This is a genomic window from Streptomyces sp. NPDC107765, from assembly GCF_055657085.1.
In genome coordinates, this window is the sequence record NZ_JBVKBL010000004.1 from 1 (window position 1) to 55540 (window position 55540).

Here is a 55540-nt window from a genome sequence, read left to right on the forward strand (position 1 = left end):
GACCACGACTCGATCTGCTCAACCGTCAGCGACTTCTCACACAGTCACACCAACGAGCCCCGGCCCACACGGTTACACCACATGCGGTTGCAGTACTAGGGGCCAGCAGCCCCCCGGTGAACAGCACGCTGCCGCCCACCGGCACCGGACCCGGCCGGCCGCCGCCGCCACGACCAGGCTGACGCACAGGCACATCGCGACGGTCAGCGCCCCGCGCCGCCCCGGCGCGGCCGCCACCCGCTCACTCCACAACGGAGTCGGCGTCCCGCGCCCGGTCCAGCGTGGCCTGCAGCGTCAGCCGGTCCCCCCGCAGATGGATGAACTCCAGGTCCGCCGGCCGCCCGTCGGCCAGCCGGGTCAGCCGCTCCACCGCGAGCACCGCCCCGCCCTCCGGCATCGCCAGCACCTCGCACGTCGCCGGATCCGCGACCACCGCCCGCACCGACACCTCCGCCCGGCCCAGCGGCGTCCCCGCCACCCGCTCGATCAGATCGAAGACGTCATGCCGCTCCAGCGTCGCCCGCCCCCGCGCCAGCAGCGGCTCCCCGACCTCCGGAATAAGATACGTGCAGTCCAGCGACAACGGCGCCCCGTCCACCCGCCGCAGCCGCTCCAGATAGACCGCCGCCGCCCCCTCCGCCAGCCCCAGCCGCCGGGCCACCGCCAACGGCGGCCGCACGCTGCGCGCCTCCCGCACCTCGTTGACGACCACGCCGTGCCGCTGCAGCACCTCCGCCAGCCCGGACAGCTCCCCCAGAGGATGCTGGTACGTCCGCCCGGCCACCACGGTGCCGACCCCCCGGCGCCGCTCCACCAGCCCCTCGTCCCGCAGCAGCCCCAACGCCTCCCGCACGGTGTTCCGCGACGTACCGAACTCGGCCACCAGCGCCCGCTCGTCCGGCAGCACCCCGCCCGGGAACGCCCCGCGCAGCACCTGGCCCCGCAGCACATGCGCCACCCGGCGCGCCTGATCCGCCCGCCGGCCCTGTTCCGCCGCCATCCGCAGCCCTCCTCCCGCCGCCCGCGACGCTAGGCGAACGGCGTTGCCGCGAGGTTACGCCACCCCACCTGACCTGCACAGATTCCTGAACTGCCGGTTTGCGGGCCCGGCCCGGGGCTGCGCCACCGCCCGCCGCCCGCGGACCGCTACCGTGAGGCGATCACGCATACCGTGCGCACTGCCCGGCGGCCACCCGCGCACGCCATGGGGCACGCACCCGCGCACGGCGTCCGGCGATCACCCGCTCACCCAGTACCCGGACGGACAGGGAGGTCCCGCAGTGACCCACAAGGCCGTGCCCTTCGACGACCTCGACCGGAAGATCATCGCGGCGCTGATCGACAACGGCCGGGCGAGCTTCGCGGAGATCGGGACGGCCATCGGGCTGTCCTCCACCGCGGTCAAACGCCGGGTGGACCGGCTGCGCGAACACAACGTGATCACCGGCTTCTCCGCCACCGTCCGCCCCGCCGCCCTGGGCTGGCTGACCGAGGCCTACGTCGAGGTGTACTGCGACAGCGCGGCACCGCCCCGCCGGCTGGCCGAGGTCGTCCGCAACCACCCGGAGATCGCCGCGGCCATGACCGTCACCGGCGGCGCCGACGCCCTGCTGCACGTGCGGGCGACCGACGTCGAGCACTTCGAGGAGGTCCTGGAGCGCATCCGCACCGAACCGTTCATCCGGAAGACGATCAGCTACATGGTCCTCTCCCACCTCCTCCCGGACGCCCCGGAGGCCGGTGCCCAAGCAGCGAACGAGCGCGCCTGAGCAGAACGACGCAGGATTCCTGCTCGCACACGCAGCATTTGTTGCTTGTGGCCGGAATCCACCCTTCCTTACCGTGGTATTCCCCCGGGTGGGCGATCGGTGACCCTCTGTCACACCTCACCGCTCGCGCCCACCCACCTGCCTCACCGGAGAGGAAGGGATACTTCTGTGCCGACCAGTACTGCCACCAGCAGCGCGAGCACCCCGATCCCGCCGGCAGCGGCCCGCACGGCGCGCCCCCGCCGGTACCTGATGTGCGAGCCCCGCCACTTCGACGTGCGCTACGCCATCAACCCCTGGATGCACGAGGGCGCGCAGGTCGACACCGCCCTCGCCGCCCGCCAGTGGGCGGCGCTGGTCGACGCCTATCGCGCGCACGGCCACACCGTCGAGACCGTGCCGCCGGTGCCCGGCCTGCCCGACATGGTCTTCGCCGCGAACTCCGCGCTCGTCGTGAACGGCCGGGTCTTCGGCTCGCAGTTCCACGCCCCGCAGCGCCGCCCGGAGGCCACCGAGTACGAGACCTGGTTCAAGGCCGCCGGCTACGACGTGTACCGGCCCGTGGCCCTCTGCGAGGGCGAGGGCGACCTCGTCCCGGCCGGCCGCTACGTCCTCGCCGGCACCGGCTTCCGCACCGCCCGCGCGGCCCACGACGAGGTCCAGGAGTTCTTCGGCGTCCCGACCATCGGCCTGCAGCTGGTCGACCCGTACTTCTACCACCTCGACACCGCGCTCTTCGTCCTGTCCGAGGACCCCGCCACGGGCGACGCGGAGATCGCCTACTACCCCGGCGCCTTCTCCTCCGGCAGCCGCGAGGTACTGCGCCGACTGTTCCCCGGCGCCGTGCTCGCCACCCGGGACGACGCCATGACGTTCGGCCTCAACTCCGTCTCCGACGGCCGGCACGTCTTCGTCGCACCACCGGCCACCGCCCTGATCGACCAGCTCGCCGCCCGCGGCTACGTCCCCGTCCCCGTCGACCTCTCGGAGTTCCACAAGGCCGGCGGCGGCATCAAGTGCTGCACCCAGGAGATCCGCTCATGACCGCACCCGTCCGCACCGTCCCGACCCCCACGGCCCCGGCCCGTGCGCCCCGTTCGTCGGCCGAGCTGATCCGCGCCGAGGGCCCGGTCCTGGCCCACAACTACCACCCGCTGCCCGTAGTGGTCTCCCGCGCCGAGGGCGTGTGGGTCGAGGACGTCGAGGGCCGCCGCTACCTCGACATGCTCGCCGGCTACTCCGCCCTCAACTTCGGCCACCGCCACCCGGCCCTCATCGAAGCCGCACACCGCCAGCTCGACCAGCTCACCCTCACCTCCCGTGCCTTCCACAACGACCAGCTCGCCGGCTTCGCCGAGGCCCTCGCCGAACTGACCGGCCTGGACATGGTCCTGCCGATGAACACCGGCGCCGAGGCGGTCGAGAGCGGCATCAAGGTCGCCCGCAAATGGGCCTACGACGTCAAGGGCGTCCCGGCCGACCGCGCGACCATCGTCGTGGCCCACGGCAACTTCCACGGCCGGACCACCACCATCGTCGGCTTCTCCGACGACGCCACCGCCCGCACCGGCTTCGGCCCCTACGCCCCGGGCTTCCGCGCCGTCCCCTACAACGACCTCGCCGCCCTCGAAGCCGCCGTCGACGACACCACGGCCGCCGTCCTCATCGAGCCCATCCAGGGCGAGGCCGGCGTCATCATCCCCGACGAGGGCTATCTGACCGGCGTCCGCGAACTGACCCGGCGGACCGGCTGCCTCTTCATCGCCGACGAGATCCAGTCCGGCCTCGGCCGCACCGGCACCACCCTCGCCGTCGAGAACGAATCCGTCGTCCCCGACGTCCTCCTGCTCGGCAAGGCACTCGGCGGCGGCATCGTCCCGGTCTCCGCCGTCGTCGCCCGCCGCGAGGTCCTCGGTGTCCTCGGCCCCGGCCAGCACGGCTCCACCTTCGGCGGCAACCCGCTCGCGGCCGCGGTCGGCTCGGCCGTCGTCGAACTGCTCGCCACCGGCGAGTTCCAGCGCCGTGCCGCCGACCTCGGCGCCCAGCTGCGCACCGGCCTGGCCGCCCTCACCGGCAAGGGCGTCACCGGTTTCCGCGCCCGCGGCCTGTGGGCCGGCGTCGACATCGACCCGGCCCTCGGCACCGGCCGCGAGATCAGCGAACGCCTCCTGGCCGAAGGCATCCTGGTCAAGGACACCCACGGCTCCACCATCCGCCTCGCCCCGCCCCTGACCATCACCGAGGAGGAACTGTCCTCGGCCCTGGCGGGGCTGGAACGGGCGTTGGGATAGGGGCCGGGCACCAGGGAGTGGGGTGGGCACTACGGAGCCGGCGTTACGGGGTCGCCGCTACGGAGCCGGCGTTATGGGGTCGCCGCTACGGGGCCGCCGCCTCCGCGCTGTCCGAACGGGCCGCCGCCAGCAGGATTTCGGCGGCGGCCCGCGCCTGTCGTGCCGCCCCCGCCTCCCCCGCGACGGCGGCCGCACTGATCGCCCCGTCAACGAGCAGCGCCAACTGGCCGGCGAGCAGAGAGCGTTGCGGGCCCGAAGGCCCACTCGGCACGCCACTCGGCAGATCACTTGGCAGGTCACTCACAAGCCCGCCCAGGTAGCTCACCAGCGCCCGCTTGTGCTCCCGCGCGGCCCGCGCGACCTCCTCCGACGTGGCCCCCAACTCCCCGAACGAGTTGAGGAAGGCACACCCCCGGAAGCCCGGCTCCGCGAACCACTCCGCCAGCCAGTCGAAGACCGCCAGCACCCGCTCCGCCGGCCCCTCACCGTGCGCGTCCACGTACTCCGCGAGCGCCGCCCGCCACCGCGCATCCCGCCGCCGCAGATACGCCTCGACGAGATCCTGCTTGGCCGGAAAGCACTGGTAGAGCCGCTTGAGCGAAACCCCCGCGGCGGCCCGCAGCTCGTCCATCCCGACAGCCTGGACACCGCGCCCGTAGAAAAGCTCCTCCGCGGCATCGAGTATCCGCGCCCGAGCGTCGTCCTGAGCCGTACGGACACCGTCGCCAGCCGCCCGGGCTCCGCCGTGAGCCGTACAGGCCTCGCCGTGAGTCGTACGGGCTTCCTTCTGCTGCATGGGCACGTCCAGGCGGTTCGTCGCGACTAGGGCCGATCGAGAAATCCTGTAGCGGAGAGTCCCGTAGCGGAGAGTCCGGTAGCGAGGAGAACGATCGTTCTCTAGACTAACCGACACCCATCCAGAGAACGCCCGTTCTCCCCCTCGCCCTGAGAGGAGTGCGCCATGACATCACCCCGCCCACCCTTCCCCCCGTTCGACGAGCAGAGCGCCCTACAGAAGGTCCAGGCCGCCGAGGACGCCTGGAACACCCGCGACCCTGAGCGGGTGGCCCTCGCCTACACCGAGGACTCGATCTGGCGGAACCGTGACACCTTCCTCCAGGGCCGCGACGAGATCATCGCCTTCCTCCGCCAGAAGTGGGCCCGCGAGCTGGACTACTCACTGCGCAAAGAACTCTGGTCGTTCCACGACAACCGCATCGCGGTCCGCTTCCAGTACGAGAGCCATGACACCGACGGCCAGTGGTGGCGCAGCTACGGCAACGAACTGTGGGAGTTCGACGAGCACGGCCTGATGCGCCGCCGCGAGGCCGGCATCCACGACGTCCCCATCCAGCAATCCGCCCGCCGCATCTTCGGCCCCCGCCCACCCCACGAAAAGGGCACCCTCCTCCCCTTCGCCTGACCCACTCCCCTGCAACTTTCCCGCGGCTTCCCTGCGACTTCCCTGGTGAGCTTCACGCCCCACTCCGCCCCACTCCACCTCTCCCAACTCCACCCCCCGCCGCCATAACTTTCTGCTACTCTCAGGGTGGAACTAATCACACTCCGTAATCGTTGCCGGATAAGAGGAGGCAGGGAGGCAGGCCAGGCGCAGCAAGTCACGGCGCGGTGCGGCGCGGCACGGCGGGTGCGGCACGGTGCGGTGCGGTGCGCCGCGGTGTTTATGGTGTCCGCCCGCGGCGTGAGCCACCCGCGACGTGGGCCACCACCTCCCCCAGCGCAGCCACCCCCTCCGTGATCTCCCTCGCCGTACGCGCCGCATAGCCGAGCACCAGCCCCGGCGCACCCGCCCGCTGCCGATGCCAGGCCAACGGCTGCACCTTGACGCCCCGTTCAAGCGCAGCCGCCGCCCACTCCCCGTCAGCTACCCCAGCCACGTCGGCCGCAGCGGCCGCAGCGGCCATGTCGGCCGCAGCGGCCGCGTCCCCGAACGTGAGCGTCAGGTGGAGTCCCGCTGCCGCGCCGCGCACGGTCGCGCCGGGCAGGTGGCGTCGGACCGCGGTGATCATGGCGTCCCGGCGCTGACGGTGGCGCCGCCGCACCCACCGCAGCCGACGCTCCAGCTCACCCGTTTCCATCAGCCGCGCCAGCACCAACTGCGGCAGCACGGCGTTGCCGAGGTCCGCGAACCGCCGGGCGTCGACCAGTGCCTCCCGGTACGCCGGCGGCGCCAGCAGCCAGCCCACCCGCAGCGCGGGCGCGAGCAGCTTGGAAACGCTGCCCGCGTAACAGACCTGCTCGGGAAGGAGTGAGCGCAACGCGGCCACCGGCGGGCGGTCGTAGCGGTGCTCGGCGTCGTAGTCGTCCTCGATGATCAGCCCGCCGTCCTCCGCCGCCCAGCGCATCAGCTCCCGCCGCCGCGCGCCGCCCAGCACCACGCCGGTGGGGAACTGGTGCGCCGGCGTGAGCAACACCGCCCGCGCCCCGCTCGCCCGCAGTTCCTCCACCCGCACCCCCTCCTCGTCCACTCCCACCGGCGGCGTCGCCACACCCCAGTACCGCAGATGCTGCCGCGCCCCCAGCGACCCCGGATCCTCCACCGCGATCTCCCGGACGCCCGCGCCCCGCAGCACCTGCGCGACCAGCCCGAGCGCCTGCGCCGTACCGGCGGTGATGATCACCTCCTCCGGATCCACCGCGATCCCCCGATAGCGCGCCAGCCAGGCGGCGACCGCCCGCCGCAGCGCGGGCGCACCCCGCGGATCCCCGTAACCGAACCCGGCGGCCGGCAACCCGGCGAGCACCTCCCGCTCGGCCCTCAGCCAGGCCGTCCGCGGAAACGCGGCAAGATCCGGTACGCCCGGCGACAGATCGATCCGCGCAGGCGCCGCCCGCAGCACATCGAAAACGTTGGGCCCGATATCCGCTCCGACGCCCAGCCCCGCCACACCAGGCCCCACGCCCAACGACCCGCCGCCCAGCCCGATGCCTACCCCGATACCCGCCCCGGCCCAGGACGCGAACGGCTCCGGCGGCCCCACCTCGCCCGCCACCTCACCCACCAGACCGGCCACTGGGCGGGCCACGGCGTCGCCCATTGCGTCGCCCCTTGGGTCGGCCCCTGGGACAGCCAACGGGTCGGCCGAAGAGGTGGCCGCCGGACTGGCCGAAGGACCACCCCCAGGCGCCATCACCGGCGCCGCCACGACCACCGTCCCGCCCCTCCCCCGCCCCGCCAGCTGCCCGTCCTCCCCCAGCCGCCGGTACGCCTCGGTCACCACACCCCGCGAAACCCCCAGGTCAGCGGCGAGCAGCCGGGTCGCCGGCAACCTGCTCCCGACCGGCAGCCGCCCGTCCGCGATCGCCTCCCGCAGCCGCCGCGCCAGCCAGTCGGCCCGGCCCCCGACCGGCGCCTCCCCGATGTCCATCTGAAGAAAATCAGAGGTCCCCGCCGCCTTTATGGACCCCTCAGCCGCCCCGCCTTTGGACCTGTTCACCGATCCATTGTCCGCGCCACGCTGTCCCCATGCCCACCAAGAACCACGCCCGCTCCGCCAACTCCCCCTACGTACACGGCTATTCGCCCCGGGAGGCCCGGCGCCTCGGTGACCAGGCCGAAACCCTGGCTGCACTGCTGCACGCCGGTACGGCCTACGAACCCGGCAGCCGCGTACTGGAGGCCGGCTGCGGGGTGGGCGCGCAGACCGTACACCTCGTACGCAGCAGCCCCGGCGCGCAGATCGTCGCCGTCGACCGCTCAAAGGAGTCACTCGCCCAGGCCCGCGCCCACATGACGGCCCAGGCCCCCACCGCCCTCGCCACCTGGCACCACGCCGACCTGCGCCAACTCCCCTACTCCGACGCCTCCTTCGACCACGCCTTCGCCTGCTTCGTCCTGGAACACCTCCGGGACCCGGCACAAGCGCTGGCCGAACTACGCCGCGTCCTACGGCCCGGCGGCACCCTCACCGTCATCGAGGGCGACCACGGCTCGGCGCTCTTCCACCCGGCCAGTCGCCACGCACAGGCGGTGATCGACCTGCAAGTACGCCTCCAGTCCGCGGCCGGCGGCAACGCCCTCATCGGCCGCGCACTACACCCCCTGCTCACAGAAGCGGAGTTCGCCGCGATCACCGTGCGCCCCCGCACGGTCTACGCCGACGCCAGCCGCCCAGCCCTGGTGGACGGCTTCACCCGCAAGACCTTCATCGCCATGATCGAATCCGTACGCGACGAGGCGCTGTCGGCCGGGCTCACCACCACGGCCGCCTGGAACCGCGGAATCACCGACCTCCACCGCACCACCGGCCCCGACGGCACCTTCCACTACACCTTCTTCAAGGCAACGGCCCTCAAGCCCCAGCCTTGACCGCCGCCACGGACTGCACCGGAAGGTGGTGGACACCCGGTGACCCACGCCCGGATAGGCCCCAACCACCAAGGTCATCCCCGAAGCGGGATCGGACGATCCCGCCGCAGGAACACCCACCCTCCGCGTGATGCCCAAGCGGGCCACGCTCGCGCTCGACAACGCCCTACACATCGCGGACAGCCACGGCGGCCGCCCCGCCCGGACGACGACGAGACGACCACCAACTAACCCCTCCCCCTCCCCCCTCTCCCCTCTCCCCTCCCCGTTGCCGAATCGCCCCTCTCCCTCGCTCCTCCCAAGCCCCACCCGCACACTCACACCACCCCAACCCCAGCCGCACGGAGTTATCCACAGGATTCCCAACTCCCTTGCCAACCATGGTCCGTTCACATATCTTGGAATAACCGTTCCAAGATACGACGACAGGCCCCGCCATGCCCGACCACAAGCACTTCAACCCCGACGTCGTGCTCGACGACGCCCTCCAGATCTTCTGGCGCCAGGGCCTGCCGACCACCGGCATACAGGCCCTGGTGACCGCGACCGGCGTGAGCCGGTCCAGTCTCTACGCGACGTTCGGCAACAAGGACGGGCTCTACACGGCGGCCCTCGCCCGCTACATAGACCGGCACTCAACCCCGGCCTTCGCCCACCTCGCCTCCACCTCCTCCGGGCTGACCGCGATCGAGGAGTTCTTCTCCTCCCTGATCGAGATCCGTTGCTCGGGAGCGGTCGCCGGATGGGGCTGCATGGTCACCAACGCCTACGCCGGGCCCGAATGCGCCGACCCGGGCGTCCGCACCCTGCTCGAAGACCACCACACCGCACTCCGGTCGGCCCTACGCGCGGCCCTGACCACCGCCGCCGACCTGGGACAACTCACACCGTCCGCCGACCTCGACGCGGCCGCATCCGTCCTGGCGACGCTGGCCTACGGCGTCAACCTGCGCTCCCGCGCCGGCGCCGACGCCCGCTCCCTGACCGACACCGTCACCGCCGCCCTCGCGCCCCTCCGCGCGCCCATCACCCACCAGGAGCCCACCCCATGACCCCCTCCCCCTCGCCTTCCCCCTCGTCCTCCGCCTCCCGCACTCCCCTCCAGGACGAACTCACCGCGTTCCTCCGCGCCCGCTACCCGGAGCTCCCGGCCGCCGCCCGGGAGGTGATGGAACGGGCCGGACGCGAACTGGCCGCCTCGGGACAGGCCGCTCGGGCCCTCCAGGCCGGGGATGCGGCACCCCTCTTCACCCTCCCCACCGCAACCGGCGAAACCCGCTCCCTCGACACCCTGCTCTCCGCCGGCCCTGTCGTGCTCACCTTCTACCGCGGCGCCTGGTGCCCGTACTGCAACATCGCCCTGCGCGCCCTCCAGCAGCAGCTCCCCGAGATCACCGCCCGCGGCGCCCGACTCGTTGCGGTCTCGCCCCAGGTCCCCGACGAATCCCTCAGCCTCACCGAGAAGCACGCCCTCACCTTCGACGTCCTCAGCGACATAGGCTCCGACACCGCCAAGCAGTACGGCCTCGCCTTCGACCTGCCCGACGACCTGGCGGCCGTCTACGACTCCCTCGGCTTCGACCTGCAGCGCGTCAACGGCGGCCATTCCCGCACGCTCCCGCTGCCCGCCACCTACGTCATCGACCGCGACGCCACCATCCGCTGGGCCTTCGTCGACACCGACTACACCGCCCGTGCCGAGCCGTCCGACATCCTCACCGCCCTCGACCACCTGCACTGAGCACCACCAGCTGAACGCCCCCAGCGCCCTTTCCACGACACCAGTCCCCTCCACCCCCTCCGGCCACTCCCCGCCCCCCTGCCGACGGAAGGGAAGATCCGAAAGGCCCTGGGAGCCGACGTTCCAACTCACCGACATCCCCCCATAGGCCCCCGCGTTCGAGGGCGCTAATGTCGAATTTCCAGGAACGTAACGGGGGAGGGCAGCCGCCTATGGTGCAGGACGACGCGGTGATCGGCTGCACGGGAGTGCTCCTGATCGGCACTCGTGGGGCTGCCGGTCCCGGTGAGGTTCTGGTGCGGGTCAGGGGTGGCTCCGAGGCCTTTCTCGCCTGGTCCGCCGAGCCCCTTCCAGTAGGGGCAACCGTGCTCGTGATCGAGTCCCGTGGCAATCGCCAGGTCGACGTCATGGAGTGGACCGATCCGTTGGACGCGTTGCCCGGCGACGCCGGCAACGCCGGCTGAGGAGACGAAATGTTCGGTTACCGCGTTCCCGCCCCAGATCAAGCCATGCTGATCTCGGGCGGCAGGCGTGGACAGGGCGGCGCGCCATTCCGGGTGGTGACCGGTCACGGAAAGTTCGTGCTGCCGGTGTTCCGCAAGGTGCGCTTCCTGACCCTGGCGATGTGCGAGGCAGAGGTCGCCGAGACCTGTGTGACCCGGCAGGGCATCTCGCTCACCGTCCGTGCCGTGATCGCGTTCAAGGTGGGAAACGACACCGAGAGCGTGGTCAACGCCGGCCAGCGGTTCCTGTCCGACCAGGACCAGATGTCGGTCCTGACCGGCCGGATCTTCGCCGGCCACCTGCGCTCCATCATCGGTTCGATGACGGTCGAGGAGATCGTCACCGAACGCCAGAAGCTGGCCACCGAGGTGCTGGAGACGTCCAAGACAGAGATGGCCAAGATCGGCTTGATCGTCGACTCGTTGCAGATCCAGTCGATCGACGACGGCGACACCGGCTACATCGAGGCGATGTCCGCCCCGCACAAGGCCGCCATCCAGCGCCAGGCCCAGATCGCCCAGGCCCAGGCCACCCAGGCTGCGGTCGAGGCGCAGCAGGAGGCCGCCCGTAATCAGGCCGAGTACAACCGGCAGACCGCGGTCGTCCAGGCCGAGTACTCCGCCGAGGTGGACCGCGCCCAGGCCCGTGCCGCCCAGGCCGGCCCGCTTGCCCAGGCCCACGCGCAGCAAGAGGTCCTCGCCGCCCAGACCGAGCTCGCCGAACGCCGCGCCCAGCTGCGCCAGCAGGAACTGGTCGCCGAGGTCGTCAAGCCCGCCGAGGCCGAGGCCGAGCGCATCAAGCTCCTGGCCACGGCCGAGGCCCAGCGCATGAAGATCCAGGCGGAGGCCGCCGCCTCGTACGACCGCGTGGCCCTGGACAGGATGCTCATCGACCAGCTCCCGCAGATCGTCAAGGAAGCCTCCGCGGGCCTGTCCAACGCCAACGTCAACGTCCTCAACGGCACCGACGGCCTCGGCGAAATCGCCGCCGGCCTCGTCGGCCAGGGCCTGACGATCCTCGACTCGGTCCGCCGCAACCTCGGCACCCCCGACAACCAATCCCCCACCAAGTCCTCCTCCACCTCCACCCCCAACTCCCCCTCGAACCCCGCCCCGTCCGGCCGCGTAGAAATCGAATAACCCCCGCCCCGGGCCCGACCCACCTCACCAGGGCCCGGGGCTACACCCCCACGCCGGCCCCACCCACCCAGCCTCAGCCACGGGGCAACAACTACCCTCAACTCCATCACAATCAGTGACCTTCAATCCGGAACTAATAACTCTCCGTAGTCGTTGCCGGAACAAGGAGGCGCACGCAAGGCCAACCCACCCGGGAAAAGGCCCCCGCCAGCCGAGAAAGACGCCGCCACCAGCCCGTCCCACCAGCCCCGACCCGACCCCCCGCGACCCCGAGCCCCCGCCCAGCGTCACCCGCCCCACAAAAGCCTGTCCCGCGGAACGCACCGCCAACGAACCCCGCCCCCGCCCCAGTCCACCCAGCGCTCTCCCACCCAGCCGGGCCACCCCCTGCACCATCCCCTGGCGCCCGCCCCCCACTTCGCCCGCCATCACCCTCAGGGCAGGACCTCGGGGCAGCAACCTCGAGGTAGCACCTCAGGGCGGGACCTCAGGGCAGGTCCTCAAGCTCCCCGGCGCCGCTGGCGTTCCTCCTCAGCGTGCTTGTGCCGGGCGTAACCGACCAGGTGGTTGAGGACGGCGACGGTGGCGGCAATGTCCGCGTCATCGAAGTCAGCAAGAGCATCGCGCAGGCCGGCCTGGCTGGTCTGCTGGAGACGCTGGAGGATGGCCTTGCCGTGCGGAGTGATGGCCACCTTTCGAGCGCGCCGATCCAGCGAGTCCTGGGTACGTTCGACCAGATCCTGCGCCTCCAACTGGCCGATCTGCCGCGTGACATGAGGCGGCTCGACCATCAGCAGTTCGGCGAGATCACCGACCCGGCAGGCACCCCCGCTGTCTTCCAGAGCCATCAACAGCCAGAGATCGGAGCGGGCCGCCGTCACGCCCGCCTGAGTCGCCTGGCGCTCGTGAGCCCGTGAGCGGGTGAGCAGATAGGACAGCGTGGCCAGCACCCTTTGCAGCGCGGCGGTGGGGTCCTGTTGCAGCGCAGCGGTGGGGTCCTGGTCTCTTCCGGGGTCCGGCATGCAGGCACTTTAGCGGCCCTTGGGAATCCCGAACCCCTCACCGCATACCAGGATCAGCGCTGCTCAGTACCTGTTTCCACACGGGTTCCCGTGCCCGCGCCACACCAGTTCCCGTGCCCGCGCCGGACCTGTTCTCGGCCCCTGCGCCGGACCTGTTCTCGTCCCCCAGCCGGACCGGCTCTCGGCCCCGTCCGTACCGGTTCCCGTGCCCCGCCCGAGCCGGTTCCCATCCGGGGCGCACCGGCTCTCGCACCCGTTCCACCCTGGTTCCGTATCGGTCTCGTACCTGATCCGCTACTGGGTTGGCGCCCGCTTCAACTCCTGTGGCCCGAGCGGCGGTTCAGCCCTCCCGAGCGCGCAGGCCGCCCTGGCGCATGTATGGAGGTTCCGCCCTGGCGCACGTGTGGAGGTTCCGCCCTGCCGGATGTGCGGGCTCGGCTGCTGTCACCCATGGCGGGAGGGCCGGTCCGGCGCGGGGGCGCCTGTCGGCCGCAGGAGGGGCGGCCGGGCGCGAGGGGGCGGCCGGGGGCGAGGGGCGGCGGGCGTCATCTGCGGGGAGCGGGCCGGCGTTTCGGGGGTCGAGGTCCGCCCGCGCGGGGGACTGAGGATCGGGTGGGGGTCTCGTTTTTGAGCCAACCTTCGGGAGGCTTGGATCTTTCCTTCCTTCGGTAGTTGGCGCTGAGTTAACGTGTGAACGGTAGTTGCTTAACTTAGGTAAGTAGTTCAGGCGCGCGTTGCCGGATTCGGGAAGTCGTGCCGTGCGCTTGCAACGCCCCGTCGAGGAATGGCGCCACCCCGCACCGTTGGTCACGGCAGTGCCGTGTCCCGATCGTGGAAGGACCAGCCGAATGACGACCGTAGAACCCATCGAGGGGGAGCGCGCCGCCGGGGACGTCGGCACCTCTGGAACCGTGGGAACCACCGGCACTGCCCACAATCAGAGCGCTACTGGCACCGCTGGCATTGGCCACAATCAGAGCGCTACTGACACTGCTGGCACTACTGGCACCACTGGCACTGCTGGCCCCGCTGGCGCCACTCACAGCTCTCGGCCCACTGGCATCACCCACTCCATCAGTGACCCCGGGAGCGCCAACGACTCCAAGGAGAGTGGCGGTGAGAGTGAGCTGGTGGTGCCGGTGGGGCGGGGGAACGGGTGTCCGTTTGATCCGCCGGCGGGGGTGGAGCGGGCGCGGCGGGAGCAGCCGGTGGTGCGGGCGCGGCTATGGGATGGGTCGTCGTGTTGGCTGGTGACGCGGCATCAGGATGTGCGGGCGGTGCTCGGGGACCCGAGGTTCAGTGCGGATGCGACCCGGCCCGGGTTTCCGTTCCTCACGGCCGGGGGGCGGGAAATCGTCACCAAGAATCCCACCTTCATCCGCAAGGACGACCCGGAGCACGCCCGGCTGCGCCGGATGCTCACCGCCGACTTCATGGTCAAGAAGGTGGAGGCGATGCGTCCGGAGGTGCAGCGCATCGCGGACGAGTTGCTCGACCGGATGACCGAGGGGCGGAGTGCGGCGGATCTGGTGGCTGAATTCGCGTTGCCACTGCCGTCGTTGGTGATCTGTCTGCTGCTCGGGGTGCCGTACGAGGACCATGAGTTCTTCCAGCGTCGCAGCGGCATCCTGCTCAGCCTCCGGTCCGAGCCGGAGGACATCCGGACCGCGCAGCAGGAACTGCACGAGTACCTGGTCCGGCTCGCCCGGTCCAAGCGTGAGCGGCCGGACGACGCGATCGTCAGCCGGCTGGTCGCCCGGGGCGAGCTCGATGACGACGAGATCGCCTCGATGGGGCGGTTGTTGCTGGTCGCCGGGCATGAGACGACCGCCAACATGACGGCCCTTTCCACGCTCGCGCTGCTCCGTAATCCCGGCCAAATGACCCGGCTGCGCAACGATCCGTCGCTGATCAAGGGTGCCGTGGAGGAGCTGCTGCGCTATCTGACGATCGTGCACAACGGATTGCCGCGGCTCGCCACCGAGGACGTCACCGTTGGTGGCGTCACCATCCGTGCCGGCGAGGGCGTGCTGTGCACGCTCAACAGCGCCAACCGCGACGACGAGGTCTTTCCCGGCGGCGATGTCCTCGACGTGGGCCGGGACGCACGCCGTCATGTCGCGTTCGGCTTCGGCGTCCACCAGTGCCTGGGGCAGCCGCTGGCCAGGGTGGAGCTGCAGATCGCCCTGGAGACGCTGCTCCGCCGGCTGCCGGACCTGCGGCTCGACGTCCCCTTCGAGGAGATCCGTTTCCGGCATGACATGGGGGTTTACGGGGTGTACGCGCTGCCGGTTGCGTGGTGAGCCGGACCACGGCCCGCCCGGTCGGCTGGCGCGCGTGGAGCCCGTGTGTCGCTCGTTTCGGTCGTGGTTTGGGCCAGCGCTTGGGCTAGCGCTCGGGCTAGCGCTTCGGCCATCACCTCGGCCAGTGCTTCGGCCGGCGATCCGGCTGCCGATCCGTCGGCCGTACCTGCGGCACTGCGGCCTGACGTTTCCGCGTCACTACGTCCTTACGGCGTCCTTACGTTCCTCCATCCTTCCGTCGTTCCGTCGTTCCGTCGTTCCGTCACTCCGTCACTCCGCTGCTCCGTCGTCCCTTCCCTTCGTTCCGTTTGGCCCCGCCGCTGGTGCCGGGGCACCACCGTCTTTGCCGCCACCGAGGAGAGAGTCATGCGCGTCCACATCGACCAGGAGAAGTGCTGTGGGGCCGGGAGCTGTGTGCTGTCCGCGCCCGAGGTGTTCGACCAGCGGGAGGAGGACGGCATCGTCGTCCTGCTCGATGCTGCGCCGCCTGCCGAGCTGCATGACGCGGTGCGGGAGGCCGCGGCGATCTGTCCGGCGGCCGCGATCACCGTGGAGCAGGTCGAGCGAGAGCGGGTGTAGCCGTTGGTGAGGGACCTGTTGGCGATGCCCGTTGGATCGATTCGGCAGTACTCCTTCGGGTGACGGGCACATCGTCGGGCGTGCGCATGGGCAGCTCACATTTCGCGCGGGGTCGCCGAGCCCCCGTGGGAGAACCCTCCTGGGAGAACCCCGTGGGAGAGCCCCATAGGGAACCTCTGCGGGAGAAGAGGGAAGGAAGCTGCCCATGCGTCTACCCATGCGTCTGCCCATGTGTCTGTCCGGGAGCAAGGCCGAGAGTGGGGCAGAGAATCTGTCCGCAAAGAGCGTGTCCGTAGACGTGTGCGTGGGTGGGCCCGTGCGGCTTCGGCGTGCTGTCACCGCGGCCGTCACCGCGCTCGGGGGCCTGGTGCTTGCCGTGGCGTTGCCGGCGTCCTCGGCCGGGGCGGCCACCGGCCCGTTCAGCTACGTCTACAACGACGCGACCGGCGCCCCGCGCGTCGGGCTGCTGGCCGATCCGCCCAGCCGGGAGTGCATCACGCTGCCCGAGGTCGCCGACGAGGTCGTCCCGCCCGCGCACACGCCGAGGAACTACACCGCCTCCACGGCGACGGTCTTCGCCGGCGCCGACTGTACGGGCGACTACTTCAATCTGCGGCCGAACGGCGGTCATGGGTCCGAGGGTCTGAAGGTCCGGTCGGTCGTTTTCTCCTGACGGCCATGCCGATGGCCCTACCGACGACCATACCGACGGCCAAGCCACCACCCTCCCCCACAGTCATGCCCATGGCCATGTCCCTACCCCGCACAGGCCCCATACCCCGCCCAGGCCGTAAAGCCGCAGGCCGTACGCCCGCCCGCCCGAAGGTGGTTCCGCCAGTGCTAGGCCTGCTGTGCATATGTTGAACAGTGCACTGGTTAGGGAAAGCGGAACCACGCATTCTCGGTGGCATGACCCACACCTCTGTCTCTGCGTACGCCGCCCCCGCCCCGAAAGCACCGCTGGAGCGGACCACGATTCCGCGCCGCGAGCTGGGGGCCCACGACATCCTGATCGAGATCAAGTACGCCGGCATCTGCCACTCCGACATCCACACCGTGCGCGCCGAGTGGGGCGACGGCGGGAACTTCCCGATCGTTCCCGGCCATGAGATCGCCGGTGTGGTGGCCGAGGTCGGCGCCGAGGTCACCCGCTACCGGACCGGTGACCGGGTCGGCGTCGGCTGTTTCGTCGATTCCTGCCGCGAGTGCGACAACTGCCGGGCGGGCCTGCAGCAGTACTGCACCGGCGAACTCGGCAACGTCGGCACGTACAACGCGACCGGCCGGGACGGCGGGACCACGTACGGCGGTTACTCGACGCACCTGGTGGTGGACGAGAACTACGCGCTGCGCATCCCCGACTCGCTCCCCCTGGATGCCGCGGCCCCGCTGCTCTGCGCCGGCATCACCCTCTACTCCCCGCTCGCCCACTGGAAGGCCGGTCCCGGCAAGAAGGTGGCCGTGGTCGGTCTGGGCGGCCTCGGGCACATGGGCGTGAAGATCGCGCACGCGATGGGCGCGGAGGTCACCGTGCTGAGCCAGTCGCTGCGCAAGAAGGACGACGGCCTGCGGCTGGGCGCGGACCACTACTACGCGACCTCCGACCCGGCCACGTTCGAGCAGCTCGCGGGCACCTTCGACCTGATCGTCAACACCGTCTCGGCGAACCTGGACCTGAACGCGTACCTCGGGCTGCTGCGCACCGACGGCACGCTGGTGCAGGTCGGTGCCCCGGAGCGCCCGCTGCCGGTCGCGGCGTTCGCGCTGATCCCGGGGCGGAAGTCGCTCGCCGGGTCGATGATCGGCGGCATCCCGGAGACACAGGAGATGCTCGACTTCTGTGGCGAGCACGGGCTGGGCGCGGACATCGAGGTGATCAGCGCGGAGCAGATCAACGAGGCGTACGAGCGGGTGCTGGCGAGCGATGTGCGGTACCGGTTCGTGATCGACGCGTCGACGATCTGAGGCCGGATAGCTGAATGGCTGGATGGCCGGGTGGCCGGCCGGGTCAGCCGGGCCCCTCCCGGCCAGCAGGCCAGCCGGGAGGGGCCCGGGGGGGCGTGAGGCGCTACGGGACTCGGGGCGGAAAGGGGTGCGCGGAAGAAATCCAGGGGCGTGCGGCAACCCCCGGGTCCGCCGGGCGTCGTGAGGGGTGAGGGCGCCAATCGGCGCCGCCCTTCGACGCATGAACGTGGAGCAGCCGACCGTGACTCCGAAGCACAGCCCGTTCCCCACTACGGGACACGCCCCTTCCTCCTCCCCCGCCCACCGGGCCCGGACCCGTGCCGGGTTCGTCGCGGCGCTCGCGCTGGCCGTCGTACCGGTGCTTGCCGTCCCGGTGGTGGCTGCCGGATCGGCGTACGCCGCCGAGCGGTCGCCGGCCGCCGACGCGTCCGCGGTCCCGAGTGCCCGGCCCACCACTCCCGGCCACCACGGAACGGCCGCACCGACCGCACCGCCCACGTCCGCCCGTCCGGAGCCGACCGACCCGCCCTCCTCCTCGCACCCTGAGCCGTCCGCCTCGCCCACCCGGCCGGGGCACCGGCCGCCCACGGCGGCGCCCAGCCCCAGCGTGCCGCCGGGCACGAAGCCGACCGCCGTCCCGTCGGCCGCGCCGGCCGAGGGCGGCAAGCAACTCGCGCGTACCGGTGCCTCTTCGGGGACGACCGCGGCGATCGGCGGTGCCGCGGCCGCGCTGCTGGCCGCGGGCGGCACCACCGTCTACGCGGTCCGCCGCCGGCGCGGCTGAGTCCGTCCGCGCCGCCCGCCCCGGTACGTACGTCCATGGAGTACTCCGCAGCCGTCTGCCCCGCCCCGGTCCGGTTCGCCGTGCCGGGGCGCCGGCATGCCCGGTGGTGGCGGTGGTGGCGGTGGTTGCTGACCGCGCAGTGGCTGTTGCCTGCGCGATGGCTGTCGCCCGTGCGATGGCTGCTGCACACCGCCCGGCCGGCCATCACCCACCACCGCACGCCGCACCACCGCACGCCGCACCACGACGGCTCCCCTCACGGTGAACCCGCCCCCGCACCCATCCCCACCACAGCTCCCCCGCCATCCGGCCCCCCGCCGTCCGACCCCCCGCCCACCATCAGCGAGCTCTACCACGCGCAGCGGCTCGCCATGGTGCGGTTGGCCGTGCTGCTCGTCGACGACCGGGCCACCGCCGAGGACGTCGTTCAGGACGCGTTCACCGCGCTCTACAAGCGGCACGGCGAGCGGCTCACGGACGTTGACAACGCGCTGGCCTATCTGCGTACCGCGGTCGTGAACGCCGCCCGTTCGGTGCTGCGGCGCCGGCGTACCGCACGTGACTACACCCCGCCCCACGAGGCGGACGCGCCGTCCGCCGAGGAGCGGATCGTGCTGGACGAGGAGCACCGGGAGGTGTTCGCCGCGCTGAGCGGGCTGACGGCGCGCCGCCGGGAGGTGCTCGTGCTGCGCTACTGGGGCGATCTGACGGAGGCTCAGATCGCGGCCACGCTGGGGATCAGCCGGGGTGCGGTGAAGTCGATCGCCAGCCGGGCGCTGGACTCCCTGGAGAAGATCTTGGAGGGGCGGTCATGAACGAGGAGAAGGCACTGCCCGGGGACGTACGGCAGGTGGAGGAGCGGTTGCGGCGGGCCTTCGCGGCGCGCGCGGAGAGCATCGACGTCCGGGACCTGCGGCCGGCCGCGCCGCCCGGGCCGCAGTCGCACCCCGCCCGGCGGCCGGCCACCCCCAAGTGGCTCCGCCCCCGCCATCCCCGGCAGCGTCATTCCTCGCTGCGTCCTTCCTGGCTGCTTCCCCCCTGGCTGCTTCCCCCCTGGCTGCCTCGCCCCGGGTCGCGTCCCTCCTGGCCGCTTCGCCCCTCGCTGCGCCGCTTCGGTCTGCCGTTGGCCGCGGCCGTGGCGGCCGCGGCCGTCGCCTTCGGCTATGTCCTGGCCGCCCCGGACGCGTCCCGGGGCCCGTCCGACCGGCCGGTGCCCGCGACACCGCCGCGCCCGGTCGGTCCGACGCCGTCACCGTCGTTCCCCGGCCCGCCCACCGGCCGGCCGGACGAGCCGTCGCCGGGCGGGCCCTCCGCGTACCCCTCCCCCGGCCGTACGTTCCCGGGCAGCGGCTCCCCGGACGGTGCGTCACCAAGCGCCTCCGCAGGCAGTACGTTCCCGGGCGGGGCATCCGGATCCACCGCCTCGCCGGGGCCGGACGGCGAGCCGTCCCGGGCGCCGCGCACCGAGCCGCCGCGGAGCAGCGGTACGGCGCGCCCGCCGGCGACTCCCAGCCCCACGACCACCGTCCCGACCGCGCAGAGCAGGGCGAACACATCGCCGGCCGCGCCGTAGACCGTCTCGGTGCGCGGCTGTACGGGCAGTTGGGCGACGAGGGTCTGCCGGTCCGCGGTGAAGTAGTCGGCCGTGGACCGGATGCGGCCCTGGTGGTCGACGGCGGTGGCGACGCCGTGCACGGACTGCCGGATCACGGCGTAGCCGTATTCGACGGAGCGGAGGACGGCCCGCTGGGCGTGCAGCGCGTCGAAGCCCGGCCAGTCGTTGGCCGGCACCATGACCAGGGCGGCTCCCTTGTCGGCCGCCTGCCGCATCAGGGCGGGGAAGTCGGCGTCGTAGCAGATCACGTTCGCCAGCCGCCCGTACGGCGAGGCGGCGACCGGCACGTTGCCCTTGCCGGGCCGCATCCGCTCCATCGGGGTGGGGTGGGTCTTGTCGTACGTCCAGGCGACCTTGCCGTCCGGGGTGACCAGGGCGGCGACGTTGCGCACGTAGGGGGCCTGCGGGACGAAGAGTGCGTAGGCCGTGTCGACGTAGACGTGGTGGGCCCGGGCGATCGCGGCCACCCGGCCCAGCAGCCGCCGCTCGTCGGCCGCCAGGACCCCGGCCTGGGTCTCCGGCCAGACCACGATCCGGGCGCCGGCCCGCGCCTCTCGTTCGGTGCCGGCCAGCAGGTCGTCGGCGACCGGCGCCAGCGCCGCACGCACCCGGTCGGGAGCGGCCCGGACCAGCTCCCGCGGCCGGTACAGCCGCAAACCGCCGGCCCGCAGGGCCCGCTCGGTGGTCCGTTCCGCGGTGCGGCCGGCGCTGATGCCGGCGACCCTCACGGTCTTCGTCGTCGGCGGGAAGAACACCAGCCGTACGCCGCCGGCGGCCAGGACGACGGTGAGCACCCCGGCCCACACCACTGCGCCGCGCCGGATCTCCCGCCGGTGGAAGCCGCGCTGCCACGCCCAGTGTGCCGTCGAGGCGGTCCAGGCGACGACGAAGCTGAGGCCGTAGACGCCGGTGACGGAGGCGAGTTGGAGCAGTGGCAGGAAGCCGTGCTGGGTGAAGCCGAGCAGGCCGTAGTCGCCGAAGTCGACGAGCCGGGTGAAGAGGTACTCACCGCAGACCAGGACCGTCGGGAAGACCAGGGTGCCGGCCGCGGAGGCGGTGCGCGCCGCGACCAGCCGGTCGGCGGCGAACGCCAGTGCCTGGAGGAGGGCGAGCACCGCGAACGCGCCCAGCGCGGACGGGACGAACACCAGGCCCGTCGACAACAGCCACACCAACTGGCCGAGTCCCAGCGCGTATCCGACGCGCAGCAGTCCGCGCCGGGCGGGCCGCAGCCGGGCGTAGCGCAGCAGGAAGACGGGGAACAGCCAGGCGGCGAGCGCCACGTGCCAGTTGCTGTGCACGGCGAGGGCCAGGAGGACCGTGCCCGTCCACCAGAGCCAACGGCCGGGGCGCCGCGGCCCAGGGCGCCCCGGGCCGGGGTGCCGGGGACCTGGGTGCCGGGGGCCGAAGCGCCCCCGTCCGCGCGGACGCCCGCGCTCCGCCCGCCGTGCCGCGCCTTCCGCTCTCCCCACTCCTCTCCCCCTCCCTACTCCTCCCGCTCCTCCCGCTCTCCCCGCTCGTGCGCCGCCTCGGAGCCAAGTCGTCACCGGTGGCATCCCGCTGTCCCCTTCGCCGTTCCGTCGTTGCTGTCGTTGCCGTCGTTGCCGTCGTTCCGGCCGACGCTAGGGAGGGCGGGGGCCCCGGCACCGCCGCCGTTCGACAGGGACGACCCCCGACTTTCGTCAGGTCCGCGTGCCTCCGGTCCTCGTACGCCGGGTCCGCGTACGCCGGGCCCTCGTACGCCGGGTCGGCAGGCCCCAGGTGTACGTACGCCCGCCCCGCACGCATCAGGCCCCCATGCAGCAAGCCCTCCGTCGCCCGCCGCCCCCCGTTCCTCGCCCAGGGGCGTTAGCCGCGCGTTAGCCGATCAGCAGCGGTGGCGCGGAAGGTCAGGTACACGCCACCGTCCGGGAGCTCCCATGCCGCCGCTCTTCAGCACCGCCCGCCGGGCCCTCGCCGCGGCGCTGACCGTCACCGCCCTCCTCGCGCCGGTCACCGCCTGCCACGGCACCGCCGACAACCGGTCCGACGACCCGGCCACCGCCGTCTCCCCGGCTCCCGCCTCGCCGACCGTGACGAACGGCGGCCCGCCGCGGGGCCCGGGCGGCCGGGTCGTCTGCACGCCCGAGATGCTCCGTTTCCACGCCGGTACGCTGCCGCACCGGGCCCGTCGGATGCTGCTGACGGTCACCAACTACGCGGACCGGCCCTGCGACTTCGCCGCGCCGCACCATCCGCTGCTGAGCTTCGGCGAGGGCCGCCGGCCTGCCGTGCCGGTGATCGGGCGCAGTCGGCCGGGCTCCGTCACCACCCTCGCCCCCAATGCCACCGCCTACGCCCTGATCACCACCGGTACGGGCGGCAGCGGCCGGAAGATCTCGCAGTTCGGGGTCGCGCTGGCCGCACACACCGGCCCCACCCAGGTCGGCCTGGACGACCGCACTCCGGCCCGGGTCGATCCGCACACCGCCCGCGTCACGTACTGGCAACCCAGCCTGGCGGCCGCCCTGCGCCGGTGAAGCGGAACCGGGAGGTCCGCGCAGCGACTTCCTGGACTTCCCGTACTTCCTGGACTTCCCGTACTTCCTGGCGGGTGCCGCCCGGCAGATCTCGCGCCCGGAGGCCAGGTCATCGGCCGTTTCGGTCCCGGTTTTCGGCAAAGATCACCTTTCCACCGCTGCGGGATGGCTGCGCCCGGTGCCGCTCGCCCGGTAGGCTTTCCGTGTGATCTTCAAGCGCATCGGAAATGGGCGGCCGTACCCCGACCACGGCCGGGAGAGCACCCGCCAGTGGGCGGATGTCGCCCCGCGCCCGGTACGCCTCGACCAGTTGGTGACCACCAAGCAGCAGCTCGACCTGGAGACGTTGCTCGCCGAGGACTCGACGTTCTACGGCGACCTCTTCGCGCACGTCGTGAAGTGGGAGGGCGACCTGTATCTGGAGGACGGTCTGCACCGCGCGGTGCGCGCCGCGCTCCAGCAGCGCCAGGTGCTGCACGCCCGGGTCCTCGAACTGGGCTGACGCCCCGCCAGCAGTACGCCCCGGGCGGCACGTCATCGCCGCCGGGCCCGCCCCCGCCCCCGCACCAGCCCCGCACACCCTCGCGCCCGGATCCGCGCGCCCCTGAGTCCAGGCGCGCGCCTCTGAGGCCACGGCTCGCGCCCCTACCCCAGCCCCGGCCGCCCCTGTGCTCCGGCCGCCGAGCCCGCCCCCGTCACCGGGCAAAAACCCACCCTTACCGCCCGACCCGGCACGTCCCCACCCAACCCACCCTGCCCGAATTGACCCTTTTGGGTTGGGTCTCGCGCCACGCGTTGATCATCTAGTAGGCACGGCCTGCCACCCGCACTACGCTGCGCCCATGAGCATGCTGACGCCCCCGGGCATGGGCGGTAAGAAGTACCGCATCACGGGCGACAGGTATCCGCGGATGCGCCGCCCCCGCCACCGTCGCCGGATCGTCCTCACCCTCCTCGCCACGGCCTGCGCCCTCGGCCTGGTGGGCTGGGGCACGCTGCAGCTCATCGACGTCTTCGGTGGCCGGACCGGTACCGCGCAGGCCGCCCAGGACAAGAAGCACTGCCCGGACGGCGGCCGGAAGACCGCGGTGCGGGCCACGCCGGCCGCACAGAAACCGCCCGCGCCCGGCACCCTCACCGTCAACGTCTTCAACGCCACCCAGCGCTCCGGGCTCGCCAAGCGCACCGCAGACGAGCTCAAGAAGCGCGGCTTCAAGATCGGCAAGGTGGGCAACGCCCCGGCCGCCTACGACAAGAAGATCAAGGGCGCCGGGATACTGCTCGGCCCCACGGCGGCGGTCGACGGCCCGCTGAAGGTGCTCGCCACCCAGCTCGCCGGCGCCGAGCAGAAGACCGACGGCCGCAAGGGCGCGGAACTCGATCTGATCATCGGCGACGCCTTCAAGGACCTCGCCACCCCGCAGGCCGCCGCCAAGTCCCTGGCCGTACTGAACCGTCCGGCGCAGGAACCGGCCCACGACGCCACCTGCTGACCGTACGAAGGCCGCAAACCCGCGATGCCGCAAGCCTGCGTGCCGCAACCCGCAAGACCTGACGGCCATGTGATCGGGCCCCGCACCACCCGGTGGTGCGGGGCCCGATCACTGCGCGAAAAGCGCTGCTGGGAATGAGGAGTGGGCTCAGCCGGCGGTGCCGTACATCCGGTCACCCGCGTCGCCGAGGCCCGGCACGATGTAGCGGTCCTCGTTCAGCCGCTCGTCGACCGCCGCGGTGACCACCGTCACCGGCGTACCGGCCAGCGCCTTCTCCATGACCGCGACGCCCTCCGGCGCGGCCAGCAGACAGATCGCGGTGACGTCGTCCGCGCCGCGCTTGATCAGCTCCTGGATCGCCGCGACCAGCGTGCCGCCGGTGGCCAGCATCGGGTCGACGACGTACACCTGCCGGCCCGAGAGGTCGTCGGGCATCCGCGTGGCGTAGGTGTGCGCCTCGTAGGTCTCCTCGTTGCGGACCATGCCCATGAAGCCGACCTCGGCGGTGGGCAGCAGCCGCACCATGCCGTCCAGCATGCCCAGACCGGCCCGCAGGATCGGCACGACCATGGGCCGCGGGTGCGACAGCCGCACGCCGGTGGTCGCCGTCACCGGCGTCTCGATGTCGACCTGTTCGGTGCGCACGTCCCGGGTGGCCTCGTAGGCGAGCAGGGTGACCAGCTCGTCGGCGAGCCGCCGGAAGGTGGGGGAGTCGGTGCGCTTGTCGCGCAGAGTGGTGAGTTTGTGCGCCACCAGCGGGTGGTCGACGACGTGGATCCGCATGACATCGACAGTAACCGAGCCGGAGGACCCCGGCGCCCGCCCTGCACCGCCCGGCCGCCGGCCACGATGGCGCGGCCCGGCTGGCATCACTCCGCCGGATAGCGGGAAAGTGGGCACGTAAGCCCGATCTTCCGTCCCACCCTCGGGCGCAGTCCTCGCAGTCCTCGCAGTCCTCGCCGAGGTGGTGTGCAGCGTGCCCGACCCCCAGTGGACCGACGACACCTACGACACCCACGACGCCGGTCCCGGCGCCCCGAAGAACGGCCGGCAGGCCGTCCCGAAGACCGGCCCGAAGACCGCCCGGAAGCCCGCGCCGGACACCGGCCGGCAAGCCACGCCCCACGACGGCCCGCTGGACGGCCCGTTGGGCGGCGCCGGCGCCGCCCGTGAGCCCGAGAGCGAGGCGGCGCGCCGACGGCGCCGGGCGCAGTTCCTGCGCGAACTGCACGAGGCGAAGGAGCTCCGCAACCGCGTCCAGCCGCGCCGGGTGCGGGCCGAGCGGATGCGCCAGGCCATGCGGATGCGCTCTTTCCGCTGGTAGCCGAGGGCATTCCGCTGAGAGCGGAACAGGCCCCGGGGCCCCGTAATGCTGCGGCACGTGAGCGACATCTCTCACAACCTCCGCACGACGCAGCGTCGAAGACCCCGCGCGAACGCGTTGTTTCTGCCACGATTCCGAAGGGGCGGGACCACCGGCGTGCACGCCGCCCCGCCCCGGCCCGGCACGCCTATGACCAGTGGGAGAGTCACGGTGTACTTCGCCGCACTGCTCGCGCGCACCGAAGACGGGTGGGAAGCGAGCGATACGGAGCTCGACAATGTGGAGACGCTGACCGATCTGGCCGATCTGGCCCGAGAGGCAGCGGTCGACGACGACACGGTGGTGGCGTTGCTGGAGCAGGAGGACGCCTGGTTCGGGGTCGTCCGGGTGGACGGCGACGACGACCCCCGTATCTTCGTCTCGAACGCCGCCGCCGCGGCCCGCAGCTCGTACGGGGCCCTGCTGACCGACGAACTGCTCGGCCGGGACGAGACCATCGAGGACGACCTCGACAGCCTCGACCTGGACGGGACCGAGGACGGCGAGCCCGGCGCGCAGGACACGGAGCCCGAGGTGGACGACCAGACCGGCACCCCGGTCCCGACCGGCCCGCTCGGTGACCCCGCGCTCCTGGACGACCTCGGCGTCGGCGAGAAGGACCTGCTCGCTCTCGAACGCGACGCCCTCTCGGAGATCGCCGACGCCCTGGGCTGCACGGACGTACTGGAGGCGGTCCGGTAGCCCGGGACCGCACCGGCCCGTCACCGGCAGCCGTCCCGGTCACGGACACTGGGGGCATGAGCGCCCCCCGGTCCGGCCCGCTGCCCGACGTTCCGCCTCCCTCGGCGCCCGATCCGCTGCCTGATCCGTTGCGCGATCCCTTGCCCGACCCGTTGCGCGATCCCTGGATCGCACCGATGCGGCAGGCGCTGGCCGAGGCCGCCCGTGCCCCCGGGACCGGCGACGTCCCGGTGGGTGCCGTCGTCCTGTCCGCGGACGGCACGGTCCTCGGCACCGGCCACAACGAACGCGAGGCCACCGGCGACCCGACCGCACACGCCGAGGTCCTCGCCCTGCGCGCGGCAGCCGAGGCCGTCGGGGAGTGGCGGCTCACCGGCTGCACTCTCGTCGTCACCCTCGAACCGTGCACGATGTGCGCCGGCGCGCTCGTGCTCTCCCGGGTCGACCGGGTCGTCTACGGCGCCCGCGACGCCAAGGCGGGCGCGGCCGGCTCGCTCTGGGACGTGGTACGTGACCGACGTCTCAACCACCGTCCCGAGGTCATCACCGGTGTCCTCGAGGCGGAGTGCGCGGCCCTGCTCACCACGTTCTTCCGCGACCGCTGACCAGCGGCGGGGCCGCGTACCCACCCCGCCTCCGACCCGTTCGTCCCGCCCCCGGGAATCCGATTTCGGTGCACGGCCCCCCGTGGGCTAAGCTCTCTCTCGGTAGCGTGTCCGAGCGGCCGAAGGAGCGCGCCTCGAAAGCGCGTGAGGGGGCAACTCCTCCGTGGGTTCAAATCCCACCGCTACCGCTCAAGGGCAAAGGCCCCGATCCCTTCCGGATCGGGGCCTTCGTCATGTCCGGGATGGCGGCTAGGCGTTGCGCCGGCCCCGCAGTGCACGGCGCACGAAGTGCACGATCAGCCAGATCACCAGGACGAAGAGGACCAGAAGGACCACGAACACGACGATCAGGAAGATGCCCAGCTTCTTGAAGAAGCCGCGCTTCTTCTTCGTCTTGCCCTTCGACTTCCACGTGGACTTCTTGTCCTTGAAGACGGTCTTGAGGTGCGGCGTCGAGTGGTGCGAGCCGTGCGACGAGTGGAACGAGTGGAACGCCCCGTGGTGCCCGTAGGCGGCGGACCGCGCGGGGGCAGCGGCGACCGCACGCATGGACTCGTTACGGACGGACCCGGCGGGCCCGGATTCGGTGCGTACGGTGGCGGCGCGGATCGTCTCCGGGGCGGTGCGGACGGCCGCCGTGGCCGGTGCGACGGCGGCGGCCAGCAGGCCGGCCAGCAGCGCCAGCACCACCGCCGTGCGCCGGCGGGCGGCGGACGGGCGCGGCGAACCGGAGCCGGACCGTACGGAGTTCACGGACGTGGGTGTGGGTGTGGGTGTGAGTGTCGGTGTGGGCATGGTGGGGTCCCCCCGGGGTTCGGACGTTGCCGCGTTCAGACGTTGCGGCGTTCGGGCGTTGTGGCGTTCGGGCGTTCAGGTGGTGTGGGGCGTGGTGGTCAGACCGGCCGAGGTCTCGACCTCCAGGAGGGAGGCGCTGTGCCGCTCCGCGTCGAACGCCGCCCGGCCGCCGCGTAGCCCGAACAGCCGCTTGGCGAGCGCGATGTAGAGCACCGCGAGGATGTTGATGACGAGCGTGGCGATCTTGAGCCAGCTGACCTTCTCGGTGAGCTCGTAGATCTCCAGCGGCAGGAAGGCGGCGGTCGCGACGACCGTCAGGTACTCCGCCCACCGCTTGGCGTACCAGAGGCCCACGCCCTCGACGATCTCGATGACGGCGTAGACCAGCAGGGCCACGGCCACCAGCACCAGGGTGGAGTGGCGGTAGCCGAAGGTCTTCTGGATGGTGCCGACGACCGGGGAGTGGTCCAGGTCGTAGTGGAAGTGCCGGGCCACCGGGCGGAGCACGGCGATGTACTCGTCGAAGAACCGGCGGACCGCGTCCTTGCGGTTACTGAACTGCCAGACGCCGACGGCGGCCAGCACGATGAAGACGCCGCGCACCGCCCGTTCGACGGCCAGGAAGCGCAGGATGAACAGGTCGCGCAGGACCTTGCCGCGCGGGACGAGGGGGGCATCGGCGGCCGGTCCCGCGCCGTGCGGCTCGCCGAGCGCGAAGTCGCCGCAGCGCAGGCAGCGCCAGGCCACGCCGAGCGCGGTGTCGGCCCGCAGGTTCTGCCGGAGGTGCTCCTCGGTGGGGAGGTAGGTGATGTGCCCGCGGCGCGCGCAGGTACGCCGGTCCCAGTCGATCTTCATCGTCGGAGCCCGTGGTCCTTTCGTCGTCCCACACGGCCGCCCGCACCGCGCCGCGGCGCGCCGCCGCGCGTCAAGCTGTCGCGTACATGATGCATGGACGCCGCTTCGTACGAGGTGAGAGACGCGGGTAGGGCGGGTGGCGGTTGCGTGGCGGCGTCGGGGCCGCCCACGACGAGGGCGAGGGGGCCGCGGCGGGCCGACCCGGGGGAAGCGGCCTCAAGGGAAGCCGCTTCCCCCGGTGCGGACCGAACCCCCGAGCCCACGCCGCCTTCGCGGGGAAGTCGCGGCGTGGGCCCCGCAGCGAGGCCCTGGCCCGGGGCCCGCGGATTCCTGCCAGATCCCTCGGGCCGCCGCTTTCATGGTGCCTGCCGGGCCCGCCCCGACGGCCCGGCAAAGGGCCCGCCCCACCGGGCCTTTGGTCCATAAAGTCCGGATCAGGGACCGGAGGGGGCAGTGGATCAGGGACCGGGCCACCCCCGTCGGAGGGGAACCGTGCGTACTCCCGGCTCCCCGGATCGAACACGTGTGGTTACACTCGCCCGACTGCATCCAGCCGCCCGCACCACCGCGGGAGCTGCAGGGACGGCCGCAGGGGACTGCCACAGGGGAGACGGGACGATGGCGCAGGCGAAGAAGATCGTGTTGTACCTCCTCATCGTCTTCGTGCTGTACACGATCATCACCTCCCCCCAGCGGGCCGCCCAGCTGGTCCAAGTAGGCTTCGAGGGCATCTCGTCCGCTGCTCAGGGCGTCGGCGAGTTCATGACCCAGCTGATCAAGTAGGGCCGCCCGCTCCGGGCCGGCCCGGTTGGTCACCCGCCGCACGGAGGCCCCTGTGATCCGCCACCTGGTCCTGTTCAAGCTCAACGACGGCGTCTCGCGGGACGAGGAACGCGTCCAGGCCGGCGCCCGGGCCTTCGCGGCACTCAAGGACGAGATCCCGGAGCTGACGTTCTGGGAGTGCGCCTGGAACATCACCGACCGCCCGATCGCCTACGACTTCGCGATCAATTCGGCGGTGGCCGACAAGGACGCCCTCAAGCGGTACATCGAGCACCCGGCCCACCAGGCGGCCGCCGCCCAGTGGCGAGAATTCGCCACCTGGGTGATCGCGGACTACGAATTCTGAGCCGCGGCGCCCGGTAGCCGTTCACCCGTTCACCCCGGAGCCCGCGCCGCACGATCCGCAGGCGACCCGCAGGCGATCCGCACGCGACCGGCCGCGATCGGCGCGCATTCCGACGCCTTCCGCGGCCGTTCACCGGAGCCCCTCGCCCTCCCCCGGGTGGGGGGCTTCCGCATGCCCGCCCCACTCCCACCCCCACCCCCTACGCCCCCTCCTTACCCTCCCTCCGCGCCCCTCCCGGCACCCCTCCCCCCACCCCTCTCACCACCCAACTCTCTCTTCAACACGGCGTTATGGGGTGCTTGCACACAGTGCACATGTCTTGTGATGCTATGACCGCTTTTGCCGGATACATGCACTACGAGTCCCTGCACTGCCGAGCACTGGAAGGGTGGCGTGACCGTGACGGCCCGTACTGCGCCCAAGGCTCCGTCCCGCGAGAGCCGGAGCGCGGACACCCGGGCGCTCACACAGGTGCTGTTCGCCGAGCTGTCCGACCTCGAACCCGGCACCCCCGAGCACACCCGCGTCCGTGCCGCCCTGATCGAGGCCAACCTGCCGCTCGTGCGCTACGCCGCGGCCCGCTTCCGCAGCCGCAACGAGCCCATGGAGGACGTCATCCAGGTCGGCACGATCGGCCTGATCAACGCGATCGACCGGTTCGACCCGGACCGCGGCGTCCAGTTCCCCACCTTCGCCATGCCGACCGTCGTCGGCGAGATCAAACGCTACTTTCGAGACAATGTCCGTACGGTCCATGTGCCGCGCCGCCTCCACGAGCTGTGGGTGCAGGTCAACGGCGCCACCGAGGACCTGACGGTGCTGCACGGCCGCTCCCCCACCACCGCGGAGATCGCCGAACGGCTGAAGATCGGCGAGGACGAGGTACTGGCCTGCCTGGAGGCGGGCCGCTCGTACCACGCCACCTCGCTGGAGGCCGCCCAGGAGGGCGACGGCCTGCCCGGCCTGCTGGACCGCCTCGGATACGAGGACCCCGAGCTCGCCGGCGTCGAGCACCGCGACCTCGTACGGCACCTCCTCGTCCAGCTCCCCGAACGCGAACAGCGGATCCTTCTGCTGCGTTACTACAGCAATCTGACGCAGTCCCAGATCTCTGCCGAACTGGGGGTGTCGCAGATGCACGTCTCCCGGCTACTGTCGCGGAGCTTCGCCCGCCTGCGATCCGCAAACAGGATCGACGCATAACCGGGACGGGCGACCCGTTCCTGCACAGATATGTCGACAAGGCGCTACAGCGTGTTGCCGACATGTGACATTCTGCAGGAACCGCGTTTGCCGTAGCGCTGCCTCCGGTATTCAGGTGGAGGCATCACTTCCCGGTCCGCCTGGGCCGGGGACGCCGCAGCGATCCGTCCGCGACCTCAAGGGGGTGGCATGTCCGTAGAACTGGGCAGCTCAAAGGTGCTTGCCGCGATTCCCGCGCCCGCACCGCACGTGCATGACGACGACGCCATCAACACCCGCACGCTCTCCCGCTCCCTGTTCCTGCGGCTGGCCTCGCTCGACAAGGACTGCGCGGAGCGCACGTACGTGCGCGACACACTCATCGAACTCAACCTGCCGCTGGTGCGCTACGCCGCGGCCCGCTTCCGCAGCCGCAACGAGCCGATGGAGGACATCGTCCAGGTCGGCACGATCGGTCTGATCAAGGCGATCGACCGTTTCGATTGCGAACGCGGGGTGGAATTCCCGACCTTCGCGATGCCGACCGTCGTCGGCGAGATCAAGCGCTTCTTCCGCGACACGTCGTGGTCGGTACGGGTCCCCCGCCGGCTCCAGGAGCTCCGGCTCGCCCTCACCAAGGCCAGCGACGAGCTCTCCCAGAAGCTCGACCGTTCCCCGACCGTCCCCGAACTCGCCCTGTGCCTGGGCGTGTCCGAGGAGGACGTGGTCGACGGCCTGGCGGTCGGCAACGCCTACACCGCCTCCTCCCTGGACTCCCCCTCCCCCGAGGACGACGGCGGCGAGGGCTCCCTCGCGGACCGCCTCGGCTACGAGGACAGCGCTCTGGAGGGCGTCGAGTACCGGGAGTCCCTCAAGCCCCTGCTGGCCAAACTCCCCGCCCGGGAACGCCAGATCATCATGTTGCGCTTCTTCGCCAACATGACCCAGTCGCAGATCGGCGAAGAGGTCGGCATCTCTCAGATGCACGTCTCCCGCCTGCTCACCCGCACCCTGGCGCAGCTGCGCGAGGGCCTGATCTCCGACTGACGAACGGTCCGCCGAGGGGCCCACGACGCTCGCCGCTCGGCGGACAGTTGAAGAATCCGGACCCGGACGAGATCCGGAACTGCGAACCTCCTGACGGGACCTGTGCCGCACCGGCCACGGGGCCCACTTTTGGCATGCCCAGGGGCCTGTGCTCAACACCTCGTGCCGGTACGCCCGTTGGCGGGATACGCCGACCACCTCGCGAACCGTCGGGCCTATCCCTACACGCACCAGGGACCATCCCCTCCATCGGAACATCCCTATACACCTGACGGGCCGTCAGCCACACTGTGCCGATGCGACGACGGACGACAACGACCCTCGCCTCCGCCTCGGCGGCCGTGCTGTGTCTGGGTGTCCTGCTCACCGGCTGCGGGGACGCGGCCGACCGGGGCCATGTCGCGGTGGGCGCGGCCGGCCCGGGTGACGGACGGGCGCCACAACACCCCGTACCGCCGCGCGACGGCATCGAGCTGACGCCGTACGACGGGAACGGGAAGGGCAGCGGGAGCGGGAGCGAGCCCGGCGGAGGCAGCGGCAGCACCCGCGGAGACGGCGGCGGCGGGAGCCCTTCCGGCCGTACGCACGCAGGAAACGGCTCGTCCCCTGCGACGCCCGGTGCCCATCGTCCCGGCGGCGGTAGCGGTGAGGGTCCCCCTGGAGGCCAGGAGACGCCCTCCCCCGGCTCACACGGAACGCCGTCCTCCACACCGCGGCCCAGCGACCCCACCCGGCCCCCGCACCACGACTCCCCCGCGCCGCCCGAGCCCGGCATCCCCGCCGGTCCGGGTGCCCCCGGGGGTCTGCTGGTCGGTCACCCCGTCCTGGCCGGCACCGACGTCCGCTGGTGCCAGAAGGTCAGCCTCGACTTCGTCAACACCGGTGGCCACGCCGTCACCACCGGAAGGGTCATGTTCGGCAGCCACGTCATCGGCCCTCTCGGCGTCGACTGGGCGACCCTCACGTCGACGCACGAGCTCCCGTTGCCGCTCGCTCCCGGCAAGCGGAAGACCGGCAGCTGGCGGGTGTGCGTGGACGCCTGGCGGGTGCCGCTGGGCATGCACCTCGACACCCGGGACATCACCTTCGGGTGGGGCGTCGGCGGCTCGTAGAGACCTCCGCGGAATTTCCGCCCGGATGGCGAGGAGTACCGGCCGGTGCCACGGTCGATACAGATAACGCACGCCACCACGGCCGACCGCGGACCGCGTACGGCGGACCGCAGACCCCGCAGGAGATCGCCATGCCTCGCATCACCCCCAACCTCTGGTTCGACACCCAGGGCAAGGAGGCCGCCGAGTTCTACTGCTCGGTGTTCCCGAACTCGAAGATCACCGACGTCACGCACTACAACGAGGCGGGTCCGCGCGAGGCCGGCACCGTTCTGACCGTCGAGTTCGAGCTCGACGGTCAGCCGTACCTCGCGATCAACGGCGGTCCGGAGTTCACCTTCACCGAAGCGATCTCGCTCCTGGTCACCTGCGCCGACCAGAAGGAGATCGACTACTACTGGGCCAAGCTCTCCGAGGGCGGCGAGGAGGGCCCCTGCGGCTGGCTGAAGGACAAGTACGGCCTGTCCTGGCAGGTCGCGCCGGGCGGTATGGCCGAGCTGCTGAACGACCCGGACCAGGAAAGGGCGGCCCGCGCCATGCGGGCCATGTTCGGCATGAAGAAGATCGACATCGCGGCGCTGGAGGCCGCGGCGGACGCGACGTGAGCGGTGTAAGCGAGGTAAGCATCGTCAGCGAGGGAAGCTGGCAAGCCATGTAGCGGACGCGTCCGGGCGTTAGCGCGCTGTTAGTTGATCAACAGCGCGGGGCGGGAGTCTGGCGTCAGCGGGCCGACGGCCGGGCCGTGACCGTACTGACGCAGCCAGCCAGGGGGACCCCGATGTCGCACCACACCATGCTCCGCCGTGGACGCAGGGCAGCCGCCGCCACCGTGATCGCCGCGGCCGCGCTGGCCCTGACCGCCTGCCAGGGCAACTCGCCCAAGCCCGACCCGGCGGGCTCCCCGAGCCCCGTGTCGTCCGCCGGGTCGAGCGGTGCGTCCGCGGCGGACCCGGGTTCGGGTGCGGAGGGCGGTGGTGGCGGCTCCGCCTCGCAGACCTCCTCCCGGCATGGCGCCTCCGCCCGCTGCACCACCGGCAGCCTGCAGGCCGGCTGGGGCTCGGACGGCGGCGTCCCCGATATGCACAGCGACGCACAGCAGAACGTCACCGTGTGGCTGAAAAACACCGGTCGGGCCGCCTGCACGATCAGCGGCTTCCCCGGCGTACGGCTCAAGGCCGACGACGGCCACTCGATCGACCTGCCGCGCTCCTCGAAGAAGCCGACGCCGGTGACGCTGAAGCCGGGCGCGTCCGCGTCGTTCCCCCTCACCTTCCTGCCGTCGGTCAACGCCGGGGACAAGAAGATCGCGCCGGGCACGGTGCTCGTCACGCCGCCGAACGCGACGCAGCACTTCCCGCTGAAGTGGCCCTACGGCGGCGCCATCCTGGACCAGTCCGGCGCCACCCACCCGGGCACCTACGTGAACCCGGTCAACGCCGGCTGAGCCCCTCGACGCCGGGGTCTGCAGCCCCCAGACAGTCGGTGAAGAGCGGTCGGTTCCGGACGTGTCCAGCTCAGAGCATGTCCGGCTCCGGGTTTGTTCAGCTCAGCGTGGCGTCGGCGTAGGCCGCCATCGCGTCCCGCTGGTACTCGGCCAGGCCGGCGGCGACCCGGTCGTAGGCCGCACGCCACGTCGCGTCGTCGACGTAGGTCTGCCCGAGCGCCTTGAACGCGGCCGCGCTCGGGGTCCACATCCGGCAGATGCCCTGGTAGTGGGCCTCGACCTCGGCCTGTACCGCCGGGTCGGTCACCGGGGTCCCGGCCTGCCGGAACTCCGCCATGCGGACCATCGCGGCGGTCGCCGCACGCTGCATCGCCGCCATGTCCGCCTCGCTGAGGGTGGCCGCGAACTGCGCGGAGCTGTCCGCCTGTTGGGGCCACTGCTCGCCGGCGGTCTCCTCGTGGTGAGTGGTGTCGAAGCCGACGAACAGGTTCTCCGGGCTGCTGATCTTTTCCATGGTGTCCGTGTCCTTGTCATCCTCCAGTTCGGCGATGGTGCGGCCGATCGTGCGGACCAGCGCATCGAGCCGGTCCCGTTCGGCCGCCAGCCTGCGCATGTGCGTGCGCAGCGCGGCCACCCGGTCGACCTGGCGCTCCAGGACGGTCGCGATGTCGCGGAGTCCCAGGCCCAGTTCGCGCAGCAGCAGGATCTGCTGCAGTCGCAGCAACTCGGCCTCGCCGTAGTGGCGGTGGCCGTTGCTGCCGGTGTACGCGGGCACGAGCAGGCCGATGTCGTCGTAGTGCCGCAGGGTCCGGGACGTCACTCCGGACATCCGGGCCACGTCCGCGATCGACCAGGCCATGTCGGTGCCCTTTCCTCGCCGGGCCGGTCTTTCCGGCCTCGGGAACGAACGTAGGAGTTGACGCAGCGGAAAGCGCAAGTCGTTCCGGGCGGTTGCCTTTCCCCTCCGGACCCGCGCTAAGGAGTACCTGCTCAAGGGGTACAGGCCCGAGATGCTCAGCCCGTCGGCTGAGCCGCCTCGGCCGCCTCGTGAGCCGGCTCGTGAGCTGCCTGGTGGGCCGGCTCGGTCTGCCCGGTGCCGAACACCCTCTCGACTAGCCTCTGCTGCGCCTTCTGGAACGCCTCGGCAGTGGCGGCGAAGTCGAGCTCGGCATCCCCCGTGGTCAGCGAGGCGGTCAGGGTCTTACTGCCGTCGGGCGTGCCGTACATCAGCGCCGCCCAGCCGAAGAGGCCGCCGTTGTGGTGGAAGATGGTGCCGCCGTCCGTCTCCTGCCTGAAGAGCCCCAGGCCGTAGTGGTGGTCGCCGCTCTTCGGGTGCGGGGTGCGCATCTCGGCCAGCAGCGAGTCCGGCAGGAGCTTGCCGCTCATCAGCGCGGAGAAGAACGTGTGGAGATCCTCGGTGGTCGAGATCATGTCACCGGCGGCGGAGATCCAGGAGACGTTGAAGCGGGTGACGTCGACCCCCTTCCACTGGCCGGCGTCCTCGTACCGGTAGTAGCCGTGAGCGTGCGGCTCGGGGATCTCCGGCGAGGTGCCCGGCACCACGGTGCCCGACAGTCCCAGCGGCCGCAGGATCAGCCGCTGCATCTCCTCGGCCAACGTGCGGCCGGTGACCTCCTCGATCAGCAGCTTGGCCAGCACGTAGTTGGTGTTGGAGTAGCTCCAGCCGGTCCCCGGCTCGAACCGCGCCGGCCTGGACAACGCCAGCCGTACGAGCTCCTCCGGCTGGTAGGTGTGGAACTGGTTGTCCACGTACTCCTGGCCCTGCCAGGGGATCCCCGGCGCGACCGTCCCGTCTTCGTAGTACTCGCCGGTGTGGTTGAACAGCCCGCTGGTGTGCTGCAGCAGCATGCGCACCGTGATCCGCCGGTCCAGCCCGAACCGGGGCAGGTAGGCATCCACCGGGGCGTCCAGCCCCATCTTGCCCTCGGCCACCAGTTGCAGCACCACGGTCGCGGTGAAGGTCTTGGTGGTGCTGCCGATCCGGAAGTGCCCGTTGGTCGGCGGCTTGGCGCTCTCGCCCAGCTTGCGCACCCCGGCGCTGCCGACCCACTCGCCCCGCTCATCGTGCACGCGCAACTGGACCCCGGCGAAACCGGAATCGACGATCTCCTCGATGGCCTTCTGCAGCTCCGGACGATCCTGCCCGGTGAGGGTGTGGGACATGGCTGTGCTCCTTGGGTTGCTTGGGTGGTGTGGGTCGCGTGGGTCGCGTGGGTTGTGTAGGTGGCGTGGGTTGCTTGGGTCGAGTCGTTGCGGTGGGGGTGTGGCCGCCCAGGGCGGCGATGAGGTGGCGCCGGCCGCCGAGGGAGGGCGTGCGCATGCTCTCGCCCGCTCACGCTCACGCCCACGCCCACGCGCTCCTTCGGAGGAAGCGGGTCAGAGGCTGCGGGCGGTGATATCGCCGTGGGAGGTGGTGGCGCGGATGTCGAGTTCGGCGGTGCCGTTGTTCTTGAGGGCGTTGCTGATGCGGCCGTAGGCGGTGCCGGCGTCCAGGGCGGCCGAGACGCCGGCGGCGGCGCCGACCGTGATGTCGCCGGACTGGGTGCGGAGCACGACGGTGCCGCCCATGGCCTCGGCGATCCGGATGTCGCCCCTCGCGGTGCTGATCTCCGAGGCCCCGCCCAGCCGGCCGACCTCGACGTCGCCGTCGACCGCGGTGAGACGGACGCTCGCGGCCTCGTCCAACGTGATCTGGCTGTACGCGCCTTCGAAAGCGACGTCGCCAAGGCGGCCGATGGTCCGGAGTTCGGCGCTGGCCGCCTTGGCCTCGACCCGGGAACCGGTGGGCAGCTTGACCGTCACCTCGATGGCTCCGGAGGGACCGAAGTACTGGTCCTTCGCCGCATTCTCGATCCGCAGGACTCCGTCGGCGTATTCGACCGTGGTCTGCTCGGCCGCCTTCACGTCGCGGCTCTTGGAGGCGTTCGCAGGCAGGACCTCGACCGCGGTGTCGGCCCGGTCCGCGGCGATGAACTGGACGCGTCCCGCGGGGATGTTCAGGACGGCGGAGATCGGGGCCGGGGTGTCGAACTTCTGCATCGTGCTCTCCCTTGTGAGTGTTGCTCGTTGTTTCCGAACGATGGAAACACTACGTTGCCTTTCCAGATTTCCGCAACGATATCTTTGCCTTGGAACAGCAAACTCGCAGGTAAATAGGCAAGAATCATTGCAACGCCCTCCCACTTAACGCAACGACAACCCGGCCGTCCGTTGCAATGCATTGAAGTTGAACGCTATGGTGGAGGCGTCAGGGAACGCCGAGCAGCACCATGGATCACCCGTGGGGCAAGAAGGGGGTCGTGATGCCGGGAGGCAGGCTCACCCAGCAGGAGCGCCAGCAGATCGCGGCGGGGCTGGCCGACGGTCTGGCCTACGCCGAGATCGCCCGCCGTCTCGACCGTCCGACCTCCACGATCACGCGTGAGGTGACCCGGAACGGCGGCCCCACCGGCTACCGCGCCGACCTGGCCCACCGCGCGACCCAGCAACGCACCCAGCGGCGCAGGCAGTCCACGCCCCAGGGAACGCAGGCGCTCCCGCAGCCCTACGGACGCGACGCCGAGGCCGTGCGCGACTACCAGGAGGCCCTCACCACCGTCTTCATGACCTCGGGCCTGCCCAAGATGATGGCCCGGGTGCTGGGTTGCCTCTACACCACCGACACCGGCAGCCTCACCGCCGCCGAACTCGCCCAGCGCCTGACGGTCAGCCCGGCGTCCATCTCCAAAGCGATCACGTTCCTGGAGGGCCTGGACCTCGTCCGCCGGGAACGCGACCAGCGCCGCCGCGAGCGCTACGTCGTCGACGACGACCTCTGGTACCAGTCGATGATCCGCAGCGCCCGGGCCAACGACCAGTTCATCGAGACCGCACGGCAGGGCGTCGGTGTCCTCGGTCACGGCACCCCGGCCGCCACGCGCCTCGAAAATGCCGCCCGCTTCCTCGACTTCGTCAGCGAAGGGCTCATCCGCGCCGCGGAACAGGGCCGCGAGGTCCTCTACAGCCGAACCGAAACCACGACCCCGGACGGCACCGCCACGCCGCACGCAGAGCGCGCATAACCGGCCGCCCCGACGGTCGTCCCGACGGCCGCCCCAACCATGACAGGAAGCCGGCCGCACTCTCGGCCCGGCAAGCTCGGAAACGTCCGCAACTCCCCATCGCGCGGTACGGACCTCAAGGAGCTGCGCAACTCCCGAGCCGGCACGGCCTCCTCGCCAATGCGCCTGCCGGCACCGGGGGTTGCCGGAAGGAGCCGCGCAACTCCCGGGCCGACATGACCTCCCCGCCAATCCCCCTGCCGACACGGGGAATACCGGCCCTGCCCGCCTCGTTGTGGCCCAGCAGGGGGCCCGTGCGACCCTTACGGGATCTGTTCGACTGTCCCCTACGGGATCCCCGGCCGGGTGTCCCCGCACTCGCCGTACGGCCTACAGGAATCCCCTACGCGTCACCGGAGGCCGCCCCGCCTCGCCGTTCACTACTCGCTCTCGGGCTGACGAGACGTCACGAAGGACCCCATCCCCGGCGTGGTGACGATGAGCCCTTCCTCCCGAAGGGCGGCGGTGACCTTACGAACGGTCACGCGCGCGACGCCGAATTCCTGCTCCATGCGCACCTCGGAAACCAGGTGCTTCGGCGGGTACGTGCCGTCCGCAATCCGCTCGCGGATCACGTCGGCGATCTGCTCCCACTTGGGACGCTTGAGCTCTCCCCGGAGCTCCTTCGAGACGAACGAACCCATTCCGGGTTCGGTATAGATCAGCCCCTCCGCCCGCAGTCCGCGATGCACCTTCTGAGCTGTCACCCCGGCAATGCCGAACTCTTCCTGAAGTTGGAGCACCGAGGGGATGCGGCCACCGGCCGGGTACGTGCCATCAGCGATGCGTTCGCGGAGCACATCGGCGACCTGATGCCATCTGGGCCGGTCCGGGGCGAATTCGATCACTTGAGCACGCTAAGCAAGCCGCTGCACAGCAAGCGAGATATTTCAGTGGTAGACACCTATAGCACCCATAGATATGCTGACTGACGGAAAGACCCCGGCGGGTGCGCCAACACCCCCGGGGCATGGCCAACGCTGCTCAAGGAGCGTCGACATGCTGAACCTTATGCGCCGAGCCGTCGCCCGGTTAAGGGGCCCGCGCCCCCTCGCCGCCCCTGGCCTCCCCCAGCCGCCGCGTCACCACCCACCTCAACGCCCGCCCCGCCGCCCCGAATCCCCCCTCGACGGCGACGCCTCCCGTCTCGTACGGCCGTACCTCCTGCTCCACGAGCGGCAGCAGGCCCGCCGCGAGCGGGCTTTTCTGCGCGACATCGACATGGCGGTTGCGTCATGAGGCGCGGCGGTATGCGGCTGCTCCCCTGGAGCGGGCCGGACGGGCAACCCTGTTTTCTGTCCGCCGACGACAGCGGCGGGTTTCTGTCACAGCTCGCCGACGAGATGGAAGAGGTGCAGGTGAGCACCGGCGAGGAAGTGTTGGCGCAGGCGACCGCACTGCTGCGAGGCCCGGGAGAGGCGTCTGCCGACGAGCTCCGGTTCTGTGTCCACAGGCTGTGTGAAGCGCTGCGGGACGCCCTGCGGATCGTCGAGAGCCGGGGCGGGCAGGCGGGTTAGCGGCGGAGGAGAGTAAGACAGCGGGGCCCGGCGGTGGTTAGCGCCGGGCCCCTCTTAGTCAGTCCTCAGGCTTGCTCGTTACGACAGCGCCAACCACGCCGCGCCCGCGACGACCAGGAGGGCGACGATGACGCCGACGATGACGCCCATGCGGGGGCCGGCCGACTGCTGGGGGGCCGCCGGGGCGCGGCGGCCGCCGGGGCCGGTCTGGGGGGTGCCGCCCTCGTCCACGAAGGCACGGAACATCTGCGTGCTGCCCGCCGGGTCGTAGTTCCCGTCGGCCTGGTTCTGCGGGTTGGTCGCCATGAGGCAGGACCCTAGCGAACCGGTGGCACGGGGGCACCCCTGGGGCGCGTGTGGGGCGACCGTGCGAGGAGGGGGACGGGCGGGCCGATGAGGAGGGTCGCCCGCGTGAGGTGTGCCACTCGTGAGCGATGTGGTCGCGTTGTGGGGATTTGGGGGGCGCATTCCGGCCACCCCCGCGGACCTGCGGCTTTGCGCGGGCCCGGTGATCGTTGACGGATCACGGACGCCGTCTTGGCGCAGCCTTTGCCTGTACATGCCACTCATTCGTTTGCCTTCAGCAACCAACTGTGCGTATGGTTGCCTCAAGCAACAAAGAAGTACGTCGAGCTGAGCGATGGATGCATGGAGGAGCCGGTGGCCGCTCACAGTCAGTACGAGGAGCTGGCCAGGCAACTCAGCGCCATCGGGGCCGTCAAGCGGGAGATGGGGCGGATCCTGCCCCAGGACTGCCCGCCGGCCTCGGCCGCCGTGCTCACCCTTCTCGACCGGCACGGCGAGATGCGGATGAGTCAGCTGGCCGAGCTGATGGCGATCGACATGTCCGTCACCAGCCGGCACGTGGCGCACGTCTGCGAGCGCGGCTGGATCGAGCGGGAGCCCGATCCGGCGGACAAGCGGTCGCGGCTGCTGCGTCTGACCCGGAGCGGCACGGAGGTGCTCCAGGAGCTCTCCGAGCGCTACACCGCCGCGCTCGCCCGGTATCTCGGCGACTGGAGCGACGACGACGTCGGTCTCCTCAACGAGCTGCTCGCCCGGCTCCGTACGAGCTTCGGCGACTGCCGGACCCGGGCGCACCACGACTTCGCCACCCGTAACGACTTCAGCACCCGTACACCCGCAGGATGAAAAGGAACCACATGGCTACGACCACACCAGCCGGTGTGCGGGGCGGCCACGCCAAGCATGGAGGCGGTCATCACCACGCCTCCGACGGAGCCCCCATGACGCACCGTCAGATCATGGAGGCGCTGTCCGGGCTGCTGCTCGGCATGTTCGTCGCCATCCTCTCGTCGACGATCGTGTCCAACGCGCTGCCGGAGATCATCCATGATCTCGACGGCGGGCAGAGCGCCTACACCTGGGTCGTGACCGCCTCGCTGCTGGCGATGACCGCGACCACGCCCCTGTGGGGCAAGCTCTCCGACCTGTTCAGCAAGAAGCTGCTGGTGCAGTTCGCGCTGGTCATCTACGTCGCGGGCTCGGTCGTCGCCGGTCTGTCGCAGAACACCGGCATGCTGATCGCCTGCCGCGTCGTGCAGGGCATAGGCGTGGGCGGTCTGTCCGCCCTGGCCCAGATCGTGATGGCCGCGATGATCTCGCCGCGGGAGCGCGGCCGGTACAGCGGCTACCTCGGCGCCACCTTCGCCGTCGCCACCGTCGGCGGCCCGCTGCTCGGCGGCGTCATCACCGACACCAGCTGGCTCGGCTGGCGCTGGTGCTTCTACGTGGGTGTGCCGTTCGCGGTGATCGCCCTGATCGTGCTGCAGAAGACCCTGAAGCTCCCCGTCGTCAAGCGCGAGGGCGTCAAGGTCGACTGGGCGGGCGCGTTCTTCATCAGCGCGGCGGTCTCGCTGCTGCTGGTGTGGGTGACGCTGGCCGGCGACAAGTACGACTGGATGTCGTGGCAGACCGCCGCGATGGTCGGCGGCGCGGTGGTGCTCGGCGCGGTCTTCGTCTTCGTCGAGACCAAGGCCAAGGAACCGATCATCCCGTTGCGGCTGTTCCGCAACAAGACGATCACCCTGGCATCGGTGGCCTCCCTGTTCGTCGGTATCGCGATGTTCACCGGCACCGTCTTCTTCAGCCAGTACTTCCAGCTGGCGCGCGGCAAGTCGCCGACGATGTCCGGCATCATGACGATCCCGATGATCGGCGGCCTGTTCATCTCCTCGACCGTCTCGGGCCAGGTCATCACCAAGACCGGCCGCTGGAAGGGCTGGCTGGTCTCCGGTGGTGTGCTGCTGACCGCCGGCCTCGGCCTGCTGAGCACGATCCGCTACGACACCGAGTACTGGCACATCGCGATCTTCATGGCGCTGATGGGTCTCGGCATCGGCATGATGATGCAGAACCTGGTGCTCGCCACGCAGAACCAGGTGGCGCCGTCGGACCTCGGTTCCGCCTCGTCCGTCGTGACCTTCTTCCGTTCCCTCGGTGGTGCGGTGGGCGTCTCGGCCCTCGGTGCGGTGCTCGCCAACCGCGTCACCCACTACGTCAAGGACGGCCTGGCCGAACTCGGCCCCAAGGCCGCCAAGGCCGCCGCCCACGGCGCCGGCAACAGCGGCGGCGGCATCCCGGACCTGGACGCCCTCCCGGCGCCGCTGCGCACCGTCATGGAGAGCGCCTACGGCCACGGTGTGGCCGATGTGTTCCTCTACGCGGCGCCCTGCGCGCTGCTCGCCTTCCTCGTCACCCTGTTCATCAAGGAGGTCGCGTTGAAGACGCGTGGCGGACTGGCCCAGAGCTCGGAGGACTCCCGGGGCGCGGAGGACTCCCAGCGTGCGGTGAACAGCGAGGCCGCCGGCGCTGCCTCTGGCGCCGGCGCAGCGGCCGGTCCGGTCGAGGAGCGGGAGCCCGCCCTCGTCGGTGCCGCACCGGTGACCTCGGACGACGGCGGCCACACCCCCTCGTGGGCGCAGCCGGCCGCGCAGCCCCTGCAGGGTTACGCCTCGGCCGGTGGCGGCGACGCCGTGCCCGCCGGGCCGTCCCTCCACGGCTTCGTCCGCAACGCGGAGGGCCACCCCGTCCCGCGCTCCGCGGTCACGCTGATCTCGCTCGGCGGCCGTCAGCTCGGCCGCGCGGTCGCCCAGGCCAACGGCTCGTACGTACTGAACGCGCCCGGCGCCGGCTCGTACGTGCTGATCGCGGCGGCCGACGGGCACCAGCCGCAGGCCTCCACGGTCGTCGTCGGCGACCAGCCGTACGGCTACGACATCCTGCTCAGCGGCACCAGCGGCCTCGGCGGCCAGGTGCGCAGCGCGGTCACCGGCGAGCCGGTGGCGGACGCCATGGTCGTCGTCACCGACGTCCGCGGCGAGGTGCTGGCCACCGGGAGGACGGGCGCCGACGGGTACTTCTCCTTCGACGAGCTGGCCCCCGGCACCTTCACGGTCGCGGTGAACGCCGCCACCTACCGGCCGGCCGCGCTGCCGGTCGAGATCGGCGGCCAGGGCACCACCCGCATCGAGGTCGAGCTGCTGTCCGGCGCGCGGGTGCAGGGCGTCGTACGGGCAGGTGGTCCGAACGGGGCCGGCCGCCCGCTGCCCGACGCCCGGGTGACGCTGGTGGACGCGGCCGGCAACGTCGTGGCCACCTCGACCACCGGTGAGGACGGCGCGTACGCCTTCACCGACCTGGACGCCGGTGACTACACGGTCATCGCGAGCGGCTACCCGCCGGTGGCCACGAGTCTCGCGGTCGACGCCCGCGGGGTCGACGGCTACGACGTCCAGCTCGCCCACCCCGGGGACTGACCCGGGGGGCCGGGGCCTGACCGTGCGTACGGCCAAGTCTGTACGGCCAGGTGCGCACGGAAGGTCCGTGCCGTAGGTCCGTGCCGTAGGTCCGTGCCGTAGGTCCGTACGGAATGGCGGCGCGGCAACCCGGGCAGCAAGACCCCGGGCCGGGACGCGCGATGAGCGGAGACGCGTCCCGGGCCGGACATCAGGACTCCGGCGGCGGTGTGGCGCACAGGCAGGGGACGGCCTGCACGCCGCCGCCGGGGTCCGACACTCCCCGAGCTCCCGGCTCAGCCGGAGCCCGGAGCCGGGGCACCACCAGCAACACAACGGGAGAGGCAATGACTTCGACGGGCGCGGGAGCTGCGGGCGTAAGGGCGCAGGTCCGCACACGGGACGGCTGGGCGGTGCAGCACGCCGTGCTGACCGTCACCGACATGACGGGCGCGCAGGTGCTGCGTGCCGCGGCGGACGAGGACGGTGCCGTCCGCAGCGAAGCGCCGCTGCCCGCCGGCCCGTACACGGTCATCGTGACGGCCGTCGGTTACGCACCGGTCGCCTCCAGCGCGATCGTGACGGCGAGCGGCCGGATGGAGGTGGGCAACGTCGTGCTGGCCCGGCAGGGCGGGGCCGAGCTGCCGCCGCCCGGCGCCTGGACCATCGACCCGATGCACTCCACGGTGGGCGCGGTCGCCCAGCACCTGGGCATCTCCAGCGTGCACGGCCGGTTCACGGAGTTCAGCGGCCGCATCGAGATCGGCGAGGACCTGGGGAGGTCGCGGGTCGACGCGGTCATCAAGGCGTCGTCGATCGACACCGGCAACGGCATGCGCGACGGACACCTGCGCAACGAGGACTTCCTCAACGTCGAGGTGTACCCGGAGATCACATACCGCAGCACCGGACTGTCACCGGCCGGCCCGGACCGCTGGACCGTGCACGGCGACCTGTCCCTGCACGGCGTCGTCCGCCCGGTGGACCTGGACCTGAGCTACCTCGGCACCGGGCCCGACCCGTGGGGCGGCGTCCGCGCGGCCTTCCGCGCCACCGCCGAACTGCGGCGCGAGGACTTCAAGATGAACTACAACCAGGTCGTGGCCGCCGGCATCGCCGCGATCGGCACCACCCTGAAGGTCGAACTGGACATCCAGGCGGTGCAGGGGGAGAACCTGCCGATGGCGTGAGGCGGGGCGTACGTGGGAACTCGTGGGGCACGTGGGATCTCGTGGGGCCGAAACGGGCCGCGTAGAGATCCTGCGCCGCGCTACTGGACGTAGCGCGAACGCCTCGCCACGTAAGGACGGTCAGAACAGATCGCGGTACTGGTTGAAGCCAGAGCCGACCTTTACCCGGGACGTGAACGGCGACGACGCCTTGCCCGTCCCCTTGTACAGCCACAGGTTGCCCTGGGGATCGCGGGCGAGGAGGTCGCTGTGGCCGTCGCCGTCGACGTCACCCGTGGCCACCAGCTTGTTGAACTGGTTCCAGCCGGCGCCGACCTTCACGCGGGACGCGAACGGCTTCCGCAGATCGCCCGTCCCCTTGTACAGCCAGAGGACGCCCTGCTTGTCGCGGGCGACGATGTCCGGCTTGCCGTCACCGGTCAGGTCGCCCTGACCGGCGATCTGGGTGAACTGGTTCCAGCCGGGGCCGACCTTGACACGCGGTGCCAGCGAGCCGTCCGCCTTGCTCTGAAAGCGCCACAGGACGCCCTGCTTGTCGCGTGCCAGCAGGTCGGAGTGCTTGGCGCCGCCCAGGGTGCCGGGGGAGAAGGCGGCGTTGTACTGACCCCAGCCGGTGGCCACCTTCTTGAGGCGCCCGTCCCGCCAAAGGTTCAGCACGCCGTTGTCCATGACGTGGTACGCACCGTCCTGGTAACCGGTCAGGTCGAGGTCGATCGACACCCCGTACCTGAAGTGCGGCCAGACATAGGCGCCCGAGCGGTCGTCGAAGCCGCCTTTCCCGTCCGCCATGTAGACGTACATCTGGCCCGACGGCAGGATCCCGGAGAGGAGGAAGAACGGCGCGGCCGGGGTGGGCTTGTGCGGCCCGGCCGCGGTGGCGCTCCGGGCGACGTTCTTCGCCGGACCGGTCGTCGCAGGAGCGTCGGCCAGAGCGGTGCCGGCGGTCGCACCGGCCAGGACGACGGCGATCGCCGAGGTAGCGAGACGCGCCAGCGCGCGTGCACGCCTGGAAGGCTGGGTCACGTAGGACTCCATGAGGTATGCGGAATCGGCGGTGCGCTCCGCGTAGGTGAGCAGAGCACCCGCACTATTGTCCGGATCTTGGTACATGTGTCCAGTGGTTTTGGGGTGTGCTGTGGAATGCTGAATTCCGCCCGGAGGGCAACGCGGAGGCAACGCGGAGGGCAACGCGGAGGGCAACGCGGAGGGCAACGCGGAGGGCAACGCGGAGGGCAACGCGGAGGGCAACGCGGAGGGCGGCATCCCCGTTGGGGATAGCCGCCCTTGGTGGTGACTCGCACCGGATCGGAAAACGGTACGGGCCCCCTGACTGAGGCCCCGCCCCGATCACCCCCTCGCCTGCTCCTCTCCCCGCGGCCCGCCCCGCATCGCCTCGATTCCCGCGATCTGCAGGTCGAGCGCGAAGGCGAAGTCCCGGTCCAGCATGGCCACGGCCGACCGGCCCGTACGGACGCGGTCGGCACGGAGGGACAGCTCCATCGTCTCGGCGAACTCCGGGCGCCCCGAGATGGCCGAGATGACCTGCTCGAAATAGTCGTCCAGGCTGATGCCCGCCGCCCGGCACCGCGCCTCGTGCGTCGCCCGGATCGTCGCGAAGCCGTAGACGAAGTGGAACAGCGACGCCAGCGCGCCGGACGTGCGCTCGACGTCCAGGCCGCTGCGTCCCATCACCCGCAGCGTGGCGTTGGAGAACGCCGTCGAGTGCGGGCCGATGTTGATGAACTCGCCCAGCAGCCGGGCCGCCCAGGGGTGGCGCAGCAGCATGTCGCGGTAGCCGATGGCGAGGACCCGGAGCTGTTCGCGCCAGTCGGCGCCCGGCTCCGACTCGTCGGGCAGGGGCAGTTCGCCGGCCACCGCGTCGACGGCCAGCTCCAGCAGATCGTCCTTGGTGTCGACGTACCAGTAGACGGACATCGCGGTGACGCCGAGCTCGGCGGCGAGCCGGCGCATCGAGAACCTCGCCAGCCCCTCGTCGTCCAGCAGCCGGACGGTCGCCCCGACGATCTTGTCGAGGTCGAGTCCGGCCGGCTGCTCCGCCTTGCGCTTGAGCGGGGGGCGCTCGGTCAGCCAGACGCTGTGCGGCCGCTTACCGGCACGGCCGTGGGTGGCGGTCATGGCGTCCGTCCTCTTCTTCTTCACGTTTTCACGTGTTGCCCGGCATTCAGGTTCGGCACGTCGGCGTGCACGGCCTTCGCATTCGGCACGTCGGCGTGCACGGCCTTCGCATTCGGCGCGTTGGCCTGCACGTTCGGCGCGGCGGCACGTTGGCCCTTGCGTCCGGCACGTCGGCGTTCCACGATCTTCTGCACCGTCGATGCTATTCCGCGGCAGCGGCGGCCGCTTCCGTTGCCGCCGATCTCGCCCCTCACCCCACCTGCGCCTTCTGCGCCTCCTGTGCCTCCTGCGCCTCTCGTGCCTCGGACGCCTCCGGTGTCCCCTGCTCATGGCCGGCGCGTTCCGCCCGGCGCAGGAGTACGGCGGCGAGCAGTCCGCCGAGGAACACCGCGGCCGCGCCGACCAGCTGGCTGGTGCCGATGCCGGAGGCGAAGGCGTCCTGGACGGCGGTGCGTCCGGCGGCGGTGTGCGTACGGGCGAGGGCCGCGGAGAGCGAGCCGGCGCCCGCGGCCGCCAGCGGGAGCAGCGCTGTGAAGCGGGAGTTGAGGACCGCGCCGAGGACGGCGACGCCGAGGCCCTGGCCGAATTCCATCAGCGTGCCGTTGACCCCGGCGCCCACTCCCGCCTTGGCCGGCGGGATGGCGGACATGATCGCGTTGGCCATCGTCGGCATGGCCAACGCGACGCCGACGCCCATCACGATGAGACCGGTGAGCATGCCGCCGTAGCTGTGTCCGCCGAGCACCGCTATGGCGGCGAGTCCGGCGGCGAGCAGCGACATACCGGTGATGATCATGCCGGGGGTGCCGAACTTCGGCATCAGACGGGCGCCCAGGCCGGTGAAGTTGATCAGGATGACGGTGACGGCGAGCGGCGCCATCCGCAATCCGGCGTCCAACGGACCGTACCCGAGCACCAGTTGGAGGTGCTGGGTGAGCAGGAACATCGAGCCGCCCATCCCGAAGGCGACCAGGATGCCGCCGGAGACCGCGCCGATGAACCGGCGGTTGCGGAAGAAGTGCATGTCCAGCATGGGGTGGGGGGTGTGCAGTTCCCATCCCGCGAAGAGGGCGAGGCCGGCGATCCCGATGGCGGCGGAGATCAGCACCTGGCCGGAGAGCCAGCCGGCGTGCGGCCCGGAGATGATCGCGAAGACCACCCCGCCCATACCGATCATGGAGAGCAGGGCGCCGAGGAGGTCCATGGGGGTCCCCTCGCCCGCGGCCGTTCGAGGGTCGGAGAGCTCGCTGCCGCGGCTCTTGGACTCGGGGACGAGGGTGACGACGGCCGCCACCGCCATGAGGGCGACGGGGAGGTTGACCAGGAACAGCGAACCCCACCAGAAGTGGTCGAGCAGCGAACCGCCGATCAGCGGGCCGGCGGCGAAGCCGAGGGAGTTGACCGAGCTCCAGATGCCGATCGCCTTGGGGCGCTCCTCGTCGTCGAAGATCTGCATCACGACCGCGAGCGTGGTGGTGACCAGCAGCGCACCGCCGACGCCCATACCGGCCCGGGCCGCGATCAGCTGGCCGGGCGACTGGGCGAGCGCGGCCCCGAGCGAGGCCAGGCCGAACAGCACCAGGCCGACGGCGAGCATCTTCTTGCGGCCGTACCGGTCGGCGGAATTGCCTGCGGTGAGCAGCAGGCCCGACTGGACCAGCGAATAGGCGTTGATCATCCACTGGACGTCGGCGGTGGTCGCGCCCAGCTCCTCGGTGAGGGAGGGGATGGCGACGTTCAGGACGGTGTTGTCGAGGACGACCGTGAGCTGGGCGACGCAGATGACGGCCAGGATCAGCCAGCGGGCGGCATGCCGGCCCGGCGGGTGGAGCGTGGTGGTTGCGGCGTCGGACGCCACGGGGGACGGCATACGGGCTCCCTGTACGGTGCGAGCGGTTGCCATACACCGTACAGGGGTACTTATACGCCGTACATTTGGTTTTCGGCCGAGTGGGGCTCTGTGGGGGCCGAGTGGGGGTGGGGGCCGAGTGGGGGCGGGGGGTCGAGTGGGGGCGGGGGGTCGAGTGGGGTCGACCGGCGTCCGTACTGGTCAGGCCCTCTTCGTCAGGTCGTAGAAGGTGGCGCTGCCGACCGTGACCTTCGTGAAGGTCTTCTCGACCCAGGAGCTGATCCGGGACGAGTGACCCTGTCCGCCGCCCGGCCCACCACGGCCACCACGTCCGCCGAAGCCGTCCCGGCCGCCCGCGATGAAGTAGTGGATCTTCCCTTCCGTGACGTACTTCTTGAACTGGGCGAGGGTCGGCGACGGGTCACTGCCGTTGAAACCGCCGAGCGCCATCACCGGCTTCTGGGAGGCCAGCTGGTAGCCGGCGGCGTTCTGCGAGCCGATGGCCGCAGCGGCCCAGGTGTAGTCGCCGGCGTTCTTCTCCAGCAGGGCCTTGGCCCGGGCACTCACCTTGCTGCCGTTGAGCAGGCCGCCCATTCCGCCGCCCCTGCCACCACGCATACCGCGTATGCCACGCACGCCGCGCACGCCATGCATACCGGGTAGGCGACCGGCGGCGGTTCCGGGGCCTCCAGGCGCTCCGGCGGCTCCGGCCTGCGCGCCGCCGCCCGGCAGCGCGCCGCCCGGCAGCCCGCCGCCGCCCGGCAGAGCGCCGTTGTTGCCGCGCCACATGCCGTGCCGGCCTCCGGGGAAGCCACCGCCCGGCCCGCCCATACCGCCGCGCACCGAGGGCCCGGCCGTGATGATCGAACCGCCCTTGGGCGTATTGATGGTGTCGAGCGTGTACGCGACCGGCCCGGCCAGCGCCGTCACCACCCCGAGCCCCGCGGCGACGACACCGAGCCGCCGGATGGCGGGGACCCGGGCCGCCGCCACCTCCTGGCCCGCCGCCTCTTGCTGGTCCGCGGTCACCTGCTGGTCCGCAGCCACCTCCTGGCCCACCGCTGCCGTCTTCCGTACGTCCAGCAGAAGCCCCACCGCAGCCAGCGTCCCGAGCGCCAGTACCGTCCAGCGCAGCCACGGCAGCCAGTCGGGCGAGCGGTTCAGCAGGACGTACGACCAGCCCGCGGTCACCGCGACCGTCAGCGCCAGCACGACCGACGCCAGCCGCCCGCCGCGCCGCCACAGCAGGGTCGCGCCCATACCGACGAGCGCCGCGATGTACGGGGCCAGTGCGATGTTGTAGTACTGGTGAAAGATCCCGGACATGAAGCTGAACGTCGTGAAGGTCATCAGCAGCGCGCCGCCCCACACCAGGAACTCGGCCCGCTGACCGGCCTGTTCAGCGGCGAGGCCGGCCGGGGAGGTCACGGTGACGACCGGGGAGGTCGCGGCACCGCCTGGAGAGCTCGCGGCACCGGCCAGAGATGTCGCAGTGACGGCCGGAGAGGTCGCAGTGACGGCCGGATCGGCCCCGGCCCGGTCGGCCCCGGGCCGTTCGACGCCACCCCGGTCGGGCGCGGCGGGCACGGCGCCGGCATCCGTACGCCGGGCCCGCCACAGCAGCCCCACCGCCACCACCAGCAGGATCAGCGCGGCCGGCAGCAGCCAGGAGATCTGCCCGCCCATGTCGGACGAGAAGAGCCGGGTGAGGCCGGTCTCGCCCCAGCCGCCGCCCCCGCCCGGGCCGCGTCCGCCTCCGCCGACACTGCCGGTCTCGTTGCCGCTGATCCGCCCGAAGCCGTTGTAGCCGAAGGTCAGCTCCAGGAAGCTGTTGGTCTGCGAGCCACCGATGTACGGCCGCGAGGACGCCGGCCAGAGCTCGACGATCGCCACCCACCAGCCGCCGGACAGCACGATCGCCAGCCCGGCGAGCAGCAGTTGACCGAACCGCTTGCGCAGGCCCACCGGCGCGCAGCAGGCGTAGACCACGGCGAGCGCCGGGAGGATCAGCCACGCCTGCAGCGTCTTGGTGAGGAACCCGGCGCCGAAGCAGAGCCCGGCCAGCACCAGCCACTTCGTCCGACCGTCCGCAAGGGCACGCAGTACGGCCGCGATCGCGCACACCATCAACAGGCACAGCAGCGCATCGGGGTTGTTGAACCGGAACATCAGCGCCGCCACCGGAGTCACCGCCAGCGCCCCGCCGGCGAGCAGCCCCGCGCCCGCCCCGAACCTCCGCCGTACGGCCGCGTACAGCACACCGACGGTCGCCACGCCCATCAGCGCCTCGGGCACCAGGATCGCCCAGGAGCTGAGGCCGAAGAGGCGTACGGAGAGTGCCATCGGCCAGAGCGCGGCCGGCGGTTTGTCGACGGTGATCGAGTTCGCGGCGTCGGACGAGCCGAAGAAGAACGCCTTCCAGCTCTCGCTGCCGGCCTGTACGGCGGCCGAGTAGAACTGGTTGGCGTAGCCGGAGGCGGACAGGCTCCAGAGATAGAGCACGGCCGTGACCAGCAACAATGCCACCAGCGCGGGCCGCTCCCAGCGCTCCCGGGGCGGGGTGCCAAGGGAGGACGGATACGGGTGTGGGTGCGGGCCCGGATTGGGGTCCGGATGCGGAGGCGGGTTCATCGGGTGCTCCTGGAAAAGTCGTGGTTCTGGTGGTCGTGCAGTTGGGCGCCCCCTCGGGCGCCCCCGCGGGCGTCCTCGCGGGCGTCCTCGCGGGCGTCCTCGGCGGCGTCCTCCGCTGGGTGCTCCACTGCGTCCTCCGCTGCGTCCCGGCGCTCGCGGTCCGGGAACACCCAGGCGCGGAAGAGCAGGAACCGCAGCACCGTCGCCGCCAGGTTGGCGGCCACCAGCACCGCCAGTTCGGTGCCGTGCGAGGACGGCCCGCTGGCCGCGTCCAACGCGGCCAGGGACCCGCTGGTCAGGACCAGGCCGATGGCGAAGACCACCAGACCCTGGGCCTGATGGCGGACGGCCCGGTCCCGCCCGCGCACCCCGAAGGTGAGCCGCCGGTTGGCTGCCGTATTGGCCATCGCGGACAACAACAGTGCGGCGGCATTGGCCGGTTGGGCGCCGGTACCGAGCCGGCAGAGGGAGTAGAGCCCGAGGTACAGCAGGGTGCTGAGCCCGCCGACGACACAGAAGCCGACGAGCTGACGGGCCAGCCCGCCCGGCACCCCGGGCAGCTCCCGGTCGCGCGGATCGTCCCCGAACGGCCGGGCCAGCCGGTCCAGCGGCAGCGCCCCGGTCGCCAGCGCCCGTCCCACCCGCCAGACGCCCTTCAGGTCGTCGGCGGCCGTGCGTACGAGGTGCACGGTGCTGTTCGGGTCGTCGACCCAGTCCACCGGCACCTCGTGGATCCGCAGCCCGGCCCGCTCCGCGAGCACCAGCATCTCGGTGTCGAAGAACCACCCGGTGTCCTCGACCATCGGAAGCAGCCGCTCCGCGACATCGCCCCGTATGGCCTTGAACCCGCACTGCGCGTCGGAGAAGCGAGCGGCGAGCGAACCCCGCAGGATGAGGTTGTACGTTCGCGAGATGAACTCCCGCTTCGGTCCGCGAACGACCCGCGCGCTCCGGCTGAGCCGCGAACCGATCGCCAGATCCGAGTGTCCGGAGATCAGCGGGGCCACCAACGGCAACAGGGCATTGAGGTCCGTCGACAGATCGACGTCCATATAGGCCAGCACCGGCGCCTCGGAGAGCGACCACACGGTGCGCAGCGCCCGTCCGCGCCCCTTCTGTTCCAGCCGTACGGCCGTGACCTCGTCGATCGCGTCATCGAGCCGTGCGGCGACCTCGGGCGTACGGTCGGTGCTCGCGTTGTCCGCGATGGTGATCCGGAAGCCGTACGGGAAGGTCCGCGCGAGGTGCTCGTGCAGCCGCCGGACGCAGCGCTCCAGATCCGCCTCCTCGTTGTAGACGGGGATGACCACATCCAGCACGGTCGCGGTCCGGTCGAGGCACAGATGCTCGCGAGGTGGCAGGGAGCCCCATGGTGTGTCGGGCGGCTGTGTCGTCGTCATGCCCCCGACCCTCGCCAACCGCCCTGTCACGGCCGTGTGGTGAGCCTGTGGCCTTGCTGTGAGTGGCTGGGTGGTGAGCGATACGGGTAACCCCGCCGGCAGGGTCACCGCGAAGACGGATGCACCGCCACCGCGAAGAGAAGACGGGGGGCACTGTCACCGCGAAGAAAAGACGGGTCGGCGTCACCGCGAAGAGAAGACGGGCGGCTTCGCCGTGAAGACGGCAGCGTCACCGTGAAGACGGCAGCGTCACCGTGAAGACCGTCCGCCCCGGTGCGCTCTCGACGCCGACCGTACCGCCGTGCGCGGCCACCACAGCCTGCACGATCGCTAGCCCGAGTCCGGTGCTGCCGGCTGCCCGCGAGCGCGAGGCGTCCCCACGCGTGAACCGCTCGAACACCCGCGGCAGGAGGTCGGCCGGAATGCCGGGCCCGTCGTCCTCCACCTGGAGCCGGACGGCGGACTGTGGAGCTTGGCCGTGCCGGGCCCGCCCCTGTAGGGCCCGAACCGGTGAGACCTGACCACCCGGCGACGCCTGCCCCGATGAAGCCTGACCCGGTGGGAGCTGTCCTGGTGGGACGTTCCCCGGTGGGACCTGTCCCGCTGGCGCCTGCCCCTGCGGGACGTTCCCCTGCGGGACGTTCCCCTGCGGAACCTTCCCCTGCGGCGCAGCCGCTCCAACCGCCGGGACCACCCGGGCCGTCACCGTCGTCCCCTCCGGTGTGTGCGTCCGGGCGTTGGCCAGCAGGTTCACCAGGACCTGGTGCAGCCGCCCGCCGTCCCCGTGGACCCACGCCGGCTCGTCCGGCAGCTCCAGCCGCCACCGGTGCCCGGGCCCGGCCGCCCGGGCATCGCTCACCGCGTCCACCACCAGCGGCGAGAGATCAGTGCTCTCGTACGAGAGCGGGCGCCCCGAATCGAGCCGTGCGAGCAGCAACAGGTCCTCCACCAGCCCCGTCATCCGCTCCGCCTCGGACTCGATCCTCCCCAGGGCGTGCCGGGTCACCGGCCCGGGCCGCTCGTCCCCGCGCCGGGTCAGCTCGGCGTACCCCCGGATCGACGCCAGCGGCGTCCGCAGCTCATGGCTGGCGTCGGCGACGAACCGCCGCACCCGCATCTCGCTCTCCTGACGCACCGACAGCGCCGAGCCGACGTGTCCCAGCATCCGGTTGAGCGCCGCCCCGACCTGCCCCACCTCGGTCCGGGCATCCGCCTCCGCCGCCGGTACGCGGACGTGCAGCGCCACCTCGCCCTGGTGCAGCGGTAGTTCGGAAACCCGGGTGGCGGTGGCGGCGAGCCGGCGCAGCGGCCGCAGCGCGATCCCCACCATGCTCGCTCCGGCGATCCCCGCCGCGACCAGCCCGGCGACCGTCACACACGTCTCGATGAGCACCAGCCGGCCGACCGTGTCCTGGACCTCGCCGAGCGGCAGCCCGGCCACGAGTGAGCCGTCCTTCGCGGACTGCACGCGGTAGTCGCCGAGCCCGGGCAGCTCGGCGGTGTGCGGGCGGCCGTCCCGCGGTACGCGGTCCAGCGCCGCGACCTGCTCACGGGTCAGCCACGCCAGCCGCTCCGAGGGGTCCCGGCTGGTCGAATTGTTCAGCCGAGCCCCCACGTCGAGGGCACCGTCCGGCCCGACCCGCGCCCCCACCGTGCCCACGCGCTGGTCGCCCATCGCGACGAAGTCGAGGGTCTGGTTCCGCATCGGGTCGTGCGGCCGCGGCATCATCGCCCGCCCCACGTTGCCCTCCAGCCTCTCGTCCAACTGCCCCTGGAGGTACGAGTGCAACGCAATGGTGGTGACGACCCCGATCACCGACCCCACAACGGCAATCAGAGCCACCGCCGACACCACCAGCCGCGTCCGCAACGTCCACCGCCGCCCGACCGTCCGCCGCCCGCCAGCGGACGTACGCCCACCCCCGTCCCCACGCCCGGACGCGAGCCCAGAAACGCCCGACCGCTCGCGTGGCAGAACGGGCGAGTACACGGCCCCGGCCGCGGACGAGAGCCCAGACACGCCTCCCGTTACGGACGCACCTCCCGTTACGGACGCACCTCCGGTTACGGGCGAGGGCGCGCCTCCAGTTACGGGCGCAGGCGCGAACCCGGCCAGGGGCGAGGGCGCGCCTCCGGAAGCAGGCGCGGATCCGGCACCCGAAACGGGCGCCGCCGCCGGCCCCGGAAGGGATGTCGCCGCGGCCTCCGGATCGGGAGCGGGAACAGGACCGAGACCGAGGCCGGCAACCTGATCAGGAACAGGACCGGGATCGAGAACAGAACCCGGACCAGGAGTAGGTTCAGGCAGAGGCACCACCGTAGGACCGGCCACCGCTCCGCTACCCGCCCGGCTTGATCAGATAGCCCGCACCCCGCCGCGTATGGATCATCGGTGCCCGCCCCGCATCGATCTTCCGCCGCAGGTACGAGATGTACAGCTCCACGACATTGGCCTGGCCGCCGAAGTCATAGCTCCAGACCCGGTCGAGGATCTGGGTCTTGCTCAGCACCCGCCGCGGATTGCGCATCAGATACCGCAGCAACTCGAACTCCGTGGCCGTCAGGTGGATTTCCTGTCCACCCCGCCACACCTCATGACTGTCCTCGTCCAGCACCAGATCGCCCACCGTCAGCCGCGACTCGCTCCGGG

At 71.4% G+C, this 55540-nt stretch carries 54 protein-coding genes and 1 tRNA gene (1 of these 55 cut by a window edge); 34 read left to right on the plus strand and 21 right to left on the minus strand.

Annotation, left to right across the window (positions count from 1 at the left end; translation table 11 throughout):
• Nucleotides 1-241: 241 nt before the first annotated feature.
• Nucleotides 242-1000, minus strand: a complete 759-nt coding sequence (locus ACZ7MX_RS11605; protein WP_472131384.1) for a GntR family transcriptional regulator — start codon at nt 998-1000, stop codon at nt 242-244.
• A gap of 280 nt (nt 1001-1280) precedes the next feature.
• Here ACZ7MX_RS11605 and ACZ7MX_RS11610 point away from each other — a divergent pair, with 280 nt between their 5' ends.
• The 3 genes from ACZ7MX_RS11610 to rocD all read left to right on the plus strand — a co-directional run bounded on the left by ACZ7MX_RS11610 (nt 1281) and on the right by rocD (nt 4060).
• Nucleotides 1281-1769, plus strand: a complete 489-nt coding sequence (locus ACZ7MX_RS11610) for an Lrp/AsnC family transcriptional regulator (RefSeq protein WP_472131385.1) — start codon at nt 1281-1283, stop codon at nt 1767-1769.
• A gap of 252 nt (nt 1770-2021) precedes the next feature.
• A complete protein-coding gene (ddaH, locus tag ACZ7MX_RS11615) occupies nt 2022-2813 on the plus strand; it encodes a dimethylargininase (protein WP_472131779.1) in 792 nt (263 codons plus the stop codon).
• Nucleotides 2810-4060 carry an ornithine--oxo-acid transaminase gene (gene rocD / locus ACZ7MX_RS11620; RefSeq protein WP_472131386.1) on the plus strand — a complete coding sequence of 417 codons (1251 nt, stop codon included), beginning with the start codon at nt 2810-2812 and terminating at the stop codon, nt 4058-4060. The genes ddaH and rocD overlap by 4 nt, the downstream gene beginning before the upstream one ends.
• An 85-nt stretch (nt 4061-4145) precedes the next feature.
• Here rocD and ACZ7MX_RS11625 read toward each other — a convergent pair whose 3' ends face one another.
• Nucleotides 4146-4745, minus strand: coding sequence for a TetR/AcrR family transcriptional regulator (locus ACZ7MX_RS11625; protein ID WP_472131781.1), 600 nt, complete (start codon nt 4743-4745; stop codon nt 4146-4148).
• A 276-nt stretch (nt 4746-5021) separates the two neighbouring features.
• Here ACZ7MX_RS11625 and ACZ7MX_RS11630 point away from each other — a divergent pair, with 276 nt between their 5' ends.
• Nucleotides 5022-5483: a nuclear transport factor 2 family protein gene (locus tag ACZ7MX_RS11630; protein ID WP_472131387.1), complete on the plus strand. Its 462-nt coding sequence runs from the start codon at nt 5022-5024 to the stop codon at nt 5481-5483.
• A gap of 259 nt (nt 5484-5742) precedes the next feature.
• Here ACZ7MX_RS11630 and ACZ7MX_RS11635 read toward each other — a convergent pair whose 3' ends face one another.
• On the minus strand, nt 5743-7449 hold the full coding sequence (locus ACZ7MX_RS11635; protein WP_472131388.1) for an aminotransferase-like domain-containing protein: 1707 nt from the start codon (nt 7447-7449) through the stop codon (nt 5743-5745).
• A 98-nt stretch (nt 7450-7547) separates the two neighbouring features.
• Here ACZ7MX_RS11635 and ACZ7MX_RS11640 point away from each other — a divergent pair, with 98 nt between their 5' ends.
• The 5 genes from ACZ7MX_RS11640 (at nt 7548) to ACZ7MX_RS11660 (ending at nt 11774) form a co-directional block, all read left to right on the plus strand.
• Nucleotides 7548-8390, plus strand: coding sequence for a methyltransferase domain-containing protein (locus ACZ7MX_RS11640; protein WP_472131389.1), 843 nt, complete (start codon nt 7548-7550; stop codon nt 8388-8390).
• A gap of 437 nt (nt 8391-8827) precedes the next feature.
• Nucleotides 8828-9442 (plus strand): TetR/AcrR family transcriptional regulator, encoded by a 615-nt coding sequence (locus tag ACZ7MX_RS11645; RefSeq protein WP_472131390.1) that lies wholly within the window; start codon nt 8828-8830, stop codon nt 9440-9442.
• Complete coding sequence (locus tag ACZ7MX_RS11650; protein WP_472131391.1) at nt 9439-10131, plus strand: peroxiredoxin-like family protein; 693 nt, start codon at nt 9439-9441, stop codon at nt 10129-10131. The genes ACZ7MX_RS11645 and ACZ7MX_RS11650 overlap by 4 nt, the downstream gene beginning before the upstream one ends.
• 212 nt (nt 10132-10343) lie before the next feature.
• Entirely contained in the window at nt 10344-10595 is a 252-nt protein-coding gene (locus tag ACZ7MX_RS11655; RefSeq protein ID WP_472131392.1) for a hypothetical protein, read from the plus strand.
• Between the two features lie 9 nt (nt 10596-10604).
• Nucleotides 10605-11774 (plus strand): SPFH domain-containing protein, encoded by a 1170-nt coding sequence (locus ACZ7MX_RS11660; protein ID WP_472131393.1) that lies wholly within the window; start codon nt 10605-10607, stop codon nt 11772-11774.
• 500 nt (nt 11775-12274) lie between these two features.
• Here ACZ7MX_RS11660 and ACZ7MX_RS11665 read toward each other — a convergent pair whose 3' ends face one another.
• Nucleotides 12275-12796, minus strand: a complete 522-nt coding sequence (locus ACZ7MX_RS11665) for a MarR family winged helix-turn-helix transcriptional regulator (RefSeq protein WP_472131394.1) — start codon at nt 12794-12796, stop codon at nt 12275-12277.
• 1127 nt (nt 12797-13923) lie between these two features.
• Between ACZ7MX_RS11665 and ACZ7MX_RS11670 the strand changes: the two genes are divergently transcribed.
• The 6 genes from ACZ7MX_RS11670 (at nt 13924) to ACZ7MX_RS11695 (ending at nt 19242) form a co-directional block, all read left to right on the plus strand.
• Entirely contained in the window at nt 13924-15099 is a 1176-nt protein-coding gene (locus ACZ7MX_RS11670; protein WP_472131783.1) for a cytochrome P450, read from the plus strand.
• Nucleotides 15100-15465: 366 nt separating this feature from the next.
• Entirely contained in the window at nt 15466-15678 is a 213-nt protein-coding gene (locus ACZ7MX_RS11675; protein WP_472131395.1) for a ferredoxin, read from the plus strand.
• A gap of 316 nt (nt 15679-15994) precedes the next feature.
• A complete protein-coding gene (locus ACZ7MX_RS11680; protein WP_472131396.1) occupies nt 15995-16351 on the plus strand; it encodes a hypothetical protein in 357 nt (118 codons plus the stop codon).
• Between the two features lie 236 nt (nt 16352-16587).
• Entirely contained in the window at nt 16588-17643 is a 1056-nt protein-coding gene (locus tag ACZ7MX_RS11685; protein WP_310725157.1) for an NAD(P)-dependent alcohol dehydrogenase, read from the plus strand.
• A gap of 241 nt (nt 17644-17884) precedes the next feature.
• On the plus strand, nt 17885-18427 hold the full coding sequence (locus ACZ7MX_RS11690; RefSeq protein WP_472131397.1) for an LPXTG cell wall anchor domain-containing protein: 543 nt from the start codon (nt 17885-17887) through the stop codon (nt 18425-18427).
• A 35-nt stretch (nt 18428-18462) separates the two neighbouring features.
• Entirely contained in the window at nt 18463-19242 is a 780-nt protein-coding gene (locus ACZ7MX_RS11695) for an RNA polymerase sigma factor (RefSeq protein ID WP_472131398.1), read from the plus strand.
• 346 nt (nt 19243-19588) lie between these two features.
• Here ACZ7MX_RS11695 and ACZ7MX_RS11700 read toward each other — a convergent pair whose 3' ends face one another.
• Nucleotides 19589-21598: a nitrilase-related carbon-nitrogen hydrolase gene (locus ACZ7MX_RS11700; protein ID WP_472131399.1), complete on the minus strand. Its 2010-nt coding sequence runs from the start codon at nt 21596-21598 to the stop codon at nt 19589-19591.
• A 363-nt stretch (nt 21599-21961) separates the two neighbouring features.
• Between ACZ7MX_RS11700 and ACZ7MX_RS11705 the strand changes: the two genes are divergently transcribed.
• The 3 genes from ACZ7MX_RS11705 (at nt 21962) to ACZ7MX_RS11715 (ending at nt 24054) form a co-directional block, all read left to right on the plus strand.
• Nucleotides 21962-22561: a DUF4232 domain-containing protein gene (locus ACZ7MX_RS11705; RefSeq protein WP_472131400.1), complete on the plus strand. Its 600-nt coding sequence runs from the start codon at nt 21962-21964 to the stop codon at nt 22559-22561.
• A gap of 205 nt (nt 22562-22766) precedes the next feature.
• Complete coding sequence (locus ACZ7MX_RS11710) at nt 22767-23063, plus strand: type II toxin-antitoxin system VapB family antitoxin (protein WP_030084955.1); 297 nt, start codon at nt 22767-22769, stop codon at nt 23061-23063.
• A 340-nt stretch (nt 23064-23403) separates the two neighbouring features.
• A complete protein-coding gene (locus tag ACZ7MX_RS11715; protein WP_472131401.1) occupies nt 23404-24054 on the plus strand; it encodes a LytR C-terminal domain-containing protein in 651 nt (216 codons plus the stop codon).
• A 147-nt stretch (nt 24055-24201) separates the two neighbouring features.
• On the opposite strand, the gene upp is transcribed toward ACZ7MX_RS11715, so the two are convergent.
• The gene (upp, locus tag ACZ7MX_RS11720; RefSeq protein WP_030417064.1) at nt 24202-24837 is read right to left on the minus strand and encodes a uracil phosphoribosyltransferase; all 636 of its coding nucleotides are present in this window, start codon (nt 24835-24837) and stop codon (nt 24202-24204) included.
• 352 nt (nt 24838-25189) lie between these two features.
• Here upp and ACZ7MX_RS11725 point away from each other — a divergent pair, with 352 nt between their 5' ends.
• The 4 genes from ACZ7MX_RS11725 to ACZ7MX_RS11740 all read left to right on the plus strand — a co-directional run bounded on the left by ACZ7MX_RS11725 (nt 25190) and on the right by ACZ7MX_RS11740 (nt 26912).
• Nucleotides 25190-25378 carry a hypothetical protein gene (locus ACZ7MX_RS11725; RefSeq protein WP_472131785.1) on the plus strand — a complete coding sequence of 63 codons (189 nt, stop codon included), beginning with the start codon at nt 25190-25192 and terminating at the stop codon, nt 25376-25378.
• Between the two features lie 210 nt (nt 25379-25588).
• On the plus strand, nt 25589-26119 hold the full coding sequence (locus ACZ7MX_RS11730) for a tRNA adenosine deaminase-associated protein (RefSeq protein ID WP_472131788.1): 531 nt from the start codon (nt 25589-25591) through the stop codon (nt 26117-26119).
• Between the two features lie 56 nt (nt 26120-26175).
• A complete protein-coding gene (gene tadA / locus ACZ7MX_RS11735; RefSeq protein ID WP_472131402.1) occupies nt 26176-26724 on the plus strand; it encodes a tRNA adenosine(34) deaminase TadA in 549 nt (182 codons plus the stop codon).
• 101 nt (nt 26725-26825) lie between these two features.
• Nucleotides 26826-26912 (plus strand) — tRNA-Ser (locus ACZ7MX_RS11740).
• Between the two features lie 61 nt (nt 26913-26973).
• Here the strand turns inward: ACZ7MX_RS11740 and ACZ7MX_RS11745 are convergent.
• Together ACZ7MX_RS11745 and ACZ7MX_RS11750 are read right to left on the minus strand one after the other, a co-directional pair.
• On the minus strand, nt 26974-27477 hold the full coding sequence (locus ACZ7MX_RS11745; protein ID WP_472131403.1) for a hypothetical protein: 504 nt from the start codon (nt 27475-27477) through the stop codon (nt 26974-26976).
• 117 nt (nt 27478-27594) lie between these two features.
• Nucleotides 27595-28374: a DUF2127 domain-containing protein gene (locus ACZ7MX_RS11750; RefSeq protein ID WP_472131404.1), complete on the minus strand. Its 780-nt coding sequence runs from the start codon at nt 28372-28374 to the stop codon at nt 27595-27597.
• Between the two features lie 618 nt (nt 28375-28992).
• Here ACZ7MX_RS11750 and ACZ7MX_RS11755 point away from each other — a divergent pair.
• The 7 genes from ACZ7MX_RS11755 (at nt 28993) to ACZ7MX_RS11785 (ending at nt 34288) form a co-directional block, all read left to right on the plus strand.
• Nucleotides 28993-29157: a hypothetical protein gene (locus ACZ7MX_RS11755; RefSeq protein ID WP_199812579.1), complete on the plus strand. Its 165-nt coding sequence runs from the start codon at nt 28993-28995 to the stop codon at nt 29155-29157.
• 52 nt (nt 29158-29209) lie between these two features.
• On the plus strand, nt 29210-29503 hold the full coding sequence (locus tag ACZ7MX_RS11760; RefSeq protein WP_472131405.1) for a Dabb family protein: 294 nt from the start codon (nt 29210-29212) through the stop codon (nt 29501-29503).
• A 393-nt stretch (nt 29504-29896) separates the two neighbouring features.
• Entirely contained in the window at nt 29897-30706 is an 810-nt protein-coding gene (locus tag ACZ7MX_RS11765; protein ID WP_030415862.1) for an RNA polymerase sigma factor SigF, read from the plus strand.
• Between the two features lie 189 nt (nt 30707-30895).
• Nucleotides 30896-31732 (plus strand): RNA polymerase sigma factor SigF, encoded by an 837-nt coding sequence (locus tag ACZ7MX_RS11770; RefSeq protein WP_030415863.1) that lies wholly within the window; start codon nt 30896-30898, stop codon nt 31730-31732.
• A 296-nt stretch (nt 31733-32028) separates the two neighbouring features.
• On the plus strand, nt 32029-32844 hold the full coding sequence (locus ACZ7MX_RS11775; protein ID WP_472131406.1) for a hypothetical protein: 816 nt from the start codon (nt 32029-32031) through the stop codon (nt 32842-32844).
• Between the two features lie 131 nt (nt 32845-32975).
• Nucleotides 32976-33449: a VOC family protein gene (locus ACZ7MX_RS11780; RefSeq protein WP_472131407.1), complete on the plus strand. Its 474-nt coding sequence runs from the start codon at nt 32976-32978 to the stop codon at nt 33447-33449.
• 173 nt (nt 33450-33622) lie between these two features.
• Nucleotides 33623-34288: a DUF4232 domain-containing protein gene (locus tag ACZ7MX_RS11785; protein WP_472131408.1), complete on the plus strand. Its 666-nt coding sequence runs from the start codon at nt 33623-33625 to the stop codon at nt 34286-34288.
• 97 nt (nt 34289-34385) lie between these two features.
• Here the strand turns inward: ACZ7MX_RS11785 and ACZ7MX_RS11790 are convergent, their stop codons facing one another.
• The 3 genes from ACZ7MX_RS11790 to ACZ7MX_RS11800 form a co-directional block, all read right to left on the minus strand.
• Nucleotides 34386-35147, minus strand: a complete 762-nt coding sequence (locus tag ACZ7MX_RS11790; protein ID WP_472131409.1) for a MerR family transcriptional regulator — start codon at nt 35145-35147, stop codon at nt 34386-34388.
• 155 nt (nt 35148-35302) lie between these two features.
• The gene (locus ACZ7MX_RS11795; protein WP_472131410.1) at nt 35303-36472 is read right to left on the minus strand and encodes a serine hydrolase domain-containing protein; all 1170 of its coding nucleotides are present in this window, start codon (nt 36470-36472) and stop codon (nt 35303-35305) included.
• A gap of 213 nt (nt 36473-36685) precedes the next feature.
• Entirely contained in the window at nt 36686-37348 is a 663-nt protein-coding gene (locus tag ACZ7MX_RS11800; RefSeq protein ID WP_472131411.1) for a DUF4097 family beta strand repeat-containing protein, read from the minus strand.
• A 263-nt stretch (nt 37349-37611) separates the two neighbouring features.
• On the opposite strand from ACZ7MX_RS11800, the gene ACZ7MX_RS11805 reads away from it, so the two are divergent.
• Nucleotides 37612-38370 (plus strand): GbsR/MarR family transcriptional regulator, encoded by a 759-nt coding sequence (locus ACZ7MX_RS11805; RefSeq protein ID WP_472131412.1) that lies wholly within the window; start codon nt 37612-37614, stop codon nt 38368-38370.
• 419 nt (nt 38371-38789) lie between these two features.
• On the opposite strand, the gene ACZ7MX_RS11810 is transcribed toward ACZ7MX_RS11805, so the two are convergent.
• Nucleotides 38790-39257: a GntR family transcriptional regulator gene (locus ACZ7MX_RS11810; RefSeq protein WP_472131413.1), complete on the minus strand. Its 468-nt coding sequence runs from the start codon at nt 39255-39257 to the stop codon at nt 38790-38792.
• A gap of 402 nt (nt 39258-39659) precedes the next feature.
• Between ACZ7MX_RS11810 and ACZ7MX_RS11815 the strand changes: the two genes are divergently transcribed.
• Nucleotides 39660-39926, plus strand: a complete 267-nt coding sequence (locus ACZ7MX_RS11815; RefSeq protein WP_472131414.1) for a hypothetical protein — start codon at nt 39660-39662, stop codon at nt 39924-39926.
• A 78-nt stretch (nt 39927-40004) separates the two neighbouring features.
• Here the strand turns inward: ACZ7MX_RS11815 and ACZ7MX_RS11820 are convergent, their stop codons facing one another.
• Nucleotides 40005-40232: a hypothetical protein gene (locus ACZ7MX_RS11820; protein ID WP_472131415.1), complete on the minus strand. Its 228-nt coding sequence runs from the start codon at nt 40230-40232 to the stop codon at nt 40005-40007.
• A 354-nt stretch (nt 40233-40586) separates the two neighbouring features.
• Between ACZ7MX_RS11820 and ACZ7MX_RS11825 the strand changes: the two genes are divergently transcribed.
• The 3 genes from ACZ7MX_RS11825 (at nt 40587) to ACZ7MX_RS11835 (ending at nt 44874) form a co-directional block, all read left to right on the plus strand.
• Entirely contained in the window at nt 40587-41078 is a 492-nt protein-coding gene (locus ACZ7MX_RS11825) for a MarR family winged helix-turn-helix transcriptional regulator (protein WP_472131416.1), read from the plus strand.
• A 95-nt stretch (nt 41079-41173) separates the two neighbouring features.
• The gene (locus ACZ7MX_RS11830) at nt 41174-43705 is read left to right on the plus strand and encodes an MFS transporter (protein WP_472131417.1); all 2532 of its coding nucleotides are present in this window, start codon (nt 41174-41176) and stop codon (nt 43703-43705) included.
• 326 nt (nt 43706-44031) lie between these two features.
• Complete coding sequence (locus tag ACZ7MX_RS11835; RefSeq protein WP_472131418.1) at nt 44032-44874, plus strand: YceI family protein; 843 nt, start codon at nt 44032-44034, stop codon at nt 44872-44874.
• A 120-nt stretch (nt 44875-44994) separates the two neighbouring features.
• On the opposite strand, the gene ACZ7MX_RS11840 is transcribed toward ACZ7MX_RS11835, so the two are convergent.
• The 8 genes from ACZ7MX_RS11840 to ACZ7MX_RS11875 form a co-directional block, all read right to left on the minus strand.
• Complete coding sequence (locus ACZ7MX_RS11840) at nt 44995-45897, minus strand: FG-GAP repeat domain-containing protein (RefSeq protein ID WP_472131419.1); 903 nt, start codon at nt 45895-45897, stop codon at nt 44995-44997.
• 324 nt (nt 45898-46221) lie between these two features.
• Complete coding sequence (locus tag ACZ7MX_RS11845) at nt 46222-47010, minus strand: TetR/AcrR family transcriptional regulator (protein WP_472131420.1); 789 nt, start codon at nt 47008-47010, stop codon at nt 46222-46224.
• 20 nt (nt 47011-47030) lie between these two features.
• Entirely contained in the window at nt 47031-47204 is a 174-nt protein-coding gene (locus ACZ7MX_RS11850) for a hypothetical protein (RefSeq protein ID WP_472131421.1), read from the minus strand.
• Between the two features lie 56 nt (nt 47205-47260).
• Nucleotides 47261-48880: an MFS transporter gene (locus ACZ7MX_RS11855; RefSeq protein ID WP_472131422.1), complete on the minus strand. Its 1620-nt coding sequence runs from the start codon at nt 48878-48880 to the stop codon at nt 47261-47263.
• Nucleotides 48881-49060: 180 nt separating this feature from the next.
• Nucleotides 49061-51490 (minus strand): ArnT family glycosyltransferase, encoded by a 2430-nt coding sequence (locus ACZ7MX_RS11860; RefSeq protein ID WP_472131423.1) that lies wholly within the window; start codon nt 51488-51490, stop codon nt 49061-49063.
• On the minus strand, nt 51487-52890 hold the full coding sequence (locus tag ACZ7MX_RS11865; RefSeq protein WP_472131424.1) for a bifunctional glycosyltransferase family 2/GtrA family protein: 1404 nt from the start codon (nt 52888-52890) through the stop codon (nt 51487-51489). The genes ACZ7MX_RS11860 and ACZ7MX_RS11865 overlap by 4 nt, the downstream gene beginning before the upstream one ends.
• 229 nt (nt 52891-53119) lie before the next feature.
• The gene (locus tag ACZ7MX_RS11870; RefSeq protein ID WP_472131425.1) at nt 53120-54742 is read right to left on the minus strand and encodes a sensor histidine kinase; all 1623 of its coding nucleotides are present in this window, start codon (nt 54740-54742) and stop codon (nt 53120-53122) included.
• A 487-nt stretch (nt 54743-55229) separates the two neighbouring features.
• Nucleotides 55230-55540 carry the 3' end of a response regulator transcription factor gene (locus ACZ7MX_RS11875; protein WP_030415880.1) on the minus strand. 391 nt of this gene lie beyond the right edge of the window, so 311 of the gene's 702 nt are visible here — the last part of the coding sequence; its start codon lies beyond the right edge, outside the window — the gene reads right to left on this strand; its stop codon occupies nt 55230-55232.

What these genes read in the sequence shown, in the direction of transcription:
- ACZ7MX_RS11830 (WP_472131417.1), top strand. Translation starts at nt 41,174, where the DNA reads ATGACGCACCGTCAGATCATGGAGGCGCTGTCCGGGCTGCTGCTCGGC.
- tadA (WP_472131402.1), top strand. Translation starts at nt 26,176, where the DNA reads ATGAGCGCCCCCCGGTCCGGCCCGCTGCCCGACGTTCCGCCTCCCTCG.
- ACZ7MX_RS11770 (WP_030415863.1), top strand. Translation starts at nt 30,896, where the DNA reads ATGTCCGTAGAACTGGGCAGCTCAAAGGTGCTTGCCGCGATTCCCGCG.
- ACZ7MX_RS11860 (WP_472131423.1), bottom strand. Translation starts at nt 51,490, where the DNA reads ATGAACCCGCCTCCGCATCCGGACCCCAATCCGGGCCCGCACCCACAC.
- ACZ7MX_RS11865 (WP_472131424.1), bottom strand. Translation starts at nt 52,890, where the DNA reads ATGACGACGACACAGCCGCCCGACACACCATGGGGCTCCCTGCCACCT.
- rocD (WP_472131386.1), top strand. Translation starts at nt 2,810, where the DNA reads ATGACCGCACCCGTCCGCACCGTCCCGACCCCCACGGCCCCGGCCCGT.
- upp (WP_030417064.1), bottom strand. Translation starts at nt 24,837, where the DNA reads ATGCGGATCCACGTCGTCGACCACCCGCTGGTGGCGCACAAACTCACC.
- ACZ7MX_RS11650 (WP_472131391.1), top strand. Translation starts at nt 9,439, where the DNA reads ATGACCCCCTCCCCCTCGCCTTCCCCCTCGTCCTCCGCCTCCCGCACT.
- ACZ7MX_RS11750 (WP_472131404.1), bottom strand. Translation starts at nt 28,374, where the DNA reads ATGAAGATCGACTGGGACCGGCGTACCTGCGCGCGCCGCGGGCACATC.
- ACZ7MX_RS11660 (WP_472131393.1), top strand. Translation starts at nt 10,605, where the DNA reads ATGTTCGGTTACCGCGTTCCCGCCCCAGATCAAGCCATGCTGATCTCG.
- ACZ7MX_RS11755 (WP_199812579.1), top strand. Translation starts at nt 28,993, where the DNA reads ATGGCGCAGGCGAAGAAGATCGTGTTGTACCTCCTCATCGTCTTCGTG.
- ddaH (WP_472131779.1), top strand. Translation starts at nt 2,022, where the DNA reads ATGTGCGAGCCCCGCCACTTCGACGTGCGCTACGCCATCAACCCCTGG.
- ACZ7MX_RS11790 (WP_472131409.1), bottom strand. Translation starts at nt 35,147, where the DNA reads ATGGCCTGGTCGATCGCGGACGTGGCCCGGATGTCCGGAGTGACGTCC.
- ACZ7MX_RS11815 (WP_472131414.1), top strand. Translation starts at nt 39,660, where the DNA reads ATGCGGCTGCTCCCCTGGAGCGGGCCGGACGGGCAACCCTGTTTTCTG.
- ACZ7MX_RS11715 (WP_472131401.1), top strand. Translation starts at nt 23,404, where the DNA reads ATGAGCATGCTGACGCCCCCGGGCATGGGCGGTAAGAAGTACCGCATC.
- ACZ7MX_RS11685 (WP_310725157.1), top strand. Translation starts at nt 16,588, where the DNA reads ATGACCCACACCTCTGTCTCTGCGTACGCCGCCCCCGCCCCGAAAGCA.
- ACZ7MX_RS11675 (WP_472131395.1), top strand. Translation starts at nt 15,466, where the DNA reads ATGCGCGTCCACATCGACCAGGAGAAGTGCTGTGGGGCCGGGAGCTGT.
- ACZ7MX_RS11780 (WP_472131407.1), top strand. Translation starts at nt 32,976, where the DNA reads ATGCCTCGCATCACCCCCAACCTCTGGTTCGACACCCAGGGCAAGGAG.
- ACZ7MX_RS11705 (WP_472131400.1), top strand. Translation starts at nt 21,962, where the DNA reads ATGCCGCCGCTCTTCAGCACCGCCCGCCGGGCCCTCGCCGCGGCGCTG.
- ACZ7MX_RS11655 (WP_472131392.1), top strand. Translation starts at nt 10,344, where the DNA reads ATGGTGCAGGACGACGCGGTGATCGGCTGCACGGGAGTGCTCCTGATC.
- ACZ7MX_RS11835 (WP_472131418.1), top strand. Translation starts at nt 44,032, where the DNA reads ATGACTTCGACGGGCGCGGGAGCTGCGGGCGTAAGGGCGCAGGTCCGC.
- ACZ7MX_RS11845 (WP_472131420.1), bottom strand. Translation starts at nt 47,010, where the DNA reads ATGACCGCCACCCACGGCCGTGCCGGTAAGCGGCCGCACAGCGTCTGG.
- ACZ7MX_RS11775 (WP_472131406.1), top strand. Translation starts at nt 32,029, where the DNA reads ATGCGACGACGGACGACAACGACCCTCGCCTCCGCCTCGGCGGCCGTG.
- ACZ7MX_RS11855 (WP_472131422.1), bottom strand. Translation starts at nt 48,880, where the DNA reads ATGCCGTCCCCCGTGGCGTCCGACGCCGCAACCACCACGCTCCACCCG.
- ACZ7MX_RS11795 (WP_472131410.1), bottom strand. Translation starts at nt 36,472, where the DNA reads ATGTCCCACACCCTCACCGGGCAGGATCGTCCGGAGCTGCAGAAGGCC.
- ACZ7MX_RS11645 (WP_472131390.1), top strand. Translation starts at nt 8,828, where the DNA reads ATGCCCGACCACAAGCACTTCAACCCCGACGTCGTGCTCGACGACGCC.
- ACZ7MX_RS11665 (WP_472131394.1), bottom strand. Translation starts at nt 12,796, where the DNA reads ATGCCGGACCCCGGAAGAGACCAGGACCCCACCGCTGCGCTGCAACAG.
- ACZ7MX_RS11695 (WP_472131398.1), top strand. Translation starts at nt 18,463, where the DNA reads ATGGAGTACTCCGCAGCCGTCTGCCCCGCCCCGGTCCGGTTCGCCGTG.
- ACZ7MX_RS11820 (WP_472131415.1), bottom strand. Translation starts at nt 40,232, where the DNA reads ATGGCGACCAACCCGCAGAACCAGGCCGACGGGAACTACGACCCGGCG.
- ACZ7MX_RS11805 (WP_472131412.1), top strand. Translation starts at nt 37,612, where the DNA reads ATGCCGGGAGGCAGGCTCACCCAGCAGGAGCGCCAGCAGATCGCGGCG.
- ACZ7MX_RS11605 (WP_472131384.1), bottom strand. Translation starts at nt 1,000, where the DNA reads ATGGCGGCGGAACAGGGCCGGCGGGCGGATCAGGCGCGCCGGGTGGCG.
- ACZ7MX_RS11785 (WP_472131408.1), top strand. Translation starts at nt 33,623, where the DNA reads ATGTCGCACCACACCATGCTCCGCCGTGGACGCAGGGCAGCCGCCGCC.
- ACZ7MX_RS11635 (WP_472131388.1), bottom strand. Translation starts at nt 7,449, where the DNA reads ATGGACATCGGGGAGGCGCCGGTCGGGGGCCGGGCCGACTGGCTGGCG.
- ACZ7MX_RS11800 (WP_472131411.1), bottom strand. Translation starts at nt 37,348, where the DNA reads ATGCAGAAGTTCGACACCCCGGCCCCGATCTCCGCCGTCCTGAACATC.
- ACZ7MX_RS11630 (WP_472131387.1), top strand. Translation starts at nt 5,022, where the DNA reads ATGACATCACCCCGCCCACCCTTCCCCCCGTTCGACGAGCAGAGCGCC.
- ACZ7MX_RS11640 (WP_472131389.1), top strand. Translation starts at nt 7,548, where the DNA reads ATGCCCACCAAGAACCACGCCCGCTCCGCCAACTCCCCCTACGTACAC.
- ACZ7MX_RS11700 (WP_472131399.1), bottom strand. Translation starts at nt 21,598, where the DNA reads ATGCCACCGGTGACGACTTGGCTCCGAGGCGGCGCACGAGCGGGGAGA.